The following is a 54,352-nucleotide window of genomic DNA, read 5'->3' on the forward strand; positions in this document are numbered from 1 at the left end:
TCTCGCCATGAGCTACGACCACCGCATCATCGACGGCCGCGAAGCCGTGCTGGGCCTGGTCGCCATGAAGGAAGCGCTCGAAGATCCGTCGCGCCTCCTGTTCGACATCTGATCGAATTCTGTCCCACCCCCGTGGCTTGCTCACTTCGTGTGGCCGCCTTCCCCCTCGAGGGGGCGCACCCAGCGGCCCGGCAAAGCCGGTTCCGCGGGTGCTCCCGAACGGGCTTCGCTTCGCTTGCCTTTGAGCGGAGACGGTACGCGAAACACTGAAAGAAATCATGTCCAAACAATTTGACGTCGTCGTCATCGGCGGCGGCCCCGGCGGCTACATCGCCGCGATCCGTGCGGCCCAGCTCGGCTTCAACGTGGCCTGCATCGACGAGTGGAAGAACGGCAAGGGCGGCCCCGCACCGGGCGGAACCTGCACCAACGTCGGCTGCATTCCCTCGAAGGCGCTGCTGCAATCGTCGGAGCACTACGAGCAGGCCGGCCACCACTTCGCCGACCACGGCATCAAGGTCGAGGGCCTGGGCCTGGACATCGACAAGATGCTGGCCCGCAAGGACCAGGTCGTGAAGCAGAACAACGACGGCATCCTGTACCTGTTCAAGAAGAACAAGATCACGTTCTTCCACGGCCGCGGCTCGTTCGTGAAGGCGGACGACGCCGGCTACGAGATCAAGGTCGCGGGCACCGCCGAGGAATCGATCAGCGGCAAGCACATCGTCCTGGCCACGGGCTCCAACGCCCGCGCGCTGCCGGGCGCGCCGTTCGACGAGGAGAACATCCTCTCGAACGACGGCGCACTGCGCATCGGCGCCGTGCCCAAGAAGCTGGGCCTGATCGGCTCGGGCGTCATCGGCCTCGAGATGGGCTCGGTGTGGCGCCGCCTGGGCGCCGAAGTCACGGTGCTCGAAGCGCTGCCGACCTTCCTCGGCGCGGTCGACGAGCAGATCGCCAAGGAAGCCAAGAAGGCCTTCGACAAGCAGAAGCTCAAGATCGAACTCGGCGTCAAGGTCGGCGAGATCAAGACGTCCAAGAAGGGCGTGAGCGTGGCCTGGACCAATGCCAAAGGCGAAGCCCAGACGCTCGAAGTCGACAAGCTGATCGTCTCGATCGGCCGCGTGCCCAACACCATCGGCCTCAACGCCGAAGCGGTGGGCCTGAAGCTCGACGAGCGCGGCGCGATTGCCGTGGACGACGACTGCAAAACCAGCCTGCCCAACGTCTGGGCCATCGGCGACGTGGTGCGTGGCCCGATGCTCGCGCACAAGGCCGAGGAAGAGGGCGTTGCCGTGGCGGAGCGCATCGCGGGGCAGCACGGCCACGTCAACTTCAACACGGTGCCGTGGGTGATCTACACCAGCCCCGAGATCGCATGGGTCGGCCAGACCGAGCAGCAGCTCAAGGCCGCGGGGCGCGCCTACAAGGCCGGCACCTTCCCGTTCCTTGCGAACGGCCGCGCGCGCGCACTCGGCGACACGACCGGCATGGTCAAGTTCCTGGCCGATGCAGCCACCGACGAGATCCTTGGCGTGCACATCGTGGGCCCGCAGGCGAGCGAGCTGATCTCCGAAGCCGTGGTGGCGATGGAGTTCAAGGCCAGCGCCGAGGACATCGCGCGCATCTGCCATGCGCACCCGTCGCTGTCGGAAGCCACCAAGGAAGCCGCACTGGCGGTGGACAAGCGCACGCTCAACTTCTGACGCGCTGATCCATTGACCAGCGTCAAAGAGGCCTACGAGAAGGAACTCGCCGCGCGCGGGTTCCAAAGCGATCCCGCGCAGCTGCACGCCGTGGAGGCGTTGGACCGCTGCGCGAACGAATGGGCCGGCTACAAGGCCCAGCGTTCCAACGCGTTGAAGAAGCTGATCAACCGGCCAGAGCTGCCGCGCGGCGTGTACATGTACGGCGGCGTGGGGCGCGGCAAGAGTTTCCTCATGGACCTCTTCTTCAACGCCGTGCCGCTGCGCCGCAAGACGCGGCTGCATTTCCACGAGTTCATGCGCGAGGTGCACCGCGAACTGCGCGACCTGCAGGGCACGGTGAATCCGCTCGACGAGCTGGGGCTGCGGATCTCCAAGCGCTACAAGCTGATCTGCTTCGACGAGTTCCACGTCGCCGACATCACCGACGCGATGATCCTTCATCGGCTCCTGGTGTCGCTGTTCGAGAACGGCGTGGGTTTTGTCACCACCTCCAACTTCAAGCCCGACGACCTCTATCCCGGCGGGCTGCACCGCGACCGCATCCTGCCCGCGATCGCGCTGCTGAACGAGAAGCTCGAAGTGCTCAGCGTGGACAACGGCACCGACTACCGGCGCCGCACGCTCGAGCAGTTGCGCATGTACCTCACGCCGAACGATGCGGCGGCCGAGAAGGAGATGCGCAAGGCGTTCGAGAAGCTGGCCGAGACGGCCGACGAAAACCCGATCCTGCACATCGAGCAGCGCGAGATCCGCGCGCGGCGCAAGGCCGGCGGCGTGGTCTGGTTCGACTTCAAGACGCTGTGCGGCGGCCCGCGCTCGCAGAACGACTATCTCGAGATCGCGAGCCAGTTCCACACCGTGCTGCTGTCCGACGTGCCGCACATGCCGGTGCGCATGGCTTCCGAGGCGCGCCGCTTCACCTGGCTGGTCGACGTCTTGTACGACCGGCGCTGCAAGCTCATCATGTCGGCCGAGGTGGCGCCGGAGGCGTTGTACACCGAGGGACCGCTGGCGCATGAATTCCCGCGGACGGTTTCCAGGCTCACCGAAATGCAATCGAGCGAGTTCCTGTCCCTGGAACGCCGCATCGTCGACACCCGACTGACATGAAACATACCGTTTTAGCCGTGCTGATGATGCTGGGCAGTCTGCCGCTGTGGGCGCAGTCCAATGCGGCCGCGGGCAGTGCCGACTTCGAGGCCGAGCGCAGCCGACTGGCTGCCGAGCGCGCGGCCATCGAGATCCGCTTCGAGCGGGAACGCGCCGTCTGCTACCAGAAGTTCGCCGTCGAAGACTGCCTGCGCGACAGCCGCCAGCGCCGCCGCACCGAGACGGACCACATCAAGCGCCAGGAATCCGCGATCAACGACATCGAGCGCCAACGCCGTGGCGCCGCCGAACTCCAGAAGCTCGACGAGAAGGCGGCGACGCGCCGACCCGAGGACGCGCCCGAAAAGCAGGAAGCAGCGCGTCAGTCCCAACAAGACCGCGAGCAGCGCGCCGCCGACCATGCCGCGAGCCGCGCCGCCACCGCGGCCGAAGCCGACGAGCGCCGCCGCGAGTTCGAAGCCAAGCAGCGGGCCCAGGCCGAAGAACGGGCCAAGGCCGAACGCGAACGCGCCGCGGCGCCAGCCGCGGTCGAGCGCTTCGAGGCCAAGCAGCGCCGCGCCGCCGAGCACCGCGCCGACCGTGAGCGGCAGAACGCCGAGCGCACCAAGCCGCGCGGCGCACCGTTGCCGCCGGCCCCTGCGGCGTCTTCGCCCGCGCGCTGAGCGCGACTGCGCCGAGCGCCTCCGGCGCTCAGGCGTCCGGCAAGTCTTCGAGTTTCAGCACCGCGATCGAGAGGTTGTCGCCCGCGCCGCGCGCGCGGCGCCGCGCCTCGCCGACCAGGATTTCCACCGCATCGCGGGGCGCCTCGGCGTACAGCACGCTCGCCAGCTCTTCGTGGCTGAAGTAGTGCCAGAGCCCGTCGCTGCACGCCATCAGCAGGTCGCCGGGTGCCATGGCCGGAATCTGGTGCGGGTCGACGGGCGGGGGCGTCGTGGTCATGCCGAGACATCCGAGCAGGATGTTGCCCTTGGGATGGACGTTGGCCTGTGATTCGGTGATCTCGCCGCGATCGACCAGCACCTGCACGTACGAGTGGTCGCGCGTGCGCGTGACGAGCCGGCCGTCCCGGAAGTGGTAGATGCGCGAGTCGCCCGCGTGGATCCAGGCGCAGTCGCCGCGCGGGTTCATCAGGAAGGCCGCGAGCGTGCTGTGCGGTTCCTGCTCGCTCGACAGCGCGGTGAGCTTGATGACCGTGTGCGCGTCGTCGAGCAACTGGCGCAGCACAGAAGCCGCGCTGTCGCGCCCGGGCTGGTAGCGCGTGAACAGCTGGCGCGCGGTCATCAGCACCTGGTCGGAGGCCTTGCGCCCGCCGCTGCGCCCGCCCATGCCGTCGGCCACCACGCCCAGCATGCAGCCGGGCACGCGTGGATGGCTCATCATCAAGACCTGGTCCTGCTGATAGGGACGGTCTCCCTTGTGGAGGCCGGTGGCGGCGGCAAGTCGAAAGCCTTGGGGCATGGGCGGGGCGTCGGGGGCGCGCAGTCCGTCTTCTTGGGGGGTGGTTGCAGGACGTATTATCGAATGAACACGAGCTGCGCGCGGAATACGCTTGCAGCGCCAACGTTGGACTCCAATCTCCATTCCCTCTCCCCCCAATTGATCGAACCGCGCGTCGCCTGCGAGAGCGAAACACTCGAGGACAAGGTGCGCGACGCCTTCGCGCTGGGCGGTGTGCTGTCCCGCGCCGCCGAGCAGTTCCGCGAGCGCTCAGGCCAGACCGAGATGGCGCTGGCCGTCGCCCGCACCATCGAGGACGGCGGCATGCTCGTCGTCGAGGCTGGCACCGGTGTCGGCAAGACGTTTTCGTACCTGGTGCCGGCACTGCTGAGCGGCGAGCGCGTGCTGCTTTCCACGGCCACCAAGACGCTGCAGGACCAGCTTTTTGGCCGTGACCTGCCGCGACTGGTGGAGGCGCTCGCGCTGCCGGTGCGTACCGCGCTGCTCAAGGGGCGTGGGAGCTATCTCTGCCTGCACCGGCTCGACATGGCGCGCCACGACGCATCGCTGCCCGAGCGCGGCAGCCTGCGCACGCTGGCCAAGATCGAGCAATGGTCCAAGGCCACGCGCACCGGCGACCTCGCCGAGCTGCCCGGACTCGACGAGCGCTCGCCGCTCATTCCGCTGATCACCTCCACGCGCGAGAACTGCCTTGGCGCGCAATGCCCGCAGTTCAAGCCCTGCCATGTGAACCTCGCGCGACGCGAGGCGCTCGCGGCCGACGTGGTGGTCATCAACCATCACCTGTTCTTTGCCGACCTGGCAGTGCGCGAGACCGGCATGGCCGAGCTGCTGCCCTCGGTGAGCGTCGTCGTGTTCGACGAGGCGCACCAGCTCAACGAGACCGGCGTGCAGTTCCTCGGCGCGCAGCTCGGCAGCGGCCAGGCGCTCGATTTCGCGCGCGACATGCTCGGTGCCGGCCTTCAGCACGCGCGCGGGCTGGTCGACTGGCAGCAGCTCGTGGCCGCGGTCGACCGGGCGGCGCGCGAGCTGCGCCTCGCCGTCGGCAAGCAGTGGCCCGGCGCCAAGCTGCGCTGGGTCGGGCGTTCGCCAGAAGGCCTCGACGCGCAGACCTGGCAGGAGGCGCTCGATGCGCTGCAAACTGCCTTCGAGATGGCCGCCGAAGGGCTCGACATGGTCAGCGAGATCTCGCCCGACTTCGTGCGGCTGCACGAGCGGGCGCAACAGCTGGCGAAGCGCGCGGCGCGATTCGCGCAACCCTGCGCGGTCGATTCGGTGCGTTGGGTCGACGTGGGCACGCAGTTGCGGCTCGTCGAATCGCCGCTCGACATCGCCGAGGCCATGCGCACGCGCGTGCTCAAGATCGCGCAGGGCGAAGCCGGCGACGAGGCCGATGAGGGCGACGAGGGCAATGGCCGTGCGGCGCCGCGCGAGAGCCGCCGCGCCTGGGTCTTCACGTCGGCCACGCTCGGCGACGAACCGACGCTGCGCTGGTTCACAGAGCCCTGCGGGCTCGGCGACGCAGAGGTGCTCCGGGTGCGCAGTCCGTTCGACTACGCCGCGCAGGCGGGCCTCTACGTGCCCCGCACTTTTCCCAAGCCCAACGACGCCTCCCACAGCCTGCGCGTGGCCCAGCTCGCCGCGCGGGGCGCAGCCGAGCTCAATGGGCGCACGCTGGTGCTGACCACCACGCTGCGTGCCCTGCGCACGATCGGCGATGAGATGAAGAAGCAGTTCGAACAGATCGAGCCGCATCTGCGGCCCGAGGTACTGGTGCAAGGCGAACTGCCCAAGCGCGTGCTGATGGACCGCTTTCGCGAAGGCGCGGATGCGGGGCGCGCGGGCTGCGTGCTCGTGGCCTCGGCCTCGTTCTGGGAAGGCTTTGACGCGCCGGGCGACGCGCTGCAGCTGGTGGTGATCGACAAGCTGCCGTTCCCGCCGCCCAACGATCCGCTCGTCGAGGCGCGGTCGCAGCGCCTCGAGGCCCAGGGGCGCAGCGCATTCAACGACTACTCGCTGCCCGAGGCCGCCGTGGCGCTGAAGCAGGGGGCCGGGCGCCTGATCCGTCGTGAGACCGACTGCGGCGTGCTTGCGATCTGCGACACCCGACTCGTGGCCATGGGCTACGGCCGGCGCCTCGTGGCGGCGCTGCCGCCGATGCGGCGGCTCGAGAGCGAAGCCGATTTCGACGCCGCCATCGGCGAGCTGAAGAGCGCGCTCTCGGCCTGAGAGCCGTCGCTGGCAGCAGCCAAAGAGAAAGGCCCCGCGGGGCCTTTGCTTTGTCTTACCTGCTTACCAGACCTTCCACCAGGGATCGTCCTTGCCCTTGAATCCGTTCGCCAGGTATTGGCTCTGCGGATAGTTGGTGGTCAGCACGCGCTGCGCGTCGTCGCGCAGGTCCTTCATGCCGAGTGCGTCGTACGAGCGCACGATGATGTACAGGGCCTCTTCGAGCGCCGGCACTTCGCGGTAGTCGGCCAATGCGAGCTGCGCGCGGTTGATGGCGGCGAGGTAGGCGCCGCGCGAATAGTAGTAGCGCGCCACGTGCACTTCGTACTGGGCCAGCGAGTTGACGATGTAGTTCATGCGCTGGCGCGCGTCGGGCGCGTAGCGCGACTCGGGAAAGCGCGTGGTCAGTTCCCTGAACGATTCGAACGACTCCTTGGCGGCCTTCTGGTCGCGTTCGGAAAGGTCCTGGCGCGTCAGGAACGAGAACAGGCCGAGGTCGTCGTTGAAGTTGATCACGCCCTTGAGGTACAGCGCGTAGTCGAGCGCCGGGCTCGCCGGGTGCAGCTTCATGAAGCGGTCGATGGTGGCGATCGCGCTGGCCTTTTCGCCGGCCTTGTACTGCGCGTAAGCCTTCTCGAGCTGGGCCTGCTGCGCGAGTGGCGTGCCGGCGGCGCGGCCCTCGAGCTTCTCGTAGAGCGGCACGGCCTTGTCGTAGGCGCCCGAGTTGGCTTCGTCCTTGGCCTCCGAGTAGATACGGTTGGGGCTCCAGCTGGCGGTCTTGTCTTCCTTGGTGGAAGAGCAGCCGGTGGCCAGCAGAGCGGCCGCGCTGAGGGCGATCCATGCGGGGACCGATAATTTGGCGCGATACATCACAGACGGCTTTCGTGAAACAGTTGCCCCGAATTATATCGACCGACCCCCTGGACCTTCCCCTCGACGCTGCCGAGGTGGAGGAGGGCGCCGACCCGGTCGAAGCCAGCGAACTGCGGCCGTTCACGGTCGGGCCCGCGGAGCATGGGCTCCGGCTGGACCGCGCGCTGGCTGCGCTGGTGCCTGAATTTTCACGCAACTATTTGCAACAGCTGATCGAGGCCGGCACGGTCGAACTGCAGGGCCGCGTGCTGCAGAAGGCCTCGGCCACCGTGCGCGCCGGGCAGGTGGGCCGCATCGAGTTGCGCCCGACGCCTCAGAGCCAGGCCTTTCGTCCGGAGGCGATGGAGATCGTCACCCTGCACGAGGACGAGCACCTGCGCATCATCGACAAGCCGGCCGGCCTGGTCGTGCATCCGGCCCCGGGCCACTGGAGCGGTACGCTGCTGAATGGACTGCTGGCGCTCGATGCACGGGCGTCGCTGCTGCCGCGCGCAGGCATCGTGCACCGGCTCGATCGCGACACCAGCGGCCTGATGGTGGTGGCACGCACGCGGGCCGCCATGGACGCGCTGGTGGCGCTGATCGCCGCGCGCGAGGTCAAGCGGCAGTACCTCGCGCTCGCCCACAAGCCGTGGGCCGGTACGGCCTCGCGCCAGGTCGACGCGCCGATCGGCCGCGATCCGCGCAACCGCCTGCGCATGGCGGTGGTCGACCTCGAGCGCCATGCAGGCAAGACCGCGCGCACCTTCATCGAACGCCTCGACAGCAATGCGCAGGGCTGCGCCGTGCGTTGCACGCTCGAGACTGGCCGCACCCACCAGATCCGCGTGCACATGGCCTCGATCGGCCATCCGCTGGTGGCCGACGCCCTTTATGGCGGCGCACCCGCCGCGGGGCTGACGCGGCAGGCGCTGCATGCGTTCCGGCTTGCTTTCGTGCACCCCATGACCCAGGCGCCGCTCGAGTTCCGGGCCGCGCCGCCCCCGGACCTGGTGCATGCGCTGCAGGCCTGGGGGCTGGATTACAATCGCGCCTGACGGCCCAAGGGCCGCGCCGGCCATCCGTTGCCGGCCTTGCGTTGCACTCGCCGCGTGCCGGCAGCGCCTTCTTCCATCCTTGTGAGCCAGCGTCGCCCGACGCCTTTTCCCGGATAACGCAAAAAACATGAATACGGCGGATGCCAAGCGCATTCTCGAAACCGCCTTGATCTGTTCGAGCCAGCCGTTGCCGGTGCGCGACCTGCGCGTGCTGTTCGACGACGAACTCGGCGCGGACACCATCAAGGGGTTGCTGATCGAGCTGCAGGAAGACTGGGCGCAGCGCGGCCTGGAGCTGGTGAGCGTGGGCAGCGGCTGGCGCTTCCAGAGCCGCCCCGAGATGCGCGACCATCTCGACCGCCTGCACCCCGAGAAGCCGCCGCGCTACACGCGCGCCGCGCTCGAGACGCTCGCCATCATTGCCTACCGCCAGCCGGTCACGCGCGGCGACATGGAAGACATCCGCGGCGTCACCATCAATTCCCTCATCCTCAAGCAGCTCGAGGACCGCGGCTGGGTCGAGGTGATCGGCCATCGCGAAACGGTCGGCCGGCCCGCGCTCTACGCGACCACGCGCCAGTTCCTCGACGACCTCGGCCTCGCATCGCTCGACCAGTTGCCCCTGATCGAGACGCCGGCGCAGCAGGCGGCGCTGGTCGATGCGCTCGACCAGGCCTCGGGGCATCAGCCGGCGCTGCCGATGGACGGTCCGGTCGAAGGCGACGGCGATGCCGACGCCTCCGCCATGGCCGAGCCTGCCTTCGACGCCAACGCACCCGGGGCCGCTGAAGCACCCGACGCCGCACCTGACGCCGCACCCGCGATCGGCGACGCGCCGCCGTCCGACCCCCTCCCATCCGAAGTCACGTCGTCCGACGAGACCGAACCCCACGCTGTTCCCCCCGGAAAAACCTCATGAGCCCTTCCGACACCGACGACGCGGCCTTCGTGCCGGTCCCGCCCGAGACGACCGATGCAGCCGCCCCGGCTGCAGCGAGCGAGAGCGAGGCGCCGAAGAAGAAGCGCGCGCCCCGCCGCAAGAAGGTCGTCGAGCCGGTCGCAGAGGGCGACGCGGCACCCGCCGCCGACGAGGCGAAGGCGGCCGAGCCCGTGGCGCAGCCGGCACCCGATGCCGAGGCTGCTGCACCTGCGCCGGCGCCTGCCCCTGCGATCGCCGAGCCGCCCGCTGCGCCGCCGGCGGTGCAGCAGGAGGTCCGCGTGCGCGACGACGACCGGGACGATGAGGACGAAGACGACGAGGACGAAGAGCCCGACGAGGAAGAGGACGACCTCGACCGCGCGCGCCGCGCGGCCGAGCGCGAGCAGCGCAATGCGCTGCCGCCCGAGCCGATCCGCTTCGCGGACGTCATCTCGGGGCAGTTCGATGCCGACGAGGAAAGCCCCGAAGTGCCGCCGCTCAAGCGCGTGCTGCTGCCCGAGGCCGATTCGCCCAAGCTGCACAAGGTGCTCGCGCAGGCGGGCCTGGGTTCGCGCCTCGAGATGGAGCAGCTGATCCTGCAGGGCCGCATCTCGGTCAACAACGAGCCGGCCCACATCGGCCAGCGCATTCAGTACGGCGACCAGGTCAAGATCAACGGCAAGCCGATCCGCTACCGGATCGCGCCGCCGCCGCCGCGCGTCATCGCCTACCACAAGCCCGTGGGCGAGGTCGTCACGCACGACGACCCGCAGAACCGCCCGACGGTGTTTCGCAAGCTGCCGCGCCTGCAGCAGGGCAAGTGGCAATCTGTCGGGCGACTCGACCTGAACACCGAAGGCCTGCTGCTGTTCAGCAGCTCGGGCGACCTTGCCAACCAGCTGATGCACCCGCGCTTCGGGCTCGAGCGCGAATACGCGGTGCGCGTGCTCGGCGCGCTCAGCGCCGACGAGAAGAAGCGCCTGCTCGAAGGCGTGCGCCTCGACGACGGCATGGCGCAGTTCGGCACCATCGAAGAAGGCGGCGGCGAGGGTTCCAACTGCTGGTACCGCGTCACCATCTCCGAAGGCCGCAACCGCGAGGTGCGGCGCCTGTTCGAATCGGTGGGCCATGCGGTGAGCCGCCTGATCCGCATCCGCTACGGCGCCATGGTGCTGCCGCGCGGGCTGAAGCGCGGCGCCTGGATGGAGCTCGACGAGCGCGACATCAACGCGCTGTTCCAGGCCTCGGGCGGCGGTGCGCCGCGTCCGCAGCAGCAGCGCGCCCCGGAAGGCCCGGGTGGCGGCGGTCGCAACGGACGCAACAAGAAGCGCCGCGGCAATCGCAATGCCGGCGGCCAGGTGCCGCGCGAAGAAGGCCGCGACCCAATCCCGAATCCGCTCGGCGACGGCCGCGGCCCGCGCGGCGGACGCGGCAACCGGGGTGGCGGCGGAGGCGGCGGCAATGCCGGTCCGGTGCCGCAGGGGCGCCGCGGCAATGACCGCGGCAGCCGCCAGGGTGAAGACCGCGCACCCGGCGGTGCCAGCCAGCCCGATCCGATGAAGACATCGCTCGGCTACATCGGTGCCGACAGCTTCTCGCGCCAGCGCAAGGAGCAGCGCCAGGGTCCCGGACGCCGCGGCGGGGGCTCGTCGGGTGGCGGGTCCGGCGGCGGCTTCGGCGGCCCGGGCGGAAACCGCCGTCGCGGGCGCTGAAAGCCGCCCGTCCAGCGCAGCCTTTCGCGGGGTTTTCACCAACCCCGGGGGCTGCGCCGGTTAAAATCAGAGGCTTTGTCGACCAACGGTGCAACAACCTTGTTGCTGCTGTGACAAATCACTTCAAAATCAAAGCTCAGGAAGCACTTCAATGGCTATCGAACGTACCCTCTCCATCATTAAGCCCGACGCCGTCGCCAAGAACGTCATCGGCAAGATCGTCTCCCGCTTCGAAGCTGCCGGCCTCAAGATCGTTGCCGCCAAGCTGGTGCATCTGTCGCGCAACGAAGCCGAGCAGTTCTACGCGGTCCACAAGGAGCGTCCCTTCTTCAAGGACCTGGTCGAATTCATGATCTCGGGCCCCGTCTTCGTGCAAGCGCTCGAAGGCGAGAACGCAATTGCCAAGAACCGCGACCTGATGGGCGCCACCGACCCGAAGAAGGCGGCTGCCGGCACCATCCGCGCCGACTTCGCCGACAGCATCGACGCCAACGCCGTGCACGGCTCCGACGCGCCTGAAACCGCAGCGAACGAAATCGCTTTCTTCTTCGCCGGCCTCAACGTCTACGCACGCTGAAGCCGCATCCGGCTGATTTCATGACCACGGCCAACCTGCTCGAATTCGATCTCGAGGGGCTGGCTGCGTTCTGCGAAAAGCTCGGCGAGAAGCGCTTTCGCGCCACGCAGCTGTTCCGCTGGATCCACCAGCGTGGCGCGAGCGACTTCGCCCAGATGACCGATCTGGCGAAATCGCTGCGCGAGAAGCTCGCCACCACCGCGCGCGTCGAGGCCCTGCCGGTCCTCACGCAGCACGAATCCAAGGACGGCACGATCAAGTGGCTGTTCGACGTCGGCGACGGCAATGCCGTCGAAGCCGTGTTCATTCCCGAGGACGACCGCGGCACGCTGTGCGTGTCGTCCCAGGCCGGCTGCGCGGTCGGATGCCGCTTCTGCTCCACGGGGCACCAGGGCTTCAGCCGCAACCTCGGAACGGGCGAGATCGTCGCCCAGCTCTGGTTTGCCGAACACTTCCTGCGCAAGCACCTGAAGCGCGACGAACGCATCATCTCGAACGTGGTGATGATGGGCATGGGCGAGCCGCTGCAGAACTACGCGGCGCTCGTGCCGGCGCTGCGCACCATGCTCGACGACAACGCCTACGGCCTGTCGCGCCGCCGTGTCACGGTCTCGACCTCAGGCGTGGTGCCGATGATCGACCGACTCGGTGCCGATTGCCCGGTGGCGCTCGCGGTGTCTCTGCATGCGCCCAACGATGCGCTGCGCGACGATCTGGTGCCGCTCAACCGCAAGTACCCGATCGCCGAACTGATCGAGGCCTGCAAGCGCTATCTGGCGCACGCACCGCGCGACTTCATCACCTTCGAGTACTGCATGCTCGATGGCGTCAACGACCTGCCCGAGCATGCGCGCCAACTGGTGGAACTGGTCCGCACGCACGGCATCTCGTGCAAGTTCAATCTGATTCCGTTCAACCCGTTTCCGGCCTCGGGCCTCCTGCGTTCGCCGCAGGCGCGGGTGCTGGCATTCGCCAGGACGCTGAGCGAGGCCGGGCTCGTGACCACGGTGCGCAAGACGCGCGGCGACGACATCGACGCTGCCTGCGGACAGCTGGCGGGAGACGTCAAGGACCGCACGCGCGCGGCCGAGCGCATGGCGCAGCGCCGCGCCGGCGAACGCACCATCGTTCTGCATCCGGCCCGCAAGACTGCACCCCAGGAGCACTGACCCCATGCGCATGGCCTTTTCGACGACGACCGTGAACCTGCCGCGGCTTGCAGCCGCTGGCTTTGCTGGCGTCGCCATGGCGTTCCTGCTCGGCGGCTGCGTCAGCACCCGCACCACCACCACCAGCCTTGCCGACAACAGCTCGAGCACGGGCAACCAGGTGGTGGCCGAATCCGACGAGGCCAACCGACAACGTCGTGCGCGCCTGCGCCTGGAGCTGGCTGCGGGCTATTTCCAGCAGGGCCAGACCAGCGTCGCGCTCGAGGAGATCCAGCAGGCGCTGGCCATCGAACCCAACAACGCCGACGCCTACAACCTGCGCGGCCTCGTCTACATGCGGCTCGAGAACCCCGGCCTGGCCGAAGACAGCTTTCGCCGCGCCATTGCGATCAATCCGCGCGACGCCGACGCGCGGCACAACTACGGCTGGCTGCTGTGCCAGCAGAAGCGCTATGGCGACGCAGGCCAGCAGTTCACCGGCGCGCTCACCGTGCCGGGCTATACCGACCGCGCCAAGACGCTGATGACGCAAGGCGTCTGCCAGCTGCAGGCCGGCCAGCGCGCGGAGGCGGAGCGCAGCCTGCTGCAGGCCTACGAGCTCGATGCGGGCAATCCGGTGGTGGGTTTCAATCTGGCGTCGCTGCTCGCGCAGCGCGAAGAATGGTCGCGTGCGCAGTTCTATATCCGCCGCGTCAACAACAGCCCCTCGGCGAGTGCCGAGACGCTGTGGCTTGGCATCAAGATCGAACGACGGCTCAACAATCGCGAAGCAGTGGCCCAACTGGGAGGCCAGCTGCAACGCCGCTTCCCGAAATCGAAGGAAGCCATCGCGTACGAGCGCGGGAATTTCAATGACTGAACGGGTTTCGGAGTTCGGCACTTCCGCGGCACTGCCGCTCGAGGAAGGCGACATCACGCACAAGACAGCCGGCGACTTGCTCCGCGAAGCGCGTGAAGCGCACGGGCTGCATATCGAAATGGTGGCCGCGGCGCTCAAGGTGCCGCCGCAGAAGCTCATCGCCCTCGAGGCCGACGACATCGCCGCGCTGCCGGATCCGGTCTTTGCGCGTGCGTTGGCCAGCAGTGTCTGCCGTGCCCTCCGGATCGATTCCGGGCCGGTGCTCGCCAAGCTGCCGGGCGCGCAGCGCGCGGCGCTGGCCGAGGCCGACCGCACGCTCAAGGCCAGTGTCGTCTCGCGAAAGCCGCGATGGAACGGTGGCCGCAGCAGCGGGCTTCCGTCGCGCGCCTTGCTGACGGTGGTGGGGCTGCTGCTCGTGGGCGCGGCCCTGTTGTTCTGGCTGCCCCAGTCGGTCTTCGATCAGATCGGCGCTTCCATCTCGCGCTGGACCACCGAGGCCGCGTCCGACGCCCCGGCCACGTCTGCCGCCACCGCAGGTGCAGCCGGCGGGTCGCCGGTGGTGGTCGAAAACGCGGCGGTCTCGCCTGCGCTCCCGGCGTCTGCAGCAGCGGCAGCGCCGGCTTCTCCAGCGGCCGCGCTACCGGTGCCCGGCGCGAACACCGCCGCAGTGGCGGCGGCAGCGTCGACGACGTCCGCCGCCCCTGGCACAGGCCAGCCGCTGGTCTTCGTCGCGCGCGAGGAATGCTGGGTCACGGTCACCGAAACCGGCGGCAGGGTCTTGCTGCGCCGCAACCTGCAGGCTGGCGAGACCGTCGGCCTCTCGGGTGCGTTGCCGCTGTCGGTGGTGGTGGGGCGCGCCTCGGCCGTCGACGTGCAGGTGCGCGGAAAGCCGTTCGACCTGAAGCCGTTCGCGCGCGGCGGCGGCGTGGCCCGTTTCGAGGTGAAAGCGCAATGACGACCGACTGCAGCCCGCAACCCATCGCCGCGGCCGCGCCCAAGCCGCGCCGCTCCCGCCAGGCCAGCGTGGTCTGGGGCTCGCGCATCGTCACCGTGGGCGGCGATGCGCCGGTGCGCGTGCAGTCGATGACCAACACCGACACGGTCGATGCCATCGGCACGGCCATCCAGGTCAAGGAGCTGGCCCAGGCCGGCTCGGAGATGGTCCGCATCACCGTGAACACGCCCGAGGCGGCGGCGCAGGTGCCCTACATCCGCGAGCAGCTCGACCGCATGGGCATCGACGTGCCGCTGGTCGGCGACTTCCACTACAACGGCCATCGCCTGCTCACCAACTACCCGGCCTGCGCCGAGGCGCTGAGCAAGTACCGCATCAACCCCGGCAACGTGGGCAAGGGCGACAAGAAGGACCGGCAGTTCGGCCAGATGATCGATGCCGCGATGCGCTGGAACAAGCCGGTGCGCATCGGCGTGAACTGGGGCAGCCTCGACCAGGAGTTGCTCGCAAGCCTGATGGACACCAACAGCCGGCGCCCCGAACCGTGGGAAGCCAGGCAGGTGATGTACGAGGCGCTGATCACCTCGGCCATCGAGTCCGCGAAGCTGGCCGAGTCGATGGGCATGGCCGGCAACCAGGTCATTCTGTCGTGCAAGGTGAGCGGCGTGCAGGATCTGATCTCGGTCTACCGCGAGCTGGCAGGGCGCTGCGACTACCCTCTGCACCTGGGCCTCACCGAGGCCGGCATGGCCACCAAAGGCACCGTGGCATCGGCCGCGGCGCTCGCGATCCTGCTGCAGGAGGGCATCGGCGATACGATCCGCGTTTCGCTCACGCCGCAGCCGGGCGAGTCGCGCACGCAGGAGGTGTTGATCGCCTCCGAGATCTTGCAGGCGCTCGGCCTGCGCGTGTTCGTGCCGAGCGTCACGGCCTGCCCGGGCTGCGGCCGCACCACCAGCACCACGTTCCAGGAACTCGCCAAGCAGATCGACGACTACCTGCGCATGCAGATGCCGGTCTGGCGCAAGAAATACCCCGGCGTCGAGGCGATGAAGGTGGCCGTGATGGGCTGCATCGTCAACGGCCCCGGCGAAAGCAAGCATGCCGACATCGGCATCAGCCTGCCCGGCACTGGCGAGGCCCCCGCGGCGCCGGTCTTCATCGACGGCGAGAAGGCCCTGACGCTGCGCGGCGACAATATCGCCAACGAGTTCCATCAGCTCGTCGAAAACTACATCGAAAAGCGCTTCGGCCAGCCCCAGGCTGCCGACGTCGCCTGACCACTTTCTCCCATGGCTGAAAAGATCAATGCCGTCAAAGGCATGAACGACATATTGCCGGCGAGCGTGCCGCGCACCGACCGGCTGCCCGATTCCGCCCTGTGGTCGTGGTTCGAGCAGACTGTGCGGCAGCTGCTGGCGCGCTACGGCTACCAGTACATGCTGACGCCGGTGGTCGAACCGACCGCGTTGTTCGTGCGCGGGCTCGGCGAGGTCACCGACATCGTCGAGAAGGAGATGTACTCGTTCACCGACGCGATGAACGGCGACAAGCTCACGCTGCGCCCCGAAGCCACTGCCGGCATCGTGCGGGCGATGGTCGAGCACAACGCGCTTTACAACGGCCCGCTGCGCCTGTGGACGATGGGGCCGATGTTCCGCCACGAGCGCCCGCAGAAGGGCCGCTATCGGCAGTTCCACCAGCTCGACGTCGAAGCGTTGGGCTTTGCCGGCCCCGACGTGGACGCCGAGCTGATCCTGATGGTGCGCGCGCTGTGGCGCGAACTCGGGCTGGTCGAGGGCGAGCATGTGCGCCTGGAGATCAACAGCCTGGGCCAGCCCGCCGAGCGGCAGGCGCACCGTGAAGCGCTGATCCGCCATTTCGAGGCGCATGCGGAGCTGCTCGACGCCGACGCCCAGCGGCGCCTGCACAGCAATCCGCTGCGCATCCTCGACACCAAGAACCCCGCGATGCAGGCCGTAGTCGAGGCCGCGCCGCAGCTGATGGATTTTCTCGGCGAGGCATCGCGCGCGCACTTCGATGCGGTGCGCGGCGTGCTCGATGCTGCCGGGCTGGCCTACCGCGTTAATCCGCGCCTGGTGCGCGGCATGGACTACTACAACCTGACGGTCTTCGAGTGGGTCACCGACCAGCTCGGCTCGCAGGGCACCGTCTGCGGCGGCGGCCGCTACGACGGCCTGATCGGTCAGATGGGCGGCAAGCCCGCGCCGGCCGTGGGCTTCGGCCTGGGCATCGAGCGGCTGCTGCTGCTGATCCAGGAGCTGCGCCTGCCGGTCCCCGCTGCCTCCCCCATGGCCTATGCCGTCGTGCCCTCGGCCGTCGTGCTGCCGCAGGCGATGGTGGCGATCGAGCAGTTGCGCGCCGCCGGCGTCAGCGTGCTGCAACATGCGGGCGGCGGCAGCATGAAGACGCAGTTCAAGAAGGCCGACGCGAGCGGCGCAGGCTATGCGCTGATCTTCGGCGAGGACGAACTCTCGCGCGGCGAGGTCACCGTCAAATCCCTGCGCGGTGGCGACGGCGAACAGGTGGCGCGGCCCCTCGCCGACGTGGCCGCCTGGGCCGCCACCCTACAATCCCCGGCTGCTCCCAACACCTGAAGCGCATGGCAACCCATCTCGACCTCGACGAACAGGAACAGCTCGACCAGCTCAAGCATTTCTGGAATACCTACGGCACCCTGATCACCTGGGTCGTGCTGCTCGTGGCCGGTGCCTTCGTGGCCTGGAACGGCTGGCAGTACTACCAGCGCAGCCAGGCCGCGCAGGCCTCGGCGCTCTACGACGAACTCGAACGCAGCGCGCAGGCCGGCGATGTCGAGCGCACCCAGCGCGTCCTGGGCGACATGAAGGAGCGTTTCGCGCGCACCGCGTACGCGCAGCAGGCGGGCCTGCTCGCGGCGAAGACCTTCTACGAGAAGGGCAAGCCCGAGGAATCGCGCGCCGCGCTTGGCTGGGTCGCGCAGAACGCCGCAGACCCCGGCTACAAGGCGGTCGCCAAGCTGCGGCTCGCGGCCGAACTGCTCGACAGCAAGTCGTACGACGAAGCGCTCAAGCAGCTCGAGGGCGAAGTGCCGAACGAATTCGAGCCGCTCGTGGCCGACCGCAAGGGCGACATCTACATGGCCCAGGGAAAGCGCGAGCAGGCACAGGCCGAATACCGCAAGGCCTGGACCGGCCTCGGTCCCACGTCGGACTACCGGCGACTCGTCGAATTCAAGCTCAACGCCTCCGGCGTGGACCCTAAGAGCCTTGCGCCCGTGATCACGGTCACGCCCGCCGCCCCCCAAACTTCCTGATCGCACCATGAATCTCAAGCGTTTCTTGCCGGAGTCGCGCGCACTGCGCGCCGGTTCGGCCATTGTTCTGGTCGCCATGCTCGCTGCGTGCTCCGGCACCAGCAAACCCAAGCCCACCGAACTGCCGGCGAACCCGTCGCTGTTCGGTGTGCGTCAGGCCTGGAGCGTACGCATCCCGGCGGTGAAGTTCCCGCTTGCCGTCGACGTGAGCGGCGACACCGTGACCGTCGCGGGCAGCGATGGCACCGTGGTCGCCATCGATGCCCGCGCGGGTCGCGAGACCTGGCGCGCCAATGCCGGCGCACCGCTGGCGGCTGGGGTCGGCAGCGACGGTTCTCTGGCCGCCGTGGTCACGGAGAACAACGAACTGGTGGCGCTCGAGGGCGGCAAGGTCCTGTGGAAACAGCGGCTCACGGCGCAGGCCTTCACCGCGCCGCTGGTCGCCGGCCGCCGCGTCTTCGTGCAGACCGCCGACCGCACCATCAGCGCCTGGGACGGCCAGAGCGGCCGCCGCCTGTGGCTGCAGCAGCGCACGGCCGAGAACCTCGTGCTTCGGAAGTCGGGCGTGCTGATCGCCGTGGGCGACACGCTGGTCTCGGGCATCGGTGGCCGCCTGGTCGGCCTCAATCCGGCCAATGGCTCCTCGCGCTGGGAAGCACCGATCTCGGCACCGCGCGGCACCAACGACGTCGAGCGCCTGGTTGACCTGACCGGCAGCGTGAGCCGTGTCGGCGACACCGTCTGCGCGCGTGCCTACTACGCCAACGTCGGCTGCGTCGACACGCTGCGTGGCCAGCTGCTCTGGAGCAAGCCAGCCATGGGCGCCGAGGGCGTGAGCGGCGACGAAGGCTTCGTCTACGGCACCGAGGCCGACGGCAGCGTCACGGCCTGGCGTCGCGCCGACGGCGAGCGCGCCTGGCAATCGACGCGCTTCAAGCACCGCGTGCTGACCGGGCCGCTGGCCGTCGGTCGTTCGCTCGTCATCGGCGAAAGCACCGGCACGCTGCACTTCGTGTCGCGCGAAGACGGCGCGCTCCTCAATCGTGTGACGCCCGACGGCTCCGCCATTGCCGTGACGCCTGTGCTGTCCGACAACACGGTGGTCGTGGTGACCGCCAACGGCGGCGTGTTCGGCTATCGCCCCGAATGATCTTCAGCAAGGCCCGACCATGAAAACCGCGCCAACGAAAGGCCGGCCATGAAGCCGGTCGTGGCCCTGGTCGGGCGTCCGAACGTCGGCAAATCGACCCTGTTCAACCGCCTGACGCAGACGCGCGACGCCATCGTCGCCGACTTCGCGGGGCTCACGCGCGACCGCCACTATGGCAACGGTCGCCAGGGCAAGCACGAGTTCATCGTCATCGACACCGGCGGCTTCGAGCCCGACGCGGGCAGCGGCATCTTCAAGGAGATGGCCAAGCAGACGCGGCAGGCGGTCGCCGAAGCCGATGTGGTGATCTTCGTCGTCGATGCCCGCGAGGGGCTTTCGTCGCAGGACCACGAGATCGCCAACGAGCTGCGCCGGCTCGGCAAGCCATGCCTGCTGGTGGCGAACAAGGCCGAGGGCATGCAAGACGGCACCAAGCTCGTGGATTTCTACGAACTCGGTTTCGGCGAGGTGTACGGCATCTCGGCCGCGCACGGGCAGGGCATCCGCGACCTGGTCGAACTCGCGCTGGCGCCACTGAATCTTGCCGACCCAGACGACGAGTCCGACGAGGAAGACGTCAACAAACCGATCAAGCTGGCAGTGGCAGGCCGGCCCAACGTGGGCAAGTCGACGCTGATCAACACATGGCTCGGCGAAGAAAGGCTCGTGGCCTTCGACCTGCCCGGCACCACGCGCGACGCCATCAGCGTGCCCTTCGAGCGCAACGGTCAGCGCTTCGAACTCATCGATACCGCCGGGCTGCGCCGCAAGGGCAGGGTGTTCGAGGCGATCGAGAAGTTCTCGGTCGTGAAGACGCTGCAGGCCATCGAGTCGGCCAATGTCGTGCTGCTGCTGCTCGACGCGACCCAGGGTGTGACCGACCAGGACGCGCACATCGCGGGCTACATCCTCGAGAGCGGGCGGGCGGTCGTGATCGCCATCAACAAGTGGGACGCGGTCGACAGCTACCAGCGCGAGCAGATCCAGCGCCAGATCGAGACCCGGCTGCCGTTCCTCAAGTTCGCCTCGCTGCATTTCATCTCGGCCATCAAGCGCCAGGGCCTCGGGCCAGTGTGGCAGGCCATTGCGCAGGCCCACAAGTCGGCCACGCGCAAGATGTCCACGCCGGTGCTGACGCGGCTGCTGCTCGAGGCGGTGCAGTTCCAGGCGCCCAAGCGCGCCGGCATGTTCCGGCCGAAGCTGCGCTATGCGCACCAGGGCGGGATGAACCCGCCGGTGATCATCATCCACGGCAATTCGCTCGAGCACGTTACGGAGGCCTACAAGCGCTTCCTCGAAGGGCGGTTCCGCAAGGAGTTCGACCTCGTGGGCACCCCCCTGCGCATCCAGTTCAAGAGCTCGCAGAATCCGTTTGCCGACAAGGACAACTGAGGGCGCTTGGCGACCGATGGCTGCTGATGAGCGATGAGAGGGCCGAAAGTTCCGGCTTTTGAGTCCCGTTATTTTTCAAAGGCCTTTGGCGTCGGCTGCTGCAGCGCGGAAACCCTGTGTTAAGGTCATCGCTCCAACAACTACTCTTGAACACGGAGAATATCGTGAGCAATAAAGGGCAACTCCTACAAGACCCGTTTCTGAACACCCTGCGTCGCGAGCATGTGCCGGTCTCCATTTATCTGGTGAACGGTATCAAGCTGCAGGGTCAGATCGAGTCTTTCGACCAGTATGTCGTGCTGCTTCGCAACACGGTGACACAGATGGTCTACAAGCACGCCATTTCCACCATCGTGCCAGGTCGTGCCGTCAACTTCTCGGCCAACGAGAACGACGACGCCGCAGCCTGATCGCGCGGAGCGCGGCGGCAACCCCGCCGCGCTTTTTCCTTATTGAATTCCCGCTTGTCTGATCTGAACTCCCGCCAGGAAGGCGCCGCCGTTCTCGTCGGTGTCGATTTCGGGTTGCCCCATTTCGACAGTGAACTCGAGGAACTCGGCCTGCTCGCGCAGACCGCAGGCCTCGAGCCCGTTGCCCGTCTCGTCTGCAAGCGCAAGGCCCCCGACGCGGCACTCTTCGTCGGCAGCGGCAAGGCCGACGAGATCAAGGAGCTGGCCGCCATGCACCGCGCGAGCGAGGTCATCTTCGACCAGTCGTTGAGCCCGGCGCAGCAGCGCAATCTCGAACGCCAGCTCGACGTCGCGGTGTACGACCGCACCTTTCTCATCCTCGAGATCTTCGCCCAGCGTGCACGCTCGCACGAAGGCAAGCTGCAGGTCGAACTGGCCCGGCTGCAGTACCTGAGCACGCGCCTCGTGCGTCGCTGGTCCCACCTCGAGCGCCAGACCGGCGGTGCCGGCGTGCGCGGCGGCCCGGGCGAGAAGCAGATCGAGCTCGACCGCCGGATGATTAACGAGTCGATCAAGCGCACGCGCGACCGGCTCGCCAAGGTGCAGAAGCAGCGCGGCACCCAGCGCCGCCAGCGCGAGCGCCGCGAGACCTTCAACATCTCGCTGGTGGGCTACACCAACGCGGGCAAGTCGTCGCTCTTCAATGCGCTGGTCAAAGCCCGTGCGTACGCGGCCGACCAGCTCTTTGCGACGCTCGACACGACCACGCGCAACCTCTACCTGGGTGACGCCGGCCGCAAGGTGTCGATCTCCGACACGGTGGGCTTCATTCGCGACCTGCCGCACGGCCTTGTCGATGCGTTCAAGGCCACGCTGCAGGAGGCCGTCGATGCCGACCTGCTGCTGCACGTGATCGATGCCTCCAACCCCCATTACCCCGAGCAGATGGCCGAGGTGCAATTGGTGCTGCGCGAGATCGGTGCCGAAGCCATTCCGCAACTTCTGGTGTTCAACAAGCTCGACGCCCTTGAAAGCGCGCAGCATCCGCTGCATCTGCAGGACGAAATGGAAATCGACGGCGCACAGGTCCCCCGCATCTTCCTGAGCGCACGAAGCGGCGAGGGCTTGCCCCTGCTGCGCACCGAACTGGCGCGTCGGTCGGGTTCGCTCGACGCTACGATGACCCCAGAAGCGGACACTGAATTGCACGGTGACGCCCATTGATTGGGCACAATCCCGCCACTGACAAGAGAACGAAGCGAATGAATGCAAAGCCAGCGTGGAGTGGGTTTCTGGGCATGTTCAACCTGAACGATGGCCGGTGGGGGCGTGGCGACGAGCCGGCCTCCGGTGGCGATCGCCCGAGCGGCAACCGGCCTCCCGACGCAGACCCACCGGGTGTACCTCCGCCCCCGCCTTCGGGCAACAACAACAACGGCAACCGCCCTCGCGGCCAGGGGCCGAACCAGGGCCCGCCGGACCTCGACGAACTGTGGCGCGACCTCAACCGCAAGCTTGGCGGCTTCTTCGGCGGCAAGGGCGGCGGCGGGGGGCGTTCCAGCGGCCCGAGCGGCGGTGGCGGCAATGGCTACCGGCCCGACATGAAGAATGCGGGCTTCGGCATCGGACTCGTCGCCGTCGTGGCGCTTCTCATCTGGCTCGGCACCGGCTTCTTCATCGTGAACGAAGGCCAGCAGGCCGTGATCACGCAGTTCGGTAGCTACAAGACGACCGTGGGCGCCGGCTTCAACTGGCGGCTTCCGTATCCGATCCAGCGCCACGAGGTGGTGGTGGTCACGCAGATCCGCTCGACCGACGTGGGCCGCGATGCGATCGTGCGCTCCACGGGCCTGCGCGAGTCGGCCATGCTGACCCAGGACGAGAACATTGTCGAGATCAAGTTCGCGGTGCAATACCGCTTGAGCGATGCGCGGGCTTATCTGTACGAAAGCAAGTCGCCTGCTGAAACCGTCGTGCAGGTCGCGGAGACCGCCGTGCGCGAGGTGGTGGGCAACATGAAGATGGACGCGGCGCTGGCCGAGGAACGCGACCAGATCGCGCCGCGCGTGCGCACGCTGATGCAGACCATTCTCGACCGCTACAAGGTCGGCGTCGAAGTCGTCAACATCAACCTGCAGCAGGGCGGTGTGCGTCCGCCCGAGCAGGTGCAGGCGGCTTTCGACGACGTGCTCAAGGCCGGCCAGGAACGTGAGCGTGCCAAGAACGAGGCGCAGGCCTATGCCAACGACGTGGTGCCGCGCGCAACGGGTACCGCTTCGCGCCTCCAGGAAGAATCCGAGGCCTACAAGGCGCGCATCGTTGCGCAGGCGCAGGGTGATTCCGGCCGCTTCGCCGCGGTGCTGGCCGAGTACCAGAAGGCCCCGCAGGTCACGCGCGACCGCATGTACACCGACGCGATGCAACAGATCTACGCCAGCACCACCAAGGTGCTGGTCGACACCAAGCAGGGCTCGAACCTGCTGTACCTGCCGCTCGACAAGCTCATGCAGCAAAGCGGCGGCAACCAGGCCGTCACGCCGGTCGATGCCGCCAGCCCCAGCGTGGCCGGCACGGCGCCGCCGCAATCGTCGGTGATCCCGGTGGCGCCCACTTCGGGCGACAACCGAGCCCGCGACGGCCGCTCGCGCGACCGCGACGTGCGTTGAACAGGCCAGGAAGAAGAACATGAACAGAATCGGATTCATCGCCTCGTCGTTCCTCGTGCTGCTGTTGCTGCTGAGCTCCACGCTCTTCGTGGTCGACCAGCGGCAATTCGGGGTGGTGTACGCGCTCGGCGAGATCAAGCAGGTCATCACCGAGCCCGGCCTCAACTTCAAGATGCCGCCGCCGTTCCAGAACGTGTCTTACATCGACAAGCGCCTGCTCACGCTCTCGAGCCTCGAGACCGAGCCGATGCTCACGGCCGAGAAGCAGCGCGTGGTGATCGATTGGTACGTGCGCTGGCGCATCACCGACCCGCAGGCCTACATCCGCAATGTGGGGCTCGACGAAAACGCGGGCGCGATGCAACTCAACCGCGTGGTGCGCAATGCCTTCCAGGAAAACATCAACAAGCGCACCGTGCGCGACCTGATTTCGTCGCGCCGCGAAGAACTCATGACCGACGTGCAGCGCGAGGTGCTGGCCGTGGTGAAGGGCGCCAAGCCCTGGGGCGTGGACGTGGTGGACGTGCGCATCACGCGCGTCGACTATGTCGAGGCCATCACCGAGTCGGTCTACCGCCGCATGGAGGCCGAGCGCAAGCGCGTGGCCAACGAGTTGCGCTCGACCGGCTACGCAGAGGGCGAAAAGATCCGCGCCGACGCCGATCGCCAGCGCGAAGTCACCGTGGCCAATGCCTACCGCGACGCGCAGAAGATCAAGGGTGAGGGCGATGCGCAGGCGGCCGCGATCTACAGCGATGCGTTCGGCCGCGATCCCCAGTTCGCGCAGTTCTACCGCAGCCTCGAGGCCTACAAGCAGAGCTTCAACAAGAAGAGCGACGTGATGGTGGTCGACCCGTCGTCCGACTTCTTCCGCGCCATGCAGAGCGCCGGCACGCCGGCAGGCAACGCGCCGCGCCGCTGATCCGGCGTCCCGGGTCGTGAGCGCCGAGACGTTCTGGAGCGCGCTGGCGCTGGTGCTGGTGATCGAGGGCATCCTGCCCCTCGTTTCACCGGGCGGTTGGCGCCGCGGCTTCGGACAGCTCATGCAGTTGCGCGACGGCCAGCTGCGCTTCTTCGGTCTCTGCAGCATCCTGCTCGGACTCGTTCTGCTCCTGATTTTCTAGGGCTTGTGGCCGGGCCCCGGCGCCGCCCCGGTAGAATCCCGGTTTAACCACGCCCCCGATCCTCATGTCCGCCTGGGTCCTCCCGGATCACATTGCCGATGTGCTGCCCTCCGAGGCGCGCCACATCGAAGAACTTCGACGCCAGCTGCTCGATACCGCCCGTGGCTATGGCTACGAGCTGGTGATGCCGCCGCTGCTCGAGCATCTCGAGTCGCTGCTGTCGGGCACCGGCGAGGCGCTCGACCTCCAGACCTTCAAGCTCGTCGACCAGCTGTCGGGCCGCAGCATGGGCCTTCGGGCCGACACCACGCCCCAGGTGGCGCGCATCGATGCCCACCTGCTCAATCGCGAAGGCGTGGCGCGACTGTGCTACTGCGGACCGGTGCTGCACACGCGGCCCGACCGGCCGCATGCGACGCGCGAGCCGCTGCAGTTCGGCGCCGAGATCTACGGCCACGCCAGCCTCGAAGCCGACACAGAGATCCTGCTGCTGGCGCTCGACTGCCTGCAGGCTTCGGGCCTGGACGACGGCCTCATCGTCGACCTGGCCGATGCACGCATCGTGCGCGCGCTGTTCGCGGGCGTGCCTGCCGATGGCGCTGCGCTGGCGCGCGTGCATGCGGCGCTGGTCGCCAAGGACGCGAGCGAGCTGCATGCGCTCACGCGCGATTTCCCGGCCGCCTCGCGCGACGGGCTGCGCGCGCTGGTCCAGCTCTACGGCGACGCCGCCGTGCTCGACGAGGCCGCAAAGGCGCTCAACGCCATCCCCGCGGTCGATGCGGCGCTGGCCGGGCTGCGGCAGCTGGCCGCCAGCCTGAACGGCCATACCGGCCGGCAGATCAGTTTCGACCTGGCCGACCTGCGCGGCTATGCGTACTACAGCGGCATGCGCTTCGGCATCTACGCGCCCGGCGCAGCCGATGCGCTGGTGCGCGGCGGGCGCTACGACGAGGTCGGCGCCGTGTTCGGCCGCAACCGACCCGCCGTGGGCTTCAGCCTCGACGTGCGCGAGCTGGTCGGCGTGCTGCCGGCACGGCCGCTGCGCGCCGCGATCCGTGCGCCCTGGAGCGACGCGGCCGGCCTGCACGAGGCCATCGCCGGACTGCGCCGCGCCGGCGAGGTCGTGGTCTGCGTGCTGCCGGGCCACAGCAGCGAAATCGATGAATTCCATTGCGACCGCGAGCTCGTCGAGCAAGCGGGGCAGTGGCGGGTACTGGCCATCTGAATCTTTGAAGTAATGGAACGAGCATGAGCGTAACCACCGGAAGAAACGTCGTCGTCGTCGGCACCCAATGGGGCGACGAGGGCAAGGGCAAGCTGGTCGACTGGCTGACGGAAAGCGCCCAGGGCGTGGTCCGCTTCCAGGGCGGCCACAACGCGGGCCACACGCTGGTCATCAACGGCGTGAAGACGGCGCTGCACCTGATCCCGAGCGGCATCATGCGTCCGGGCGTCAAGTGCTACATCGGCAACGGCGTGGTGCTTTCTGCCGCCAAGCTGTTCGAGGAGATCGAAGGGCTCGAGAAGGTCGGCGTCGAGGTGCGTTCGCGCCTGCGCATCAGCGAGGCCTGCCCGCTGATCCTGCCGTTCCATGCCGCGCTCGACATCGCACGCGAGACCTACCGCGAAAAGGGTGGCGTCGAGAAGATCGGCACCACCGGCCGCGGCATCGGCCCGGCCTACGAGGACAAGATCGCACGCCGCGCGCTGCGCGTGCAGGACCTGAAGCATCCCGAGCGCTTCGCCACCAAGCTGCGCGTGCTGCTCGACTTGCACAACCACGTGCTGACGCAGGTGCTGGGCGCACCCGCGGTCGACTTCGACGAGGTGTTCGACGAGGCGATGCGCCACGCGGTGCTGCTCAAGCCGATGATGGCCGACGTCTCCCGCGAGCTGAACGACGCGAACAAGGCCGGCGCCAACCTGCTGTTCGAAGGTGCGCAGGGCACGCTGCTCGACGTGGACCACGGCACCTACCCGTACGTCACGTCGAGCAACTGCGTCGCGGGCAACGCGGCCGCGGGTTCGGGCGTCGGCCCGGGCATGCTGCACTACATCCTCGGCATCACGAAGGCCTATTGCACGCGCGTTGGCGGCGGTCCGTTCCCGACCGAACTCGACTGGGCCACGCCGGGCACGCCGGGCTACCACATGAGCACCGTGGGCGCCGAGAAGGGGGTGACCACGGGCCGCAGCCGCCGTTGCGGCTGGTTCGATGCCGCGCTGCTCAAGCGCTCGGCCCAGGTCAACGGCCTGTCGGGCCTTTGCATCACCAAGCTCGACGTGCTCGACGGACTCGAGAAGCTCGAGCTGTGCACCGGCTACGAACTCGACGGCGAGAAGACCGACATCCTGCCGATGGGCGCGGACGAGATCGAGCGCTGCACGCCGATCTACGAGACGCTCGAAGGCTGGAGCGAAAGCACCGTGGGCGTCACGCAGTTCGACAAGCTGCCGGTCAATGCGCGGCTCTACCTGCAGCGCATCGAGCAGATCACCGGCGTGCCGATCCACATGGTTTCGACCAGCCCGGATCGCGACCACACCATCATGATGCGTCACCCCTACCTGGCCGACTGAAGAGGAACCCAAGAATCATGTTGACCGAAGACGGCAAGCATCTCTACGTCAGCTACGACGAGTACCACAACCTGATCGAGAAGCTCGCGATCAAGGTGCACCAGTCGGGCTGGGAGTTCGACACCATCCTCTGTCTCGCGCGCGGGGGCATGCGCCCGGGCGACGTGCTGTCGCGCATCTTCGACAAGCCGCTGGCCATCATGTCAACGAGCTCCTACCGCGCCGACGCCGGCACGGTGCAGGGCCACCTCGACATCGCCCGCTTCATCACCACGCCCAAGGGCGAGATCGCGGGACGGGTGCTGCTGGTCGACGACCTGGCCGACTCGGGCCACACGCTGCATGCGGTGATGGACATGCTGCGCAACAACTACAAGCCGATCACCGAACTGCGCAGCGCGGTGCTCTGGACCAAGGCCTTGTCGACCTTCACGCCCGACTACTCGGTCGAGTACCTCGCGACCAACCCCTGGATTCATCAGCCTTTCGAAGGCTACGACTCGCTCGGCCCCGAGAAGCTGCTCGAGAAGTGGTCGGTCTGAGCGTTCTCTAGAACATGGCGGTGTAGCGCCGCTGCATCTCTTCGGGCGTGAGCTTCTCGATGCTGTGGCCCACGTTCCAGCGATGGCCGAAGGGGTCGCGAAACACGCCCGAGCGCTCGCCATAGAACTGGTCCTGCGGCGCCATGTCGAGCGTGGCGCCGGCCGCGACCGCGCGCGCCACCACGGCATCGGCGTCGTCCACGTGCAGGTGCAGCGTCACGGCGCTGCCGCCCAGCGTCTTCGCGCTGCGGATGTTGTATTCGGCGAACTCGTCCGAGATCATCAGGATCGCGCCATTGTGGAAGTCGAGTTCGGCATGGCCGATGCGGCCGCTGGGTTCTGTGAGCCGGAAGATCTCCTTGACTTCGAAGGCCTCGCAATAGAAGTCGATGGCCGCTGCGGCATTGTCAACACAGAGGTATGGAAAGAGTTCGTGGATCGCCATGGCATGTCCGTTCGGGTGATGGGATCGACGATTCTGGCCGCTGCCGCATGCGCCGTCTTGAACGAAATTGACCTGCCCTGCAGGCGCTCAGATTCGCACATGCCGCGACGACACCGGCGCCGCGCGCCGGTATGCCTCTGGCCCGATGCCGGCGGTCGCGAGAAATTCTCGGCTGAAATGCGACTGATCGCTGTACCCGGCATCCAGTGCCAGCGCCACCCATGGCTGGGCAGGGTCCTGCGCGAACCGATCGATGACCCGATTGAAGCGCAGCATCCGCGCGTACTGCTTGGGTGCCATGCCTGCCATGCCGCGAAACAGCGCGATGAAGCGTCGATGGCTGTAGCCGCTTTGCTGCACCAGGTCGCGGATGGCGCGCGGTTGCGTGCCGGACAGGCCGGCCAGTGCATAAGCTACCGCCGGGTGCAGGCCTGGCAGGGCAGAAGCGGACAGGCGCGCACGCAGCAGGGCATCGAGGATGGCAAGCTGGCGCGCCAGCGAATCGGCGCCGTGCAGTTGCTCGAGTGCGAAACTGGCGTCCGAGCCCCAGAGCGCGTCGAGCGGCGTGTGGCATTCGGCGAGCGTGTCCTCGGGGACGCCGAGCAGTGCCCGGGCGGCACCCGGTTGAAGCATCACGCCGACCGAGCGGGTCTCGACCGACACGTCGCGCACGAAAAAAGCGGAACGGGCCCCGCCCACCATGGCGTAGCCGACGGTGTAGCCGTGCGCATCCGCCTCGTTGCGGAACAGGCGCAGCGGAGGGCCGTCGAGACGGAACACCAGGTGCATGCCCCCGGTCGGCAGCACGTGCTCGCGTGCGCCCGGCTGCTCGGCCACGGCGGCGGGAGCCGAGGCCCACATCAGCCGCACGCAATGTTGCAGGCCTGGCGAGGGGCGTGCCGTCAGCATGCACGATGCCGCGGGTTCGATCGAAAACACGCTGTTGCCCATCGGCGCATTGTGCGGCGGAATGCCGCGCTAGCATCGGGGCCATGAGCAAGCCCTCCACGACCCTGATCCACCATCCCTACGCGCCGCCCGCCAGCTTTGCCGCGCCGCAGCCCGGCATCTACAAGGCCTCGACCGTGTTCTTCGCCGACGTGGCTGCGATGCGGGCGCGCGACTGGAAGACCAAGGCCGGCTACACCTATGGCCTGCATGGCACGCCGACCACCTTCACGCTCGAGGAGCGGCTCGCGACGCTCGAGGGCGGCACCGAAACCCTGCTGGTCCCGAGCGGCCTCGCGGCGATCTCGCTGGTGGCCTTCGCCTTCCTCAAGAGCGGCGACGAGGTGCTGATCCCCGACAACGCCTATGGGCCCAACAAGGCGCTCGCCACCGGCGAACTCGCGAATTTCGGCATCACGCACCGCCTTTACGACGCGATGGACCCGGCCGACCTGGCGGCCAAGCTTTCCGAGCGGACCCGGCTGGTCTGGGTCGAGGCGGCGGGCTCGGTGACGATGGAATTCCCCGACCTGCCGGCGCTCGTGGGTGCCTGCCGCGCGCGTGGCGTGCTCACCGCGCTCGACAACACCTGGGGCGCGGGCCTGGCCTTTGCGCCCTTCGATCTCGGCGCCAGCGGGCAGGGCGTGGACATCTCGGTGCATGCGCTCACCAAATACCCGAGCGGCGGCGGCGACGTGCTCATGGGCAGCGTGACCACGCGCGACGAGCGGCTGCACCGCGCACTCAAGCTCACGCACATGCGCCTGGGCTTCGGCGTGGGCGTGGGCGACGTCGAGACGCTGCTGCGCTCGCTGCCGAGCGTGGGCCTGCGCTACGCCGCGCACGACCGCGCCGCGCGCGAGCTGGCACGCTGGCTGGCCGACCGCGCCGAGATCGCCCAGGTGCTGCATCCGGCGCTCGAAGGATCGCCGGGCCATGCGAACTGGCGTGCGCTGTGCGGCGCTTCCGACCTCGCCGCCGGACTGTTCTCCGTCGTGTTCGACGCACGCTTCAGCAACGAGCAGGTCGACCGTTTCTGCGACAGCCTGGCGCTGTTCAGGCTCGGCTATTCGTGGGGCGGGCCGATCAGCCTCGTGGTGCCGTACGACATCGGCCTGATGCGCGACGCCAGCGTGGCACGCTGGCCGTACAAGGGCACGCTCGTGCGCTTCTCGGTCGGGCTAGAGGACGTCGAGGACCTGCGCGCCGACCTGGCGCAGGCGCTGGCGAAGATGTAGGCTGGCGCGGGCTCCAGCCGGCTTTGCAAGGTGTGTTCGAGTTCGAAACACCGGCCCGCCGGGTGTCTTGAGTCGGCCGCGATATCGCTTACAGTAGGCTACGCGCAGTCACTTTGACTGCCTTCGCCTCAAGGAGATGCAGTGGCAACACCAAATTACGGCTACGAAAAGCGCCAGAAAGAGCTGGCCAAGAAGAAAAAGAAGGAAGAGAAGCTCCGCGAAAAGGCGAATCGCAAGCTCTCTCCCAGCAGTGAAGGGCTGGCACCCGGCGATCCGGAGACCGACGTGGCCTCGCTCGAACGCGATCCTCCCACGATCCCCGAGCTGCCCACCAAGAACGGCTGACCCGTTGCGTCACCCCCGCCCTAAAAGCCGCCGCTGGCCCGTGCCCGCGGCGGTTTTTTTTGGGCTGCGCCGCGTCCGCCGGGCCGGGCTACTTCGATGCGAGCAGCAGCTTGCGCAGTTCGGGCCAGACGTTGTCGAGCAGTTGCGGCTGCGCCGTGGCGTTGGGGTGGATGCGGTCGGCCTGGAACAGCGCGAGCGCGTCGGGGGCATCGGCCACGCCCTTGAGCAGGAAGGGCACCAGCGGCGACTGGGTCGCGCTGGCCACCTTGCCGAACACCGCCTCGAAGCGGCGCGTGTAGTCGCCGCCGTAGTTCGGCGGCACCTGGATGCCGACGATCAGCACCTTGGCGCCGGCCGCCTGCGCGGCCTTGGTGATGTGCAGCAGGTTGTCTTCGGTGCTTTGCAGCGGCAGGCCGCGCAGCGCATCGTTGGCGCCGAGCTCGAGCACCACATGCGTCGGCTTGTGCTGCGCCAGCAGCGGCGCGAAGCGGGCGCGCCCGCCCGAGGTGGTGTCGCCGCTGATGCTCGCATTGACCACCGTGGCGGCGATCTTCTGTTCGGCCAGCCGCTTCTCGAGCAGGGGCACCCAGCCCTCGCCGCGCTTGAGGCCGTACTCGGCGGAGAGCGAATCGCCGAGCACCAGGATCACCGGCTTGCGAGCGGCTGCGGTGCGCGCGGGCTGGCCCTGCGCCACGGTCCAAGTCCCTGCGCTGCCGACGGCGCCGGCGGTCAAGATAAAGTCACGTCGATTCAAAACGAAAAGCCTTTCCATGTCCCAACCCCCGTCTGATGCCATTGTCGCCGTCGAGCATGTGTTCAAGTCCGTCACGGATTCGACCGGCACGCTGGATATTCTGCAGGACATCGATTTCACCCTGGGCGTGCGGGAGACCGCCGCCATCGTGGGCGCGTCGGGTTCCGGCAAGAGCACGCTGCTGTCGATCATCGCCGGGCTCGACACACCGACCCGCGGCACGGTCCGGCTCGCGGGCGACGACATCTTCGCCATCGACGAGGACGAGCGCGCCGCGCTGCGCGCCCAGCGCGTGGGCTTCGTGTTTCAGAGCTTCCAGCTGCTCGGCAACCTGAGCGCACTCGAAAACGTCATGCTGCCGCTCGAGCTGGCCGACCGCAAGGATGCACGCAAGGCGGCCACCGAAATGCTCGGTCGCGTCGGCCTCGGCCAGCGGCTGGGCCACTATCCCAAGGTGCTGTCGGGCGGCGAGCAGCAGCGCGTCGCACTGGCCCGGGCCTTCGTCGTGCAGCCGGCGCTGCTGCTGGCCGACGAGCCTACCGGCAGCCTCGACTTCGCGACCGGCGAGCAGGTCATGCGCCTGATGTTCGACCTCAACCGCGAGCTCGGCACAACGCTGGTGCTCGTCACCCACGACCGCGGCATCGCGGCCCAGTGCGAGCGCCGCATCACCATCGAGGCCGGCCGCGTGAGCCACAACGAAAAGACCGCCGACGCTGGCAGGCTCTGATGAGCCCCCGCGGCGCGGCGCGGTGCAGGGTGGCCGCGCGCACGACGACAACGACAACGACAAGAGGAGATTTCCATGACGGACGAACTTCCCCCCGAAGCGCGGCTTGCGCTGGAGCGCGGCAACATCATCGAGGCGATCAAGGTCGTGCGCGACCGCACGGGCCTGGGCCTCAAGGAGTCCAAGGACCTCGTCGAGCGTCATGCCGGCCACATGCCTGCCGATTCGCAGGCGCCGGCCGGCGGATTCAGCGGGCCCATGGGCGGCGGCCCGCCGGCCGTTCCGGCCGCAGCCGCTGCGGCCCTGGCCCAAGGCCGCAAGGTCGATGCGGTGAAGATCGTGCGCGAGGCCACCGGTCTCGGTCTGGCCGAGACGCTGAAGCTCATCGAAGGCCACCTGAAGGGACAGCGGGGCGGTGCGGGTGCGCCCGGCGGCGCCTTCGATCCGATGGCCGAACCGGGGCGCGTTGCTTCGGGTGGCGGCAAGGTCTGGCTGGTGATCGTCATCGCGCTTGCGGTGCTGGCCGTGGGCTTTCTCTTCGCGGGCGCCTGAAGAAGCCGTGGACGGGTCGCGATGATCGTTCCGCAGTTCTGGGCCGAAGGCCGCATCCAGCAGATCGTCGACGGCAAGCAGCTCACCGTGCGCCGCTTCGGCTGGTCCGACGACAGCCCGCTGGCTGCGCAGGCCCATGCCGACGCACGCACGCGCGAGGCCTTCGAGCGCATCGCCGCTGGCGAGACGCTCGAGCGCCGCGAACGCAAGCGCGCCTACAACGGTGCCAACGGCATGCCGATTCGCGAGCAGATCCTCGAACGCCATGGCGAGGACATCGTCACGCGCAACGGCTATGGCGCGCGCTGCCTCAACACGCCCGACGTGCTGTTCGTCGACGTCGACTTCGAGGCGCCGCAGACGGGCGGCGCGCGCGGGTTCACAGTGATCGGCGCGGCGCTGATCGGCGTGCTGGTCACCGGCTTCGCGTCGGGTTCGTGGATTGCTGCGGCGGCAGCGGGCATTGCGATCGCCACGATCGGCTTCTGGCGCCTGCGCGCCGAGGGCCTGCGCGCCAGCGAGCCAAAGGGCGACCAAGGCGATCCGCTTGCGGCGGCGAGGGCGCGCATCGACCGCTTCATTCACCAGCATCCGCAATGGCACCTGCGGCTCTACCGCACGCCGTCCGGGCTGCGGGCGCTCGCCATGCACGACGTCTTTGCGCCGCCGGACCATGCGGTCACCGACGTCTTCCAGACACTCGGTGCCGACAAGGTCTATGCACGCATGTGCCGCAACCAGAACTGCTTTCGCGCGCGGCTGACGGCAAAACCCTGGCGCATCGGCATCGGCGAGCACATGCGCCCGCAGCCCGGCGTCTGGCCCGTGGCGCCCGACAAGCTCGCGCTGCGCGACGCCTGGGTCGCACGCTACGAGCAGGTGGCCGAACGCTATGCGGCCTGCGCGTACATCGAGAGCGTGGGCAGCGTGCAGCAGGCGCATCCACGCGCACTCGCGGTGCAGCAGCTGCACGACACACTGACGCGCGCCGGCAGCGGCCTGCCGATCGCCTGAGACGCCGCACGCGGGTCGCCGGGCGGCAGGGATAATCGGGGCATGTCTTCCCCCAAAGTGATCTTCGGCTTCCATGCCGTGGGCGTGCGCATCAAGACCGCGCCGAAATCGGTGCTCGAAGTGATGTTCGACGCCAGCCGGCGCGATGCGCGCATGAAGCAGTTCATCGCGCGCGCCCAGGAGGCCGGCGTGCGGCTCGTCGAGGCCGACGGCCTGCGGCTCGCCAAGCTCAGCGGCAGCCATGGCCACCAGGGCGTGGTGGCGCGGGTCGACCCCGTGGCGCAGGTCCGCTCTCTCGACGAGCTGCTCGAAGGGCTCGAAGAGGCCGGTACCGTGCCGCTGCTGCTGGTGCTCGACGGCGTGACAGATCCGCACAACCTCGGCGCCTGCCTGCGCGTGGCCGACGGCGCGGGCGCGCATGCGGTCATTGCACCCAAGGACCATGCGGCAGGCATCAATGCCACCGTGGCCAAGGTCGCGAGCGGCGCGGCCGAGACCGTGCCGTATTTCATGGTGACCAATCTCGCGCGCACGCTCAACGAGCTCAAGGAACGCAGCATCTGGTGCGTCGGCACGAGCGACGATGCGCCCGGGACGCTCTACCAGAGTGATTTCAAAAGGCCGCTCGCGCTGGTGCTGGGTGCCGAGGGCGAGGGCATGCGCCAGCTCACGCGCAAGACCTGCGACGAGCTGGTCAGCATCCCGATGGCCGGTGCCGTCGAGAGCCTGAACGTCTCGGTGGCGAGTGGGGTTTGCCTCTACGAGGCGCTGCGGCAACGCAGCGCCTGAGCCCCGTCAGGACGGGTCTTTGCTGCGCGTGCGCGCCACGGCGCTGAAGATGCCGATTCCGAGCAGGATCAGCGCGCCGATGCCGATGTAGAGCGTTGGCACGCCGGCGACCGATGCGCCCCAGGCGATACCGCCGAGGAAGATCAAAAAGCCGACCATGTAGAGCGCGAAAGACATGCTTGTTTCCCCGAAAGCTTTGATGCCTCGCAGTATCCCGATGCGCGCCGCGGCCTGACCCGGCCGTCGTCGCCAGTCGGTGTGGGAACTTGCCTACTGATGAGCTTCGGTGGTCTCGGCGCTGGCCCGGTCCAGCATCTCGATGGTGCCGGCATCGAGCTTGAGCTGCGTCGCGACCACCAGTTCTTCCAGTTGCGCGATCGAGGTCGCGCTCGCGATCGGCGCCGTGATCGAAGGCCGCGCGATCTGCCAGGCGATAGCTACCTGTCCCGGCTTGGCGTTGTACTGCTGCGCCACCTTGTCGAGCGCCTCCAGGATGCGAAGGCCGCGCGGATTCAGGTACTTCTGCGTGGTGCTGGCACCGCGCGCGCTCTTGGCGGCATCGGCCTCGGTGCGGTACTTGCCCGTCAGGAAGCCGGCCGCGAGGGCGTAGAAATTGACCACGCCGATCTCGCGCTGCACGCACAGCGGCTCGAGCGCATCCTCGAACGCCGCGCGGTCATAGAGGTTGTAGAGCGGCTGCAGGCTTTCGTAGCGCGCGATGCCGAGCCGCTCCGACACGTCGAGTGCCTCGGCCAGCCGCGGTGCCGTGTAGTTCGAGGCGCCGATGGCGCGTACCTTGCCCTCCTTGATGAGCGCGTCGAAGGCGCCGAGCGTGTCTTCGAGCGGCGTCGCGGCATCGTCGTCGTGCGACTGGTACAGGTCGATGTAGTCGGTCTGCAGGCGCTGGAGCGAGGCTTCCACGGCCTCGCGGATATAGGCTGGCGAGAGGCCCGACTTGCCGTCGCCCATCGGCTTGCCGACCTTGGTGGCCAGCACCACGCGGCTGCGCTTGCCGCTCTGGCGGAGCCACTTGCCGATGATGGTTTCCGATTCGCCGCCGGTGTGGCCCGGCACCCAGCGCGAATAGACGTCGGCGGTGTCGACCAGGTTGAAGCCGGCCTCGACCCAGGCATCAAGCAACTTGAACGAAGCCGCCTCGTCGACCGTCCAGCCGAACACGTTGCCGCCGAAGGCGAGCGGCGAAACCAGGAGGCCGGAGCGGCCGAGCGAGCGGAGTTGCGTCATGGGTGTGTTCCTGAAGAAGAAGGCAGAAAGCGATGAAGATCAGACGAAGCCTACGGCACCGAGCAGCGCACCTGCACCGAGCAGCCACAGCAGGTGGACGCGCGTGCGCCAGACGATGAGCGCGGCCACCGCGGTCAGCAGCCACAGGTGCCACGCGGGCGCGCCGCCGGCCGGGTTGCCGGCCGCCAGCACCCAGCCGGTGGCAATCAGCAGGCCCACCACCACCGGCGCCATGCCCTGCTTGAAGGCCCGCACGCCGCGCCGCTCGCGGTTGCGGTGGCCCCAGCGCGTGGCCAGGTAGGTCAGCGTGGTGCTCGGCAGCATGATGCCCACCATGGTGACCGTCAGCCCGAACAGCCCTAGCAGCCAGGCGAACGGGCCGGCGCCGATGCCGCCGCCAGCATTGAGCCCGACGTTCCAACCCATCAGCGCGACGAAGAGCACGTTGGGCCCCGGCGCCGCCTGTGCGATCGCCACCGAGGAGCTGAACTGCGCGTCGGTGAGCCAGCCGTGCTGCGTGACGAGGTAGCGGTGCATGTCGGGCACCGTGGTGATCGCGCCGCTGATCGACAGCAGCGACAGCAGCAGGTATTGGCCGAAGAGCGCGAGCCAGTCGTGCCATTGCATCGCGATCGTCATGCGGCGATCTTTCGCCAGGTCCAGGCGCATGCCACGCCGCCCACCGCCAGAAGCACCCAGCCGAGCGGAATCTTGAGCAGGGCGATGGCGCCGAACACCACCGCCACGAAGCCCAGGCAGGCGCCGAAGCCGAGCGGATGCCTGCGCAGCTGCGGAATCAGCTTGATGCCGGTGGCGGCGATCAGCCCGCCCGAGACCGCGCCCATGCCGCGCAACGCGCCGGCGACCTGCGGGTTGGCCGCATAGTGCGCGTAGAGCACGGCCAGCACCAGAATCACCACGAGCGGCACCGCGAGCATGCCGGCCACTGCGGCCACCGCGCCGCGCAGGCCGAAGTAGCGGTCGCCGATCATCAGCGCGAGGTTGATCACGTTCGGCCCCGGCATGACCTGGGCCACGGCCCAGTCCTCGAGGAACTGCTCGGGCGTGAGCCAGCGCTTCTTCTCGACCATCTCGCGCTGCACGATGGCGAGCACGCCACCGAATCCCTGCAGCGCCAGCCAGGTGAAGGAAACGAAAAGGTCGCGTGGCGACTGCGGTTGCGCAGGGGATGCGGGTGGTGGCGGCGCCGCGCCGGAGGGGGACGGATGCATGTGAATGGGATTATCGTAGCCCTGCCTGCAGGCTGCTGGGGAGCGGACTGACAGGCGTCGACAACTCACCCAGGGAGAATCACCAAGATGATGCCAATCCGCGCACTTTTCGATCTTTGCAAGCAGGCCTTCGCGTCGTGGTCGAACGACTATGCGCCGAGCATGGGCGCCGCGCTCGCCTACTACACCGTGTTCTCAATAGCACCGCTGCTCCTGATCGTCATTTCGGTGGCAGGACTGGTGTTCGGCGAGGAGGCCGCGCGCGGCGAGATCTTCGCGCAGCTCGCGGGGCTCATGGGCGAGCAGGGCGCCGCCGCAGTGCAGGGCATGCTGCAAGCCGTGAACAAGCCGACCGAAGGCGTGGTGGCCACCGTGCTGGGCATCGGCCTGCTGGTGGTCGGCGCGACCACCGTGTTCGGCGAACTGCAGGACTCGCTCGACCGCATCTGGCGTGCGCCCGCGCGGGCCAAGAGCTCGGGCCTGTTCAACCTGGTGCGCGTGCGGCTGCTGTCGTTCAGCATGATCATGGGCATCGGCTTCCTGCTCATCGTGTCGCTGGTCGCGAGCGCGGCGCTGGCTGCGCTGAGCAAGTGGTGGTCGCCGGTGTTCGGCGCCTGGGCCACGCTGGCGCAGGCAGTGAACTTCGCCTTCAGTTTCGCGATGGTCACGGTGATCTTCGCGATGATCTACAAGATCATGCCGCGGGCGAAAGTGCAGTGGCGCGACGTCTGGGTCGGGGCCGCGGCCACGGCGATGCTGTTCACGATCGGCAAGCACCTCATCGGCCTCTACATCGGCAAGAGCAGCGTCGCCTCGGGCTACGGCGCGGCGGGTTCGCTGGTGGTGGTGCTGGTGTGGGTGTATTACTCGGCGCAGATCTTCCTGCTCGGGGCCGAGTTCACCTGGGTCTATGCCAAGACCTACGGATCGCGCCGCCACGACAAGGCCGACGCGCCTGCCAGCGCGTCGCCGAGCCGCTCGGGCACCTAACCTGCGAAGCCGCCTTCGTCGAGGAAGCGCTGCTCTTCGGGCGTGCTTTCGCGCCCGAGCATGCGGTTGCGGTGCGGAAAGCGGCCGAAGCGCTCGATGATGTCGCGGTGCAGCACCGCGAAGCGCTGCGTGTTCGCATCGAGGGCGGCATTGAGCTCGACCGAGCGCGCCTGGTCCGCGGGCGACTCCGAATGCATGAACGGCAGATAGAAGAAGCGCCTGAGCGCGTCGTCGACCGCGCGATCGAAGCCGTCGTCGATGGCCCGGCGCGCGACGTCGAGCGCCTTGTCGTCGGTGGCCACCATGCGCGCCTCGCCGCGCCAGGTGTTGCGCGGAAACTGGTCGAGCAGCACCAGCAGCGCGAGCGCGCCTTCGGCATCGTGCAGCCAGCCATCGAGCTGTCCGGCGGCGGCCGCTTCATGGGCGGCGAGGAAGCGTTCGCGGAATGCGGCATCGAAGGCCGCATCCTTGGCGAACCAGCGTTCGGGCCCCGCATCGCGCCAGAAGTCGACGATGTCGCGGGCCGAGGGGAGGGAGGCAGAAGGGTTCATGGCCGCATTCTCCTTCGGTTGAAAAAGTCGCGGTGGTGGCCGACATGCGCTCGTGGCGGCGCTGCCTATGCTGTAGCGGTTTTCATCATTCCAGGAGATCGACACATGAACCGATATGGCACCCTTTTGCGCGCGACCCTCGTTGCCGGCGTGGCCAGTGCCGCCTTGGCGGGCTGCGGAATGATGTCGCGGTCGAACGTCGCGAGCTTCAGCGGCACGATGAATGCCGCCAGCGAAGTGCCGCCCAACATGACGCGCGGCAGCGGCCTGGCCGAGGCCTGGCTCAACCGGGACACCAACGTCCTGAAATACAAGATCACCTACACCGGCCTCAGCGGGCCGGCCACCGCAGCGCACTTCCACGGACCGGCCACCGCCGGCGCCAACGCCGGCGTGGTGCTGCCCTTTGCCAATGCGGCCAGCCCGATCGAGGGCCAGGCCACGCTCACGCCGGCGCAGGCCGCCGACCTGATCGCGGGCAAGTGGTACGCCAACATCCACACCGCCGCCAACCCGGCCGGCGAGATCCGCGGGCAGATGCTGCCCAAGATGTAGCAGCGCCCGCAAGGCTCGGCTGCGGCGCCGGCGCTGGTGTCCAATGCACCGCATGACCCCCCGCAAGCCGAAGCCCCGCACCACCGCTCGCCAGCCCGTCATCGATCCGTTCCGCGGCCGCCGCGAGGACATGCGCGCCGCGCGCAAGGCACTGGTGTTGCAGGGCGGCGGCGCGCTCGGCGCCTACCAGGCCGGCGTGTATGCCGCGCTGAGCGAGACCGACCTGCAGCCGCACTGGATCGCCGGCGTCTCGATCGGTGCCATCAACGCGGCGCTGATTGCCGGCAATGCGCCGGGCCGCCGCGTCGAGCGGCTGCGCGAGTTCTGGCACCTGGTGTCGTCCGGTCCCGCGCAGCGCCTGCCGCCGTGGCTCGGCGACCGCGCCACGCAGAACCAGTGGAGCGCGGCGATGGCCGTGCTGGTGGGCATTCCCGGCTTCTTCGAACCGCGCTATTCGCCTTCTCTGCTGCTGGGCGCCGCGGCGCCGCTGCTGAGCTACTACGACACCGCGCCGCTGCGGCAAACGCTCGAGCGCCTGGTGGACTTCGACCGCATCAACGCGCGCGAAGCGCGCTTCAGCGTGGGCGCGGTCGACGTGCGCACCGGCAACTCGGTCTACTTCGACAACACGCGCCACCGCATCGGTCCCGAGCACATCATGGCGAGCGGTGCGCTGCCGCCGGGCTTCGCGCCGGTATGCATCGACGGCGAGCACTACTGGGACGGTGGCATCGTCTCGAACACCCCGCTGCAGTACGTGCTCGACGTGCATCCGCGCTCCGAGCCGCTGGTGGTGCTGCAGGTCGACCTGTTCAGCGCGCGCGGCGAAATACCGCGAACGCTCTCGGGCGTGCTGGAGCGGCAGAAGGACATCACCTACTCCAGCCGCACCCGGCTGAACACCGACGCATTGGCGGCCAACGTGAACCTGCAGCAGGCGATCGCGGACCTGATCGCCAGGCTGCCCGCGCACCTGCGCGACGATCCCTCGGTGCGCGCGGTGCAGGCCGGGCTCACGCACGAGCCGATCGACATCTTCCACCTGATCTACCGCGACAAGCCCTACGAGCGCGAGTCGAAGGACTACGAGTTCTCGCGCGCCGCGGTCGAGGAGCACTGGGAGGCCGGCGTGCGCGACATGCGCCGCACGCTCGCGCACCCCGAGACGCTGCGCAGCGATGCCACGGTCAACGGCGTGACCACTTTCGACTTCTGCGAGCCAGGCGTCGAACGCGTCAAGCGGCCCGGCCTGGTGCGCACAAGGGATGGTTGACCCTAATGTCTCCGGCGGGCGAAACGTGAGAAAACCGGTTTCCGTTCAATCGTCATACCAATGACCTCGACAGGAGACAACCGCCATGCGTGCCCGTCCAGCCCGTTTCTTCTCCCGACGCTCCTTCGTGACCCATGCCGCCGGCGTCGCCGCGGGGCTCGCCCTGTTTGCCGCGGCGGCCCCCGCGGCCGCCCAGGCCTACCCGAGCCGCCCGGTCACGCTGATCGTGCCCTGGGGCGCGGGCGGCGGCACCGATGCCACGGCGCGCATCATCGCGAGCCTGCTTGAAAAGGAGCTCGGCCAGCCGTTCACGGTGGTGAACCGTACCGGCGGCAACGGCGTGGTGGGCCATGCGGCCATCGCCGCGGCAGCGCCCGACGGCTACACCATCGGCATGGCCACGGTCGAGATCGGCATGATGCATTGGCAGGGCCTCACGCAGCTGACGAGCGCCTCGTACACGCCCATCGGCCTGGCCAACCTCGACCCCGCCGGCATCCAGGTCGGTGCCGATGCGCCATACAAGACGGTGGCCGACCTGCTCACCGCCATCAAGGCGAACCCGGGCAAGCTGAAAGCCTCGGGCACGGGGCAGGGCGGCATCTGGCACCTCGCGATCGCGGGGCTGCTGCGCGACCAGAAGATCGACCCCGCGGCGGTGCCCTGGGTGCCGAGCAACGGCGCCGCGCCGGGCCTGCAGGACGTGGTGGCGGGCGGCGTCGCGATCGCACCGGTGTCGCTGCCCGAGGCGCGTTCGCTGATCGATGCCGGCAAGGTCAAGAGCCTCGCGATCATGAGCGACAAGCCCTCGGCGCTGTACCCCAACGTGCCCACGCTCAAGTCGGCCATCGGCAGCGACTGGTCGATGGCGGCGTGGCGCGGCATCGTCGCGCCCAAGGGCCTGCCCAACGACGTGCGCGACAAGCTCGCGGCCGCGCTCAAGAAGGTGGTGGCCAGCAAGGACTACACCGACTTCATGGCCTCGCGCGGCTTCGGCGTGATCTATGCCGGGCCCGACGAGTTTGCCACCTACATGGCGAAATCCGATGCCGAACTCGGCGCGACGATGAAGGCAGTGGGCATCGTCAAGTGAGCGCCCTGCGCAGCGTGGCCGCGCCGGGCACGGGGGCCCTGGCGCGATGAAGTTCAACGATGCCGTCTTCGGACTGGTCCTGCTCGTGCTCGGCGGGCTGGTGCTCGCTGTGGTGCGGGGCTTTCCCGGCATGGCGGGCCAGCAGTTCGGGCCCGCGCTCTTTCCGGGGCTGATCGCCGCGGGGCTGTGCGTCTGCGGTGCGCTTCTGTTGGCGAAGGGCTGGCGCGAGCGCCGGACCGTCGCCTGGGTGCGGCTCGGCGCCTGGACGGCCTCGCCGCGCCATGTGCTCGCGGTGGCGCTGGTCATCGGCGCCGTGCTGTTCTACATGCTGCTGTCCGAGCGCGTCGGCTTCCTGCCGATCGCCGCGATCCTGCTGCTCGCGTTGATGCTGGTCATGCGGGTGCCGCCAGCGCGTGCGCTGCTGATCGCCGTCGTCGCGGCGCTCGTGATCCACACCGTGTTCTACAAGCTGCTGCGCGTTCCTCTGCCCTGGGGCGTGCTGATGCCGATCGCCTGGTAACCACCGAAAGCAACCTCCATGTCGGCAGCCCTCTTGCAGGCTTTCTCGATGGTGTTCGAGCCCTACACGCTCCTCGTGATGGTGCTGGCGGCGCTCTATGGCCTCTTCGTCGGCGCGGTGCCGGGACTGTCGGCCACCATGGCCGTCGCGCTGTTGGTGCCCGTGACCTTCTTCATGCAGCCGATCCCCGCGATCGCGGCCATGGTGACGGCCACCGCGATGGCGATCTTCTCGGGCGACATACCGGGCTGTCTGTTGCGCATTCCGGGCACGCCGGCTTCGGCGGCCTACACCGACGAGGCCTTCGCGATGACGCGCAAGGGCATGGCCGAGACCGCGCTCGGTGCGGGGCTGGTTTTTTCGGCCGCGGGCGGGCTCTTCGGCACCGTGGTGCTGATCGTCGCTGCACCGGCGCTCGCCGATTTCGCGCTCAACTTCAGTTCGTTCGAGTACTTCTGGCTCGTGCTGCTGGGCCTGACCTGCGCGGTGTTCATCACCTCCGACCGGCCGCTCAAGGGCATGGTCACGCTGCTGCTGGGCTTGCTCGTGGCCTGCGTGGGGCTCGGCAATCCCGCGGGCTTTCCGCGCTTCACCTTCGGCAATGCCGAGATGACCGGCGGTATCGGCATGATCCCGATGATGATCGGCATGTTCGCCGTGTCGGAAGTGATCCGCTTCGCTGTCGACACGCGGCCACCGGGCGAGATCATGGTCGACAAGGTGGGCCGCGTGCTTGCGGGCCAGTGGGCGCTGGCGAAGAAGTACCCGGTGCAGATCCTGCGCGGCAGCGTGCTCGGTACCGCGGTGGGCTCGCTGCCGGGCGCGGGGGCCGACATCGCGGCATGGATGTCGTACGCCACGAGCAAGAAGTTCTCGAAGGAACCCGAGAAGTTCGGCACCGGCCACGTGGAGGGCATCGTCGAATCGGGTGCGGCCAACAACAGCGCGCTCGCGGGCGCGTGGATCCCGGCGCTGGTGTTCGGCATCCCGGGCGACTCGATCACCGCCATCGTGATCGGCGTGCTCTACATGAAGAACCTCAACCCGGGACCGACGCTGTTCACGACCAATCCGCAGAACATCTACGCGGTGTTCCTGCTGTTCATCATCGCCAACCTCATCATGATTCCGCTCGGCGTTCTGTGCATCAAGGTGGCCAAGCGGATCCTGCGGGTGCCGCGCAACGTGCTGATGCCGCTGATCCTGCTTTTCTGCATCGTCGGCGCGTTCGCGATCAACAACTCGCTGTTCGACGTCGGCGTGATGCTGGTGGCGGGCATCGTGGCCTACTTGCTCGAGGAAAACGGCTTTCCCGTCGCGCCGGCGATCCTCGGCGTGGTGCTCGGCGGCATGCTCGAGGAGAACTTCATCACCTCGATGATCAAGTCCGACGGGCAGCTCGTCGGCTTCGTGTCGCGCCCGATCGCGGCCTCGCTGGCCGTCGTGGTGGTGCTGGTGTGGCTCGTGCCGGTGTCGAGGTTGCTGTGGCTGCGCAGGCGCCGCGCTACGACGACAGCCTGAGCGACCAGGTCTCGCCCACGAGCTGCTGCCCGAAGCCTTCGTAAGGCTCGGCCTTGTCGAGCTTGAAGCCGCGCTTGGCGTAGATTGCACGTGCGGCAGCTAGGCAGCTGTTGGTCCAGAGCACCATCCTGCGATAGCCCTTCGAACGAGCGAAGGCGATGCATTCGTCGGTCAGGCGCCCACCAAGCCCGAGGCCACGCGCCGACGGTGCCAGCAGCAGCAGGCGCAATTGCGCGGTGAGGGCCGACTTGCGCACCACGAACACCGCGCCCACGCGCTCGCCGTCGAGCTCGGCGATCCAGCATTTCTCCCCCTCGGGCTGGAACTTGCGCACGAACTGCGCCACGACCTCGGCGACCAGCGCCTCGAATGTGGTGTTCCAGCCGTACTCGCGCGCGTACAGCTCGCCGTGCTGCTGCACCACCCAGCCCATGTCGCCGGGCTGCGGATCGCGCAGCACGACGGTACGGGTGCGGACCGGCGCACTGTGGCCCGGATCGAGCAGGCGCTCGATGCGCGCCATGGCCTCTACCACCTGCTGCCGTTCGGGCGGCGGCAGCGGCGCGAGCAGGGCGGCGGCCTCGTCGCGCGACTTCTGCTGCAGTGGCGCGAAGGCCGCATGGCCAGCCTCGGTGAGGCGCAGCACGCTCTGGCGCGCATCGCGCGCGTGGCGTTCGCGCACCAGCCAGCCCGATGCCTCGAAGCGGCGCAGGATGCGGCTCAGGTAGCCCGCGTCGAGGCGAAGGTCGCGCCCGATCTCGCTCGCCACGGGCGTCTCGCGGTGCGCGAGTTCGTAGAGCACGCGCACATCGGTCAGCGACATGTCGCTGCCAAGGTACGGATCGAGCACGCCGATGCGGCCCGTGTAGAAGCGGTTGAAGCGCCGGATCGCCTTGACGGCGGCGGGGTCGGGGGTGGACGCAGATGCCAGCATGTTTGCCATTGTCATGTTGATATTTGACTTTGGCAATCGATTGAATGGCCTTGCTGACATTGCGCCAAGCGCGCGCAGCGCGACAGATGTGATGGAAAACCCTAAAATCACGGGTTGCCCATTGCGGCGCCGGCCGACCCGAGCCGCGCGCCGCCCACTTCCCCACGATGAACGCCCCCGTCGACGTCTCCTTTTTCGCGCGTGCCGCCAAGCCGCTGACCAGCTACCGAAAGTACTGGGCCGCGCGTTTCGGTACGGCCAAGTTCCTGCCGACCACGCGCAAGGAGATGGACGCGCTCGGCTGGGACAGCTGCGACATCATCGTGGTGACCGGCGACGCCTATGTCGACCATCCGAGCTTCGGCATGGCCGTGATCGGCCGCATGCTCGAGGCGCAGGGCTTCCGCGTAGGCATCATCGCGCAGCCCGACTGGCAGAGCGCCGAGCCGTTCAAGGCGCTCGGCAAGCCGAACCTGTTCTTCGGCGTGACCGCCGGCAACATGGATTCGATGATCAACCGCTACACGGCCGACCGGAAGATCCGCAGCGACGATGCCTACACGCCCGGCGACGTCGGCGGTGCCCGGCCCGACCGCGCGGCGATCGTGTATTCGCAGCGCTGCAAGGAAGCCTGGAACGACGTGCCGATCGTCCTGGGCGGCATCGAAGGCTCGCTGCGACGCATCGCCCACTACGACTACTGGTCGGACAAGGTGCGCCGCTCCATCGTCGTCGACGCCAAGTGCGACCTGCTGCTGTACGGCAACGCGGAGCGGGCCATCGTCGAGATCGCGCACCGCCTGGCCGCCAAGGAGCCGGTGCAACAGATCACCGACGTCCGCGGCACCGCCTATGTGCGGCGCGAGACGCCCGAGGGATGGTTCGAGATCGACTCCACCAGCGTGGACGAACCCGGCCGCGTCGAGGCGCACGTCAACCCGTACCTGATGGTGTCGGAGCAGGCCAAGGCCAACGGCGCCACCTGCGCGAAGGAAGACGAGGCCGAGGCCGTGGCACGCGCGGCCGAGGCGGGCGCCGCCGTGGTCAACCCCGCGATCAAGCCGCTGACCTTCGTGCCGAACCCTGCCCTGGCGCAGCGCGCCAAGCTCAAGGTGCCGCCGCGCGACCGCAGCGTGATCCGCCTGCCGTCGTACGAGCAGGTGCGCGCCGACCCGGTGCTCTATGCCCACGCCAACCGCGTGCTGCACCTCGAGACCAACCCCGGCAATGCGCGCGCGCTGGTGCAGGCCCACGGCGAGGGCGCCACGGCGCGCGACGTGTGGATCAACCCGCCGCCGATCCCGCTCACCACGGCCGAGATGGACCACGTGTTCGACCTGCCGTACGCGCGCAGCCCGCATCCGCGCTATGCCGACGAGAACGGCAGCCACGACGGCGCGACCAAGATCCCCGCCTGGGAAATGATCCGCTTCAGCGTGAACATCATGCGCGGCTGCTTCGGCGGCTGCACCTTCTGCTCGATCACCGAGCACGAGGGCCGCATCATCCAGAGCCGCTCGGAAGACTCGATCATCAAGGAGGTCGAGGCCATCCGCGATTCGGTCAAGGGCTTCACCGGCACCATCTCCGACCTCGGCGGCCCGACGGCCAACATGTACCGCATCGGCTGCAAGTCGCCCGAGATCGAGTCGGCCTGCCGCAAGCCCAGCTGCGTGTACCCGGGCATCTGCCCGAACCTCAACACCAACCACGATCCGCTGATCAAGATCTACCGCCGTGCGCGTGCGCTCAAGGGCATCAAGAAGATCCTGATCGGCTCGGGCCTGCGCTACGACCTGGCCGTGCAGTCGCCCGAGTACGTGAAGGAACTGGTGCAGCACCACGTCGGCGGCTACCTGAAGATCGCGCCCGAGCACACCGAGCAGGGCCCGCTCACCAAGATGATGAAGCCGGGCATCGGCAGCTACGACAAGTTCAAGCAGATGTTCGAGAAGTACTCGGCCGAGGCGGGCAAGAAGCAGTACCTCATTCCGTACTTCATTGCTGCGCACCCGGGCACGAGCGACGAGGACATGATGAACCTCGCGATCTGGCTCAAGAAGAACGGGTTTCGCGCCGACCAGGTGCAGACCTTCTACCCGAGCCCGATGGCCACGGCCACGACGATGTACCACACCAACAAGAACCCGCTGCGCAAGGTCACGCGCGTGAGCGAGACGGTGGACATCGTGCGCGGCGACAAGCGGCGCCGCCTGCACAAGGCCTTCCTGCGCTACCACGATGCCAACAACTGGCCGCTGCTGCGCGAGGCGCTCAAGGCCATGGGCCGCGCTGACCTGATCGGCAACGGCAAGCATCACCTCATTCCGACCTGGCAGCCGCTGACCGACGGTGGCTACACCAGTGCGCGGCGCAAGAACTCGACCTCTGCGCCTGTGGCGCTCGCGCCTGTCAAGCGGACGTCGGTGAAGCCCTCGAAGGGCCGCATTCTCACGCAGCACACCGGCCTGCCGCCGCGCGACAACGGCAGTGGCGGCAAGCCGGTCAACAAGCCCTCACGCAAGGTGCGTTGATGCGTTGGAGAAGGCGCGGTCAGCCGAAGGCCGCGTGCTTCGACAGCCAGAACACCCATGCCCCCAGCGCCGCGCCATGCAGCGCGACCGTGGCGTAGAACCGCCACAGGAAACTCGCCTTGCTCGACTTGTGCCGCAGCAGCCGCTGTGCGCACCACGCGCCCGGCCAGCCGCCTGCGAATGCGAGCAGGTGCAGCGTGCTTTCCTGCGTGCGCCAGCGCCCGGCCCGCGCCGCGCTCTTGTCGAGGGCGTAGGCCACGAAAGTGAGCACGCTCAGCCCTGCAACGACTGCCAGCGCGAGCAGCGGCAGGCGGCCGAGCCACACGGCGGCGCCCAGCGCAGCGGCATAGATCACGATCAGCCACGCGCCCCACGGCGTGCCCGCCGCACTGCGACTCGAGGGACGGCGCGGCTGTGCGCGTGACGCTGCACGAGGCACTCCACTCGCCGAGGCCTCAGCAGCCTCCACGGCCACTGCCCGCGGCCCCTTGCCACCGACATGAATTTCCTCGAATCGCACCGCCATGCCGACCTGCGGCTTCAGCTGGCGATCGAGAAAGTCGCGCAGGTGCACGAACACATCGGCCGACACCTCCGGGCTGCGGATGAAACCGAAGCCGCGTTCGGCCTCCCAGCGAACGAGACGACCTTGGCGCTTCATGAAATCCGGAGAAAGAGGGCTGGGCACATGCCGGCGCATTCTCTCTTGTGGGCCCGCGGTCGCGCTCCTATCATCGGCCGCTCATGAATCTGCATCACTCTCCCCCTCCGTCGACCCGCTGCTGACGTTCGCGCGCGCCTCGCGCGCGCCCGTCAGACCCGCAAGTGGTCGCTGCCGTCCGCCTTCTTCCGCTGATCGAAGAACGCCGGGCGGTGGCCGGATGGTCATGCCCGCTCCCGGCGCTGCGTCGACACGACGCCGCGGCGGCGGGCCCCACGGAGAGTTTCATCAATGAGTGCAAGAACAACGGTCGTCCTGGCCTGGGGCGGCGTGCTGCTGGCCGGCGTGCTCTGGGGCGGCGGCGCGCTGGTGGCGCAATTCCTGATCGATGGCGGCATCGCACCGCAGAGCCTGTCGCTCGCGCGCTTTGCGCTCGGCCTGCCGCTGCTCTGGTGCCTGCACTGGCACATGCATCGCGCGGAGGCAGCAACGCCCACCTGGCGGAGCATGGCGCCGCGCGAGCGGTGGCAGGTGGCCGGGACCGGCGCTGCGGTGGCCCTGAACGTGAGCTGCTGGTTCGCCGGCATCGCACACCTGGGCGCGGCGCTTCCCACGGTGATTTCGATCTGCTGCGCGCCCGTGATCGTGGCGCTGGTATCGGTGCTGCGCGGCCATGAGCGCTTCGGCATGCGCCTCGCCTCGGGATTGCTGCTGGCAATCGGCGGGGTGGCGCTGCTCGTGGCGCCGGCGGCGGGCTGGCAGCGCAATGGCCTGCCGGCGGACTATTCGGCAGGCCTCGCATGGTCATTCGGCTCGGCCTTCTGCTACGCGGCGGTGGTGCTCGGCAATGCGCGTATGCCGCAACGCCTCGGGGCGGTCACCGCGTCGGCCTGGGGAATGAGCGTGGCCGCGCTCTGCATGCTGGCGATCGCGTGGCCGGCGGGCATCACCTGGCCGGCGGGCGCGGCGCAGTGGCTCGGCGTGGGCTACACGGGCGTGGTCACCACGTCGGTCGCCTACCTGGCGTTCGCATGGGGTGCACGGCGGCTGCCGCCCACGTCCGCGGTGGTGGGCACGCTGGTCGAGCCGCTCGTGGCCGCGCTGCTGGCCGGGCTGCTCCTTGCGCAGCCGATGGCGCCGCGGCAATGGCTGGGGGCGGCGGTGCTTGCGCTGGCCATGTTGTTGCTCGCATGGCCGCGACGCACGGGATGAACGGCCCAGGTTGAACGGACGAGGCGCCGCGCGCTGTATGGTGTCGCCCCATGAGCACATCGTTGACGTGGCGGGCTTCAGGATGGCACCGGCTTGCGGGCGTCGTCCTGTTCGGCCTGGCGCTCGGCGCGGCCCCGGGTGCGGGCGCCGCATCTCCGGAGGATTTGCGTGCGGCCTACCAGCGCATGGGCGCCAGCCTCGCGCACAGCGGCCTGGGCCGGCCGATCCAGCTCGACTCGACGGAAACGCCGAACGGATTGCAGGGCGACATCTACGCAGTGCTGGCGCATCCGTTGCCCACGATCGCGGCGGCGCTTCAATCGCCCTCGGACTGGTGCGAACTGCTGACGCTGCACGTCAACAACCGCCGCTGCCGCACGAGCAGTGGTGAAGGGCGAGAAAAGCTGACCCTCGACGTCGTGCGGCGCTACGACAAGCCGGTCGAGCAGGCATTCCAGCTGCCGTTCACCTATCGCCTCGCCGAAGCCACGCCGGGGCACCTGTCGGTCGAGATGTCCGCGGCCGAGGGCCCGCTGGGGACGAGCAACTACCGGGTCACGCTCGAGGCGATCGCCATCGACGCACAGCGCAGCTTCCTGCACTTCAGCTACAGCTACGACCAGAACATGATGGTGCGCCTGGCGACCCAGGCCTATCTGTCGACCTTTGGGCGCAACAAGGTGGGCTTCACGGTGGTGGGTACGGGCGCCGACGGCCAGCCCGAGTACATCCGGGGTCCGCGTGGGCTCGTGGAGCGCAATGCGATGCGCTACTTCCTTGCGCTCGATGCGCATGTGTCGGTTCCGCCGGGTGGGGAGCCGCTTGCGCGGGAGCGCCACTGGTTCGTCGCCTCCCAGCGCTACCCGCGGCAACTGCGCGAGATCGATCTCGACACCTACCTCGCGCTCAAGCGCGAAGACCGGCAGCGCGAGCGCGCGGGCCGCTGAGCTAATCGACCAGCGTGAGCAGCGGCACGTCGCGCTCGCGCGCCATCGCGTCGAGTTCGGCGCGCGTGCGCGTGCAAACCCAGGCCGCGATGGCTTTGTGCGTCGCGGGCGCCGACATGTCGTGCGAAGACGGCGCGCCGGCCACCTCGCAGAGGCGGGCCGCGAAGTGCGGCTCGAGCGCGGCAATGGCCACGCGGCCGTCGGCGCACGGGTACACGCGGTAGCCCGCGTGCGCGCCGCCCACCGCGCCGTCGGGCCGGGTCAGGCCCCAGGTGCGCGGCAGCGCAAGCCAGTCGGCCGAGGCATTCAGCGCCACTTCGAGGTACAGACCGCCCGCGCCCGGTGACGAGCGCGCATGCAGCGTGGCCTGCAGCACGGCCTCGCTCGCGAGCAGCGCACCGCCCATGTCGGCGTAGAGCGTGGGCGGCAGCTCGGTGCCGGTGACGAGGCCGCTTTCGGCGAGGTAGGTCAGGTCGTGTCCCGGCTCCTCGGCGCGCGCGCCGGGCGCTCCGATGATCGCCACCTGCGACAGCGACGGATAGCGTTGCTGCAGCGAGGCCCGGTCGAGCTTGAGCTTGCCGAGCGCCGAGGGGCGAAACGAGGTGAGCAGCACGTCGGTCTGCGCAAGCGCAGCATGCAGGCGCTCCTGGCCCGCCTCGGACTTGAGGTCGGCCACCTCGACGGAAACGCCTTCGTGCAGCGCCGCATAGGCCGTCTTGTTGTAGAGCGCCATCGGGTCGCCGGCCGGCGGCTCGAGCTTGGTGCAGGTGGCGCCCATGTTCCGGCAGCGCAGCAGCGCAGCGGGGCCGGGCAGATTGAGCGCGAGGCTCAGCACGCGCACGCCCGCGAGCGGCTGGAAGGTGGTGGAAGAAGAAATCGGGGTGGCGGCTGGCATGGCGTATGGAGCCCGTGACGGGCGTTGTCTCCGTGGACCTATTCTGGCCCATGCCGCCGGCCATGCGTTAGTCTGCGATGTCGGCGCCCCGGTCGGCCAGCAGGCCGCGCAACAGCGAACGGTGGCAACGCGACGCGTCCTCGCAGTAGCAGCCCACCGAGAACGCCGTGGTGTGCGACAGCGCCGCGAGGAGGTCGAGGCTGCGGCTCGCGTCGGCTTCGGCCATCTCGGCCTTGTACTCGCGCGTGAAGGCGTTCCATTGCGTTACGGTCTCGGCCTGCTGGCCGAGCTTCATGGTCTCGGCGGACGGCGCGAGATTGGGGTACCAGACGTCGTACCAGTCCTGCGATGCGAACGCGGCCTTGGGCACGCCGCGCGGTGGGCGCCGGACGGTACCGATGCGAAGGCCTTCGCCGTCGGCGCGCGGCGTGCCGAGGCGGACGATGCGGATGCTCATGCGGGGTCTCCTTTTCGAGTGTGGCTTCAAGTGCCGACAATGCCGCCGTCGCGCCGGCGGATAGCGAGCGTGGCCGAGCGCGGGCGCGCGCTGCCGGGCGTGGTGCCGTCGGGCCAGGCACTGTTCGGCATGGCGCTGCCGTCCTCGCGCGCTTCGCCGGGATGCTGGATGTTGACGAACAGGGTGCGCCGATCGGGCGTTACCACGCAGCCCGTGACCTCTGCGCCGTTCGGTGCGGTGAGAAAGCGCTTGATCCGTCCGCTCGCGGGGTCGGCGCAGAGCATCTGGTTGTTGCCGAACGCGGCATACGGCGGCTTGCCCACCATTTGCCCGCCCATGTCGGTCTGGATCCAGAGCAGCCCGCCGCTGTCGAAGTGCAGGCCGTCGGGGTTGCCGAAGAGATCGGCGTCGGCTGTGGGATAGCGCGCGCCGCTGCCGGCCTGGGCCGGGTCTCCGGCCAGCGCGAAATGTTCCCAGGCAAAGGCTTCGCTGCCGGCGTCGGCGCCATCTTCGCGCCATCGCAGGATGCCGCCGAAAAGGTTGCCCGCGCGCGGGTTGGCGGCGTCCGTCGCGGGCTGCCCCGGTGCGCCGCGATGGCTGTTGTGGGTCAGGGTGACGTACACCTCGCCGGTTTGCGGATGCACGGCAATCCACTCGGGGCGGTCCATCGGCGTGGCGCCCACGGCATCGGCGGCGAGTCGGGCATGGACCAGCACCTGCGCCTGGTCGGCAAAGCCGCGGGCCGCATCGAGGCCGTTGCGGCCGTGCACGAGTTCGATCCACTGGCCGCGGCCGTCGGCATCGAAGCGGGCCACGTACAGCGTGCCCTCGTCGAGCAGGCGGCTGTTGACGGCGGCTGCGCCGCTGCCGGCGACCTGCATCCTGGCGTGGCTGACGAACTTGTAGATGTATTCGAAGCGCGCGTCGTCGGCCATGTAGACCACTGCGCGGCCGTCCGCTGCGAGCGTGCAGGTGGCGCTTTCCTGGCGCTTGCGCCCCAGCGCCGTGCGCTTGACGGGCGTGGACGACGCATCGAACGGATCGATCTCCACCACCCAGCCGAAGCGGTGCGGCTCGTTCGGATGCTGGCTCAAGTCGAAGCGCTCGTCGAAGCGCCAGTATTCCACCCACTGTGCGCCAGGCACGGTGCCGTAGCGCCGCTGTGCGGTGGTGACGGCTTTCGCGGCGTCTTTCGGTCCGCCAAAATAGCCGTGGAAGTTTTCCTCGCAGCTCAGGTAGGTGCCCCAGGGTGTGGCGCCCATGGCGCAGTTGGCAAAGGTGCCGAGCACCCGTTTGCCTGCAGGATCGGCCGCGGTGCGCATCAGCGCCGACCCGGCCGCCGGACCGGCGATGCGCATCGGCGTGTTGCCGTGAATGCGCCGCGCGAAAGGCGAGGGCCGCACCTGGCGCCAGCCGCTGCGCGTGCGCTCGATCTCGATGACCGAGACGCCCATGGCGTGCAGCGATTTGCGCACCTTCTCGGCGGTCCATGCCGCGTTGCCGTCGGCATGGAGCAGCCGCTCGTCGGTGTACTCGTGGTTCATCACGAGCAGTGCACGGTCCGGTGCTGCGAGCGGAAAGAAGTGCATGCCGTCGTGGTGCATGCCGGCCTGCAGCGCTTGTTCGGCCGCGCTGTTGCTGCCGTCGGGCGCGAACACGGGCATCGGCCGGCCCGCCACGCCGGTGGGGTCGCCCCAGGCACAGAGCAACTGCCATTCGTACTCGTGCGGCAGCACCACGGCATCACGCAGCGACGCGGGCACCGCGGTGAAGCCGAGCACCGCGGGGTCGGCCGCCCCATGCGCGCGGCCCGATTGGAACAGTGCCACCACGGCGGCGGCACCCGATTGCAGAAAGATCCGGCGGTCGAGGGGCATGGGAAGGGTGTTGGGTCGGCGACAGGCGCCATCATCGCCGAGCGGCAAGCCGGGGCGATACTGGCCCCCAACCCGAAGGAGACCCCGCGCATGACCGACCGAATCGAATGGACCCGCCATCCCGATGGCGTGGTGGAACTGCAGCTCGCCCGCCCCGAGAAGATGAACGCGCTCGATCCCGCGATGTTCGATGCATTGATCTCGGCCGGTGAAGCGCTGCGCGGCGACCGGGCGGTGCGCGCGGTGGTGATCTCGGGCCAGGGCAAGGCTTTCTGCGCCGGGCTGGACATGGCCTCGTTCGAGCGCATGGGGGAGGGCGCGGCCAGCGCCGTGCTGGGCGAAGCCGCTGGCGGCACCGACCTGATGACGCGTACCCACGGCATCTCGAACGCGGCTCAGCATGTGGCGTTGGTCTGGCGCGAGGTGCCGGTGCCGGTGATCGCCGCCGTGCATGGGGTGGCCTTCGGCGGCGGCCTCCAGGTGGCGTTGGGGGCCGACATCCGGATAGTCGCGCCCGACGCGAAGTTGTCGGTGATGGAAATCAAGTGGGGCCTGGTGCCCGACATGGGCGGCATGGTGCTGATGCGCGGCCTCGCGCGCAGCGACGTGGTGCGCGAGCTCACCTTCACGGGGCGCATCTTCTCGGGCGAAGAGGCGCTGCAGCTCGGCTTTGCCACGCGGGTGGCCGCGGACCCGCTGACGCAGGCGCGCGAGATGGCGCGGGAGATCGCCGCCAGGAGCCCCGATGCGATCCGGGCCGGCAAGCGCCTGCTCAATGCCTCGCTGTCGCTCGGCCCGGCCGAGCTGCTGCTGGCCGAATCACTCGAGCAGAAGCAGCTGATTGCCAGCCCGAACCAGGTCGAGGCGGTTCGGGCCAATGTGGCGCGGCGTCCGCCCCGGTTTGGCGCGCCAAGCGCCTAAGGTTCATGCCGAATCGGCACGAAAAGTGTGCCAATGTGTGAGTTAGGTCACGCTGCGGTGCAGCAACACCGCTAAAAAAGAATGGCAGTCGCGGTCACATTAATTAACAATTAATCCTTTTGACTACGGCGGCGGTCCTGCATGTCGACCACGTTCTTTTGCAATCTCACTGTCCCCATCCTGGTGGGCGAGGACCGCTACAAATATATCCCCCTCGTTGCGGTGTTCCGCAGCCTTGCCCACGAGCAGGTCGACGAGTGGGTGATGCATCCAGACGGAAGGCCGCGCAGCGACCGCGAACTCGCGGCCGAAGCGGTGGTGGAGCTGCGCCC

57 protein-coding genes (2 of these 57 running past the window's edge) are annotated in these 54,352 nt (G+C 68.4%); 42 read left to right on the plus strand and 15 right to left on the minus strand.

The features are described 5' to 3' along the window. From odhB to AC3A6R_RS02880, 4 genes are all read left to right on the plus strand, one after another. Positions 1-112 carry the 3' end of a 2-oxoglutarate dehydrogenase complex dihydrolipoyllysine-residue succinyltransferase gene (gene odhB / locus AC3A6R_RS02865; RefSeq protein ID WP_487858804.1) on the plus strand. Its footprint begins 1,160 nt before the window's first position, so the window shows 112 of its 1,272 coding nt (coding positions 1,161-1,272); the start codon falls outside the window, past its left edge; its stop codon occupies positions 110-112. 166 nt (positions 113-278) lie between these two features. Continuing rightward, on the plus strand, positions 279-1,706 hold the full coding sequence (lpdA, locus tag AC3A6R_RS02870) for a dihydrolipoyl dehydrogenase (RefSeq protein WP_487863722.1): 1,428 nt from the start codon (positions 279-281) through the stop codon (positions 1,704-1,706). Positions 1,707-1,718: 12 nt separating this feature from the next. Continuing rightward, entirely contained in the window at positions 1,719-2,819 is a 1,101-nt protein-coding gene (gene zapE, locus AC3A6R_RS02875) for a cell division protein ZapE (protein ID WP_487858806.1), read from the plus strand. Continuing rightward, positions 2,816-3,481, plus strand: a complete 666-nt coding sequence (locus AC3A6R_RS02880; RefSeq protein WP_487863723.1) for a hypothetical protein — start codon at positions 2,816-2,818, stop codon at positions 3,479-3,481. Before zapE ends, AC3A6R_RS02880 begins: the two co-directional genes overlap by 4 nt. A 28-nt stretch (positions 3,482-3,509) precedes the next feature. Here the strand turns inward: AC3A6R_RS02880 and AC3A6R_RS02885 are convergent, their stop codons facing one another. Continuing rightward, a complete protein-coding gene (locus tag AC3A6R_RS02885) occupies positions 3,510-4,277 on the minus strand; it encodes a PP2C family protein-serine/threonine phosphatase (RefSeq protein WP_487858808.1) in 768 nt (255 codons plus the stop codon). Between the two features lie 63 nt (positions 4,278-4,340). Between AC3A6R_RS02885 and yoaA the strand changes: the two genes are divergently transcribed. Continuing rightward, positions 4,341-6,506 carry a DNA repair helicase YoaA gene (yoaA, locus tag AC3A6R_RS02890; RefSeq protein WP_487863724.1) on the plus strand — a complete coding sequence of 722 codons (2,166 nt, stop codon included), beginning with the start codon at positions 4,341-4,343 and terminating at the stop codon, positions 6,504-6,506. A gap of 63 nt (positions 6,507-6,569) precedes the next feature. Here yoaA and AC3A6R_RS02895 read toward each other — a convergent pair whose 3' ends face one another. After that, a complete protein-coding gene (locus AC3A6R_RS02895; protein WP_487863725.1) occupies positions 6,570-7,376 on the minus strand; it encodes an outer membrane protein assembly factor BamD in 807 nt (268 codons plus the stop codon). On the opposite strand from AC3A6R_RS02895, the gene AC3A6R_RS02900 reads away from it, so the two are divergent. From AC3A6R_RS02900 to AC3A6R_RS02995, 20 genes are all read left to right on the plus strand, one after another. Then, a complete protein-coding gene (locus tag AC3A6R_RS02900) occupies positions 7,361-8,416 on the plus strand; it encodes an RluA family pseudouridine synthase (RefSeq protein WP_487859340.1) in 1,056 nt (351 codons plus the stop codon). The two genes, AC3A6R_RS02895 and AC3A6R_RS02900, sit on opposite strands and share 16 nt — an antisense overlap. A gap of 127 nt (positions 8,417-8,543) precedes the next feature. After that, the gene (gene scpB, locus AC3A6R_RS02905; protein ID WP_487863726.1) at positions 8,544-9,335 is read left to right on the plus strand and encodes an SMC-Scp complex subunit ScpB; all 792 of its coding nucleotides are present in this window, start codon (positions 8,544-8,546) and stop codon (positions 9,333-9,335) included. After that, complete coding sequence (locus AC3A6R_RS02910) at positions 9,332-11,047, plus strand: pseudouridine synthase (RefSeq protein ID WP_487863727.1); 1,716 nt, start codon at positions 9,332-9,334, stop codon at positions 11,045-11,047. Before scpB ends, AC3A6R_RS02910 begins: the two co-directional genes overlap by 4 nt. Positions 11,048-11,198: 151 nt before the next feature. Beyond that, positions 11,199-11,624, plus strand: coding sequence for a nucleoside-diphosphate kinase (ndk, locus tag AC3A6R_RS02915; RefSeq protein WP_487858813.1), 426 nt, complete (start codon positions 11,199-11,201; stop codon positions 11,622-11,624). 20 nt (positions 11,625-11,644) lie between these two features. Next, entirely contained in the window at positions 11,645-12,793 is a 1,149-nt protein-coding gene (rlmN, locus tag AC3A6R_RS02920; RefSeq protein ID WP_487863728.1) for a dual-specificity RNA methyltransferase RlmN, read from the plus strand. A gap of 4 nt (positions 12,794-12,797) precedes the next feature. Next, positions 12,798-13,652: a type IV pilus biogenesis/stability protein PilW gene (pilW, locus tag AC3A6R_RS02925; RefSeq protein WP_487863729.1), complete on the plus strand. Its 855-nt coding sequence runs from the start codon at positions 12,798-12,800 to the stop codon at positions 13,650-13,652. Then, positions 13,645-14,607, plus strand: coding sequence for a helix-turn-helix domain-containing protein (locus AC3A6R_RS02930; protein WP_487863730.1), 963 nt, complete (start codon positions 13,645-13,647; stop codon positions 14,605-14,607). Before pilW ends, AC3A6R_RS02930 begins: the two co-directional genes overlap by 8 nt. Next, on the plus strand, positions 14,604-15,887 hold the full coding sequence (ispG, locus tag AC3A6R_RS02935; RefSeq protein ID WP_487863731.1) for a flavodoxin-dependent (E)-4-hydroxy-3-methylbut-2-enyl-diphosphate synthase: 1,284 nt from the start codon (positions 14,604-14,606) through the stop codon (positions 15,885-15,887). The genes AC3A6R_RS02930 and ispG overlap by 4 nt, the downstream gene beginning before the upstream one ends. 12 nt (positions 15,888-15,899) lie before the next feature. Beyond that, a complete protein-coding gene (gene hisS, locus AC3A6R_RS02940) occupies positions 15,900-17,225 on the plus strand; it encodes a histidine--tRNA ligase (RefSeq protein WP_487858818.1) in 1,326 nt (441 codons plus the stop codon). A 5-nt stretch (positions 17,226-17,230) separates the two neighbouring features. Then, complete coding sequence (locus AC3A6R_RS02945; protein WP_487863732.1) at positions 17,231-17,923, plus strand: YfgM family protein; 693 nt, start codon at positions 17,231-17,233, stop codon at positions 17,921-17,923. Positions 17,924-17,930: 7 nt separating this feature from the next. Then, positions 17,931-19,073 (plus strand): outer membrane protein assembly factor BamB, encoded by a 1,143-nt coding sequence (gene bamB / locus AC3A6R_RS02950; RefSeq protein ID WP_487863733.1) that lies wholly within the window; start codon positions 17,931-17,933, stop codon positions 19,071-19,073. Between the two features lie 48 nt (positions 19,074-19,121). Beyond that, complete coding sequence (gene der / locus AC3A6R_RS02955) at positions 19,122-20,465, plus strand: ribosome biogenesis GTPase Der (RefSeq protein WP_487858821.1); 1,344 nt, start codon at positions 19,122-19,124, stop codon at positions 20,463-20,465. 164 nt (positions 20,466-20,629) lie between these two features. Beyond that, positions 20,630-20,875 (plus strand): RNA chaperone Hfq, encoded by a 246-nt coding sequence (hfq, locus tag AC3A6R_RS02960; protein WP_056582504.1) that lies wholly within the window; start codon positions 20,630-20,632, stop codon positions 20,873-20,875. 54 nt (positions 20,876-20,929) lie between these two features. Continuing rightward, a complete protein-coding gene (gene hflX, locus AC3A6R_RS02965; protein ID WP_487863734.1) occupies positions 20,930-22,099 on the plus strand; it encodes a GTPase HflX in 1,170 nt (389 codons plus the stop codon). Positions 22,100-22,173: 74 nt separating this feature from the next. Further along, on the plus strand, positions 22,174-23,541 hold the full coding sequence (gene hflK / locus AC3A6R_RS02970) for an FtsH protease activity modulator HflK (protein WP_487863898.1): 1,368 nt from the start codon (positions 22,174-22,176) through the stop codon (positions 23,539-23,541). A 19-nt stretch (positions 23,542-23,560) separates the two neighbouring features. Then, the gene (gene hflC, locus AC3A6R_RS02975) at positions 23,561-24,463 is read left to right on the plus strand and encodes a protease modulator HflC (RefSeq protein ID WP_487858823.1); all 903 of its coding nucleotides are present in this window, start codon (positions 23,561-23,563) and stop codon (positions 24,461-24,463) included. 16 nt (positions 24,464-24,479) lie between these two features. Next, positions 24,480-24,665, plus strand: a complete 186-nt coding sequence (locus tag AC3A6R_RS02980; RefSeq protein ID WP_487863735.1) for a DUF2065 domain-containing protein — start codon at positions 24,480-24,482, stop codon at positions 24,663-24,665. Between the two features lie 64 nt (positions 24,666-24,729). Continuing rightward, positions 24,730-25,890 (plus strand): ATP phosphoribosyltransferase regulatory subunit, encoded by a 1,161-nt coding sequence (locus AC3A6R_RS02985; RefSeq protein ID WP_487863736.1) that lies wholly within the window; start codon positions 24,730-24,732, stop codon positions 25,888-25,890. Positions 25,891-25,913: 23 nt separating this feature from the next. Beyond that, positions 25,914-27,245 (plus strand): adenylosuccinate synthase, encoded by a 1,332-nt coding sequence (locus AC3A6R_RS02990; protein ID WP_487858826.1) that lies wholly within the window; start codon positions 25,914-25,916, stop codon positions 27,243-27,245. Positions 27,246-27,262: 17 nt separating this feature from the next. Further along, positions 27,263-27,787 (plus strand): phosphoribosyltransferase, encoded by a 525-nt coding sequence (locus tag AC3A6R_RS02995; protein ID WP_487858827.1) that lies wholly within the window; start codon positions 27,263-27,265, stop codon positions 27,785-27,787. A gap of 7 nt (positions 27,788-27,794) precedes the next feature. Here AC3A6R_RS02995 and AC3A6R_RS03000 read toward each other — a convergent pair whose 3' ends face one another. Continuing rightward, a complete protein-coding gene (locus AC3A6R_RS03000; protein WP_487858828.1) occupies positions 27,795-28,232 on the minus strand; it encodes a VOC family protein in 438 nt (145 codons plus the stop codon). Between the two features lie 87 nt (positions 28,233-28,319). Beyond that, the gene (locus AC3A6R_RS03005) at positions 28,320-29,183 is read right to left on the minus strand and encodes a helix-turn-helix domain-containing protein (protein WP_487863737.1); all 864 of its coding nucleotides are present in this window, start codon (positions 29,181-29,183) and stop codon (positions 28,320-28,322) included. Positions 29,184-29,224: 41 nt separating this feature from the next. Between AC3A6R_RS03005 and AC3A6R_RS03010 the strand changes: the two genes are divergently transcribed. Further along, positions 29,225-30,418, plus strand: coding sequence for a PLP-dependent transferase (locus AC3A6R_RS03010; RefSeq protein WP_487863738.1), 1,194 nt, complete (start codon positions 29,225-29,227; stop codon positions 30,416-30,418). Positions 30,419-30,559: 141 nt separating this feature from the next. Then, complete coding sequence (locus tag AC3A6R_RS03015; protein ID WP_487858831.1) at positions 30,560-30,763, plus strand: hypothetical protein; 204 nt, start codon at positions 30,560-30,562, stop codon at positions 30,761-30,763. 88 nt (positions 30,764-30,851) lie between these two features. Here AC3A6R_RS03015 and AC3A6R_RS03020 read toward each other — a convergent pair whose 3' ends face one another. Further along, a complete protein-coding gene (locus AC3A6R_RS03020; protein ID WP_487863739.1) occupies positions 30,852-31,535 on the minus strand; it encodes an arylesterase in 684 nt (227 codons plus the stop codon). Here AC3A6R_RS03020 and AC3A6R_RS03025 point away from each other — a divergent pair. The 4 genes from AC3A6R_RS03025 to rlmB all read left to right on the plus strand — a co-directional run bounded on the left by AC3A6R_RS03025 (position 31,534) and on the right by rlmB (position 34,602). Beyond that, positions 31,534-32,247, plus strand: coding sequence for an ABC transporter ATP-binding protein (locus AC3A6R_RS03025; RefSeq protein ID WP_487858833.1), 714 nt, complete (start codon positions 31,534-31,536; stop codon positions 32,245-32,247). The two genes, AC3A6R_RS03020 and AC3A6R_RS03025, sit on opposite strands and share 2 nt — an antisense overlap. Positions 32,248-32,322: 75 nt before the next feature. Further along, positions 32,323-32,799, plus strand: a complete 477-nt coding sequence (locus tag AC3A6R_RS03030) for a ribosomal protein L7/L12 (RefSeq protein ID WP_487858834.1) — start codon at positions 32,323-32,325, stop codon at positions 32,797-32,799. A gap of 21 nt (positions 32,800-32,820) precedes the next feature. Beyond that, entirely contained in the window at positions 32,821-33,813 is a 993-nt protein-coding gene (locus tag AC3A6R_RS03035; protein ID WP_487863740.1) for a hypothetical protein, read from the plus strand. 42 nt (positions 33,814-33,855) lie between these two features. Beyond that, positions 33,856-34,602 carry a 23S rRNA (guanosine(2251)-2'-O)-methyltransferase RlmB gene (gene rlmB / locus AC3A6R_RS03040; RefSeq protein WP_487858836.1) on the plus strand — a complete coding sequence of 249 codons (747 nt, stop codon included), beginning with the start codon at positions 33,856-33,858 and terminating at the stop codon, positions 34,600-34,602. Between the two features lie 6 nt (positions 34,603-34,608). Here rlmB and AC3A6R_RS03045 read toward each other — a convergent pair whose 3' ends face one another. The 4 genes from AC3A6R_RS03045 to AC3A6R_RS03060 form a co-directional block, all read right to left on the minus strand. Then, positions 34,609-34,779 carry a hypothetical protein gene (locus tag AC3A6R_RS03045; RefSeq protein WP_487858837.1) on the minus strand — a complete coding sequence of 57 codons (171 nt, stop codon included), beginning with the start codon at positions 34,777-34,779 and terminating at the stop codon, positions 34,609-34,611. Between the two features lie 93 nt (positions 34,780-34,872). After that, entirely contained in the window at positions 34,873-35,847 is a 975-nt protein-coding gene (locus tag AC3A6R_RS03050; protein ID WP_487863741.1) for an aldo/keto reductase, read from the minus strand. A 39-nt stretch (positions 35,848-35,886) separates the two neighbouring features. Next, the gene (locus tag AC3A6R_RS03055; protein ID WP_487858839.1) at positions 35,887-36,486 is read right to left on the minus strand and encodes a chromate transporter; all 600 of its coding nucleotides are present in this window, start codon (positions 36,484-36,486) and stop codon (positions 35,887-35,889) included. Further along, on the minus strand, positions 36,483-37,079 hold the full coding sequence (locus AC3A6R_RS03060) for a chromate transporter (protein ID WP_487858840.1): 597 nt from the start codon (positions 37,077-37,079) through the stop codon (positions 36,483-36,485). Before AC3A6R_RS03060 ends, AC3A6R_RS03055 begins: the two co-directional genes overlap by 4 nt. A gap of 90 nt (positions 37,080-37,169) precedes the next feature. Between AC3A6R_RS03060 and AC3A6R_RS03065 the strand changes: the two genes are divergently transcribed. Continuing rightward, a complete protein-coding gene (locus tag AC3A6R_RS03065) occupies positions 37,170-38,069 on the plus strand; it encodes a YihY/virulence factor BrkB family protein (protein WP_487863899.1) in 900 nt (299 codons plus the stop codon). Here the strand turns inward: AC3A6R_RS03065 and AC3A6R_RS03070 are convergent. Then, positions 38,066-38,620, minus strand: coding sequence for a DUF924 family protein (locus AC3A6R_RS03070; protein ID WP_487863742.1), 555 nt, complete (start codon positions 38,618-38,620; stop codon positions 38,066-38,068). The two genes, AC3A6R_RS03065 and AC3A6R_RS03070, sit on opposite strands and share 4 nt — an antisense overlap. Before the next feature lie 105 nt (positions 38,621-38,725). On the opposite strand from AC3A6R_RS03070, the gene AC3A6R_RS03075 reads away from it, so the two are divergent. From AC3A6R_RS03075 to AC3A6R_RS03095, 5 genes are all read left to right on the plus strand, one after another. After that, positions 38,726-39,175: a CHRD domain-containing protein gene (locus AC3A6R_RS03075; protein ID WP_487858842.1), complete on the plus strand. Its 450-nt coding sequence runs from the start codon at positions 38,726-38,728 to the stop codon at positions 39,173-39,175. Positions 39,176-39,305: 130 nt separating this feature from the next. Beyond that, positions 39,306-40,448, plus strand: a complete 1,143-nt coding sequence (locus AC3A6R_RS03080; protein ID WP_487863900.1) for a patatin-like phospholipase family protein — start codon at positions 39,306-39,308, stop codon at positions 40,446-40,448. Positions 40,449-40,533: 85 nt separating this feature from the next. Then, positions 40,534-41,541: a tripartite tricarboxylate transporter substrate binding protein gene (locus tag AC3A6R_RS03085; protein WP_487863743.1), complete on the plus strand. Its 1,008-nt coding sequence runs from the start codon at positions 40,534-40,536 to the stop codon at positions 41,539-41,541. Positions 41,542-41,587: 46 nt separating this feature from the next. After that, positions 41,588-42,061, plus strand: coding sequence for a tripartite tricarboxylate transporter TctB family protein (locus tag AC3A6R_RS03090; RefSeq protein ID WP_487858845.1), 474 nt, complete (start codon positions 41,588-41,590; stop codon positions 42,059-42,061). Between the two features lie 18 nt (positions 42,062-42,079). After that, positions 42,080-43,582 carry a tripartite tricarboxylate transporter permease gene (locus tag AC3A6R_RS03095; RefSeq protein ID WP_487863744.1) on the plus strand — a complete coding sequence of 501 codons (1,503 nt, stop codon included), beginning with the start codon at positions 42,080-42,082 and terminating at the stop codon, positions 43,580-43,582. On the opposite strand, the gene AC3A6R_RS03100 is transcribed toward AC3A6R_RS03095, so the two are convergent. Then, complete coding sequence (locus tag AC3A6R_RS03100; RefSeq protein WP_487863745.1) at positions 43,566-44,516, minus strand: bifunctional helix-turn-helix transcriptional regulator/GNAT family N-acetyltransferase; 951 nt, start codon at positions 44,514-44,516, stop codon at positions 43,566-43,568. The genes AC3A6R_RS03095 and AC3A6R_RS03100 overlap by 17 nt on opposite strands. Positions 44,517-44,683: 167 nt before the next feature. On the opposite strand from AC3A6R_RS03100, the gene AC3A6R_RS03105 reads away from it, so the two are divergent. Beyond that, on the plus strand, positions 44,684-47,050 hold the full coding sequence (locus AC3A6R_RS03105) for a YgiQ family radical SAM protein (RefSeq protein WP_487863746.1): 2,367 nt from the start codon (positions 44,684-44,686) through the stop codon (positions 47,048-47,050). Between the two features lie 19 nt (positions 47,051-47,069). Here the strand turns inward: AC3A6R_RS03105 and AC3A6R_RS03110 are convergent, their stop codons facing one another. Further along, the gene (locus AC3A6R_RS03110; RefSeq protein WP_487858849.1) at positions 47,070-47,711 is read right to left on the minus strand and encodes a DUF1294 domain-containing protein; all 642 of its coding nucleotides are present in this window, start codon (positions 47,709-47,711) and stop codon (positions 47,070-47,072) included. A 291-nt stretch (positions 47,712-48,002) separates the two neighbouring features. Between AC3A6R_RS03110 and AC3A6R_RS03115 the strand changes: the two genes are divergently transcribed. Next, entirely contained in the window at positions 48,003-48,923 is a 921-nt protein-coding gene (locus AC3A6R_RS03115) for a DMT family transporter (RefSeq protein ID WP_487863747.1), read from the plus strand. A 50-nt stretch (positions 48,924-48,973) separates the two neighbouring features. After that, positions 48,974-49,870 (plus strand): hypothetical protein, encoded by an 897-nt coding sequence (locus AC3A6R_RS03120; protein ID WP_487858851.1) that lies wholly within the window; start codon positions 48,974-48,976, stop codon positions 49,868-49,870. A gap of 1 nt (position 49,871) precedes the next feature. Here AC3A6R_RS03120 and AC3A6R_RS03125 read toward each other — a convergent pair whose 3' ends face one another. From AC3A6R_RS03125 to AC3A6R_RS03135, 3 genes are all read right to left on the minus strand, one after another. Next, positions 49,872-50,765 (minus strand): CoA transferase, encoded by an 894-nt coding sequence (locus AC3A6R_RS03125; protein ID WP_487863748.1) that lies wholly within the window; start codon positions 50,763-50,765, stop codon positions 49,872-49,874. Between the two features lie 67 nt (positions 50,766-50,832). Then, a complete protein-coding gene (locus AC3A6R_RS03130) occupies positions 50,833-51,222 on the minus strand; it encodes a DUF488 domain-containing protein (protein WP_487863749.1) in 390 nt (129 codons plus the stop codon). A 26-nt stretch (positions 51,223-51,248) separates the two neighbouring features. Next, the gene (locus tag AC3A6R_RS03135) at positions 51,249-53,099 is read right to left on the minus strand and encodes a PhoX family protein (RefSeq protein WP_487858854.1); all 1,851 of its coding nucleotides are present in this window, start codon (positions 53,097-53,099) and stop codon (positions 51,249-51,251) included. Positions 53,100-53,189: 90 nt separating this feature from the next. On the opposite strand from AC3A6R_RS03135, the gene AC3A6R_RS03140 reads away from it, so the two are divergent. Together AC3A6R_RS03140 and AC3A6R_RS03145 are read left to right on the plus strand one after the other, a co-directional pair. Then, positions 53,190-54,020, plus strand: a complete 831-nt coding sequence (locus tag AC3A6R_RS03140) for a crotonase/enoyl-CoA hydratase family protein (RefSeq protein ID WP_487863750.1) — start codon at positions 53,190-53,192, stop codon at positions 54,018-54,020. A gap of 141 nt (positions 54,021-54,161) precedes the next feature. Beyond that, positions 54,162-54,352 carry the 5' portion of a hypothetical protein gene (locus AC3A6R_RS03145; RefSeq protein ID WP_487863751.1) on the plus strand. The gene runs 121 nt beyond the window's last position, so the window shows 191 of its 312 coding nt (coding positions 1-191); it begins with the start codon at positions 54,162-54,164; the stop codon falls past the right edge of the window.

Source organism: Variovorax sp. Soil_C_19, assembly GCF_057657255.1.

Excerpts from the sequence above, each read along its gene's own strand:
- lpdA (WP_487863722.1), top strand. The coding sequence starts at position 279 with ATGTCCAAACAATTTGACGTCGTCGTCATCGGCGGCGGCCCCGGCGGC.
- AC3A6R_RS02880 (WP_487863723.1), top strand. The coding sequence starts at position 2,816 with ATGAAACATACCGTTTTAGCCGTGCTGATGATGCTGGGCAGTCTGCCG.
- AC3A6R_RS02885 (WP_487858808.1), bottom strand. The coding sequence starts at position 4,277 with ATGCCCCAAGGCTTTCGACTTGCCGCCGCCACCGGCCTCCACAAGGGA.
- yoaA (WP_487863724.1), top strand. The coding sequence starts at position 4,341 with ATGAACACGAGCTGCGCGCGGAATACGCTTGCAGCGCCAACGTTGGAC.
- AC3A6R_RS02895 (WP_487863725.1), bottom strand. The coding sequence starts at position 7,376 with ATGTATCGCGCCAAATTATCGGTCCCCGCATGGATCGCCCTCAGCGCG.
- scpB (WP_487863726.1), top strand. The coding sequence starts at position 8,544 with ATGAATACGGCGGATGCCAAGCGCATTCTCGAAACCGCCTTGATCTGT.
- AC3A6R_RS02910 (WP_487863727.1), top strand. The coding sequence starts at position 9,332 with ATGAGCCCTTCCGACACCGACGACGCGGCCTTCGTGCCGGTCCCGCCC.
- ndk (WP_487858813.1), top strand. The coding sequence starts at position 11,199 with ATGGCTATCGAACGTACCCTCTCCATCATTAAGCCCGACGCCGTCGCC.
- rlmN (WP_487863728.1), top strand. The coding sequence starts at position 11,645 with ATGACCACGGCCAACCTGCTCGAATTCGATCTCGAGGGGCTGGCTGCG.
- pilW (WP_487863729.1), top strand. The coding sequence starts at position 12,798 with ATGCGCATGGCCTTTTCGACGACGACCGTGAACCTGCCGCGGCTTGCA.
- AC3A6R_RS02930 (WP_487863730.1), top strand. The coding sequence starts at position 13,645 with ATGACTGAACGGGTTTCGGAGTTCGGCACTTCCGCGGCACTGCCGCTC.
- ispG (WP_487863731.1), top strand. The coding sequence starts at position 14,604 with ATGACGACCGACTGCAGCCCGCAACCCATCGCCGCGGCCGCGCCCAAG.
- hisS (WP_487858818.1), top strand. The coding sequence starts at position 15,900 with ATGGCTGAAAAGATCAATGCCGTCAAAGGCATGAACGACATATTGCCG.
- AC3A6R_RS02945 (WP_487863732.1), top strand. The coding sequence starts at position 17,231 with ATGGCAACCCATCTCGACCTCGACGAACAGGAACAGCTCGACCAGCTC.
- bamB (WP_487863733.1), top strand. The coding sequence starts at position 17,931 with ATGAATCTCAAGCGTTTCTTGCCGGAGTCGCGCGCACTGCGCGCCGGT.
- der (WP_487858821.1), top strand. The coding sequence starts at position 19,122 with ATGAAGCCGGTCGTGGCCCTGGTCGGGCGTCCGAACGTCGGCAAATCG.
- hflK (WP_487863898.1), top strand. The coding sequence starts at position 22,174 with ATGTTCAACCTGAACGATGGCCGGTGGGGGCGTGGCGACGAGCCGGCC.
- hflC (WP_487858823.1), top strand. The coding sequence starts at position 23,561 with ATGAACAGAATCGGATTCATCGCCTCGTCGTTCCTCGTGCTGCTGTTG.
- AC3A6R_RS02985 (WP_487863736.1), top strand. The coding sequence starts at position 24,730 with ATGTCCGCCTGGGTCCTCCCGGATCACATTGCCGATGTGCTGCCCTCC.
- AC3A6R_RS02990 (WP_487858826.1), top strand. The coding sequence starts at position 25,914 with ATGAGCGTAACCACCGGAAGAAACGTCGTCGTCGTCGGCACCCAATGG.
- AC3A6R_RS02995 (WP_487858827.1), top strand. The coding sequence starts at position 27,263 with ATGTTGACCGAAGACGGCAAGCATCTCTACGTCAGCTACGACGAGTAC.
- AC3A6R_RS03000 (WP_487858828.1), bottom strand. The coding sequence starts at position 28,232 with ATGGCGATCCACGAACTCTTTCCATACCTCTGTGTTGACAATGCCGCA.
- AC3A6R_RS03005 (WP_487863737.1), bottom strand. The coding sequence starts at position 29,183 with ATGGGCAACAGCGTGTTTTCGATCGAACCCGCGGCATCGTGCATGCTG.
- AC3A6R_RS03010 (WP_487863738.1), top strand. The coding sequence starts at position 29,225 with ATGAGCAAGCCCTCCACGACCCTGATCCACCATCCCTACGCGCCGCCC.
- AC3A6R_RS03025 (WP_487858833.1), top strand. The coding sequence starts at position 31,534 with ATGTCCCAACCCCCGTCTGATGCCATTGTCGCCGTCGAGCATGTGTTC.
- AC3A6R_RS03020 (WP_487863739.1), bottom strand. The coding sequence starts at position 31,535 with ATGGAAAGGCTTTTCGTTTTGAATCGACGTGACTTTATCTTGACCGCC.
- AC3A6R_RS03030 (WP_487858834.1), top strand. The coding sequence starts at position 32,323 with ATGACGGACGAACTTCCCCCCGAAGCGCGGCTTGCGCTGGAGCGCGGC.
- AC3A6R_RS03035 (WP_487863740.1), top strand. The coding sequence starts at position 32,821 with ATGATCGTTCCGCAGTTCTGGGCCGAAGGCCGCATCCAGCAGATCGTC.
- rlmB (WP_487858836.1), top strand. The coding sequence starts at position 33,856 with ATGTCTTCCCCCAAAGTGATCTTCGGCTTCCATGCCGTGGGCGTGCGC.
- AC3A6R_RS03045 (WP_487858837.1), bottom strand. The coding sequence starts at position 34,779 with ATGTCTTTCGCGCTCTACATGGTCGGCTTTTTGATCTTCCTCGGCGGT.
- AC3A6R_RS03050 (WP_487863741.1), bottom strand. The coding sequence starts at position 35,847 with ATGACGCAACTCCGCTCGCTCGGCCGCTCCGGCCTCCTGGTTTCGCCG.
- AC3A6R_RS03055 (WP_487858839.1), bottom strand. The coding sequence starts at position 36,486 with ATGACGATCGCGATGCAATGGCACGACTGGCTCGCGCTCTTCGGCCAA.
- AC3A6R_RS03060 (WP_487858840.1), bottom strand. The coding sequence starts at position 37,079 with ATGCATCCGTCCCCCTCCGGCGCGGCGCCGCCACCACCCGCATCCCCT.
- AC3A6R_RS03065 (WP_487863899.1), top strand. The coding sequence starts at position 37,170 with ATGCCAATCCGCGCACTTTTCGATCTTTGCAAGCAGGCCTTCGCGTCG.
- AC3A6R_RS03070 (WP_487863742.1), bottom strand. The coding sequence starts at position 38,620 with ATGAACCCTTCTGCCTCCCTCCCCTCGGCCCGCGACATCGTCGACTTC.
- AC3A6R_RS03075 (WP_487858842.1), top strand. The coding sequence starts at position 38,726 with ATGAACCGATATGGCACCCTTTTGCGCGCGACCCTCGTTGCCGGCGTG.
- AC3A6R_RS03080 (WP_487863900.1), top strand. The coding sequence starts at position 39,306 with ATGCGCGCCGCGCGCAAGGCACTGGTGTTGCAGGGCGGCGGCGCGCTC.
- AC3A6R_RS03085 (WP_487863743.1), top strand. The coding sequence starts at position 40,534 with ATGCGTGCCCGTCCAGCCCGTTTCTTCTCCCGACGCTCCTTCGTGACC.
- AC3A6R_RS03090 (WP_487858845.1), top strand. The coding sequence starts at position 41,588 with ATGAAGTTCAACGATGCCGTCTTCGGACTGGTCCTGCTCGTGCTCGGC.
- AC3A6R_RS03095 (WP_487863744.1), top strand. The coding sequence starts at position 42,080 with ATGTCGGCAGCCCTCTTGCAGGCTTTCTCGATGGTGTTCGAGCCCTAC.
- AC3A6R_RS03100 (WP_487863745.1), bottom strand. The coding sequence starts at position 44,516 with ATGCTGGCATCTGCGTCCACCCCCGACCCCGCCGCCGTCAAGGCGATC.
- AC3A6R_RS03105 (WP_487863746.1), top strand. The coding sequence starts at position 44,684 with ATGAACGCCCCCGTCGACGTCTCCTTTTTCGCGCGTGCCGCCAAGCCG.
- AC3A6R_RS03110 (WP_487858849.1), bottom strand. The coding sequence starts at position 47,711 with ATGAAGCGCCAAGGTCGTCTCGTTCGCTGGGAGGCCGAACGCGGCTTC.
- AC3A6R_RS03115 (WP_487863747.1), top strand. The coding sequence starts at position 48,003 with ATGAGTGCAAGAACAACGGTCGTCCTGGCCTGGGGCGGCGTGCTGCTG.
- AC3A6R_RS03120 (WP_487858851.1), top strand. The coding sequence starts at position 48,974 with ATGAGCACATCGTTGACGTGGCGGGCTTCAGGATGGCACCGGCTTGCG.
- AC3A6R_RS03125 (WP_487863748.1), bottom strand. The coding sequence starts at position 50,765 with ATGCCAGCCGCCACCCCGATTTCTTCTTCCACCACCTTCCAGCCGCTC.
- AC3A6R_RS03130 (WP_487863749.1), bottom strand. The coding sequence starts at position 51,222 with ATGAGCATCCGCATCGTCCGCCTCGGCACGCCGCGCGCCGACGGCGAA.
- AC3A6R_RS03135 (WP_487858854.1), bottom strand. The coding sequence starts at position 53,099 with ATGCCCCTCGACCGCCGGATCTTTCTGCAATCGGGTGCCGCCGCCGTG.
- AC3A6R_RS03140 (WP_487863750.1), top strand. The coding sequence starts at position 53,190 with ATGACCGACCGAATCGAATGGACCCGCCATCCCGATGGCGTGGTGGAA.